Origin of the sequence: Nonomuraea sp. NPDC050478, from assembly GCF_044458265.1 — a bacterium.
GTDB classification, from domain to species: Bacteria; Actinomycetota; Actinomycetes; order Streptosporangiales; family Streptosporangiaceae; genus Nonomuraea; species Nonomuraea ferruginea.
The window spans coordinates 560,791-617,873 of record NZ_JBITHT010000007.1 but is presented as its reverse complement, the minus strand read 5'-3'; the positions used below and the strand labels follow the sequence as shown (position 1 = coordinate 617,873).

The 57,083-nt window shown below is 72.3% G+C and carries 51 protein-coding genes (2 of these 51 only partly in view); 36 read left to right on the top strand and 15 right to left on the bottom strand.

Features of this window, described 5'->3' with window-relative positions; translation table 11 throughout:
• The 9 genes from steA to ACIBF7_RS35650 form a co-directional block, all read left to right on the top strand.
• On the top strand, positions 1 to 372 hold the 3' portion of the coding sequence (gene steA, locus ACIBF7_RS35690) for a putative cytokinetic ring protein SteA (RefSeq protein ID WP_271279570.1). 825 nt of this gene lie to the left of the window's left edge; the window shows 372 of its 1,197 coding nt (coding positions 826–1,197); the start codon falls outside the window, past its left edge; the stop codon is at positions 370 to 372.
• Entirely contained in the window at positions 369 to 1,358 is a 990-nt protein-coding gene (locus tag ACIBF7_RS35685; protein ID WP_397199112.1) for a copper transporter, read from the top strand. Before steA ends, ACIBF7_RS35685 begins: the two co-directional genes overlap by 4 nt.
• A gap of 1 nt (position 1,359) precedes the next feature.
• Positions 1,360 to 2,214, top strand: coding sequence for a hypothetical protein (locus tag ACIBF7_RS35680; protein WP_397199111.1), 855 nt, complete (start codon positions 1,360 to 1,362; stop codon positions 2,212 to 2,214).
• A 4-nt stretch (positions 2,215 to 2,218) separates the two neighbouring features.
• Entirely contained in the window at positions 2,219 to 3,829 is a 1,611-nt protein-coding gene (murJ, locus tag ACIBF7_RS35675; protein ID WP_397199110.1) for a murein biosynthesis integral membrane protein MurJ, read from the top strand.
• 52 nt (positions 3,830 to 3,881) lie between these two features.
• Positions 3,882 to 4,997 carry a glycosyltransferase gene (locus tag ACIBF7_RS35670; protein WP_397199109.1) on the top strand — a complete coding sequence of 372 codons (1,116 nt, stop codon included), beginning with the start codon at positions 3,882 to 3,884 and terminating at the stop codon, positions 4,995 to 4,997.
• A gap of 214 nt (positions 4,998 to 5,211) precedes the next feature.
• Positions 5,212 to 6,195: a TerC family protein gene (locus ACIBF7_RS35665; protein WP_148031247.1), complete on the top strand. Its 984-nt coding sequence runs from the start codon at positions 5,212 to 5,214 to the stop codon at positions 6,193 to 6,195.
• A gap of 109 nt (positions 6,196 to 6,304) precedes the next feature.
• On the top strand, positions 6,305 to 6,946 hold the full coding sequence (locus tag ACIBF7_RS35660; RefSeq protein WP_187281417.1) for a phosphatidylserine decarboxylase: 642 nt from the start codon (positions 6,305 to 6,307) through the stop codon (positions 6,944 to 6,946).
• Positions 6,933 to 7,757 (top strand): CDP-diacylglycerol--serine O-phosphatidyltransferase, encoded by an 825-nt coding sequence (gene pssA / locus ACIBF7_RS35655; RefSeq protein WP_148031248.1) that lies wholly within the window; start codon positions 6,933 to 6,935, stop codon positions 7,755 to 7,757. Before ACIBF7_RS35660 ends, pssA begins: the two co-directional genes overlap by 14 nt.
• A gap of 56 nt (positions 7,758 to 7,813) precedes the next feature.
• Entirely contained in the window at positions 7,814 to 8,086 is a 273-nt protein-coding gene (locus tag ACIBF7_RS35650) for a hypothetical protein (protein ID WP_219550054.1), read from the top strand.
• Positions 8,087 to 8,106: 20 nt separating this feature from the next.
• On the opposite strand, the gene ACIBF7_RS35645 is transcribed toward ACIBF7_RS35650, so the two are convergent.
• The gene (locus tag ACIBF7_RS35645) at positions 8,107 to 8,763 is read right to left on the bottom strand and encodes an MBL fold metallo-hydrolase (RefSeq protein WP_397199108.1); all 657 of its coding nucleotides are present in this window, start codon (positions 8,761 to 8,763) and stop codon (positions 8,107 to 8,109) included.
• Positions 8,763 to 9,533, bottom strand: coding sequence for a maleylpyruvate isomerase family mycothiol-dependent enzyme (locus tag ACIBF7_RS35640; protein ID WP_246641048.1), 771 nt, complete (start codon positions 9,531 to 9,533; stop codon positions 8,763 to 8,765). The genes ACIBF7_RS35645 and ACIBF7_RS35640 overlap by 1 nt, the downstream gene beginning before the upstream one ends.
• Positions 9,534 to 9,763: 230 nt before the next feature.
• Between ACIBF7_RS35640 and uvrA the strand changes: the two genes are divergently transcribed.
• Both uvrA and ACIBF7_RS35630 read left to right on the top strand, forming a co-directional pair.
• Positions 9,764 to 12,604 (top strand): excinuclease ABC subunit UvrA, encoded by a 2,841-nt coding sequence (uvrA, locus tag ACIBF7_RS35635; RefSeq protein WP_148031252.1) that lies wholly within the window; start codon positions 9,764 to 9,766, stop codon positions 12,602 to 12,604.
• Between the two features lie 300 nt (positions 12,605 to 12,904).
• Positions 12,905 to 14,125, top strand: a complete 1,221-nt coding sequence (locus ACIBF7_RS35630) for a PucR family transcriptional regulator (protein ID WP_397199107.1) — start codon at positions 12,905 to 12,907, stop codon at positions 14,123 to 14,125.
• Positions 14,126 to 14,128: 3 nt separating this feature from the next.
• Here the strand turns inward: ACIBF7_RS35630 and ACIBF7_RS35625 are convergent, their stop codons facing one another.
• Positions 14,129 to 14,989: an SGNH/GDSL hydrolase family protein gene (locus tag ACIBF7_RS35625; protein WP_219550064.1), complete on the bottom strand. Its 861-nt coding sequence runs from the start codon at positions 14,987 to 14,989 to the stop codon at positions 14,129 to 14,131.
• 51 nt (positions 14,990 to 15,040) lie between these two features.
• On the bottom strand, positions 15,041 to 16,174 hold the full coding sequence (locus ACIBF7_RS35620; RefSeq protein ID WP_397199106.1) for an alkaline phosphatase PhoX: 1,134 nt from the start codon (positions 16,172 to 16,174) through the stop codon (positions 15,041 to 15,043).
• Between the two features lie 203 nt (positions 16,175 to 16,377).
• Here ACIBF7_RS35620 and ACIBF7_RS35615 point away from each other — a divergent pair, with 203 nt between their 5' ends.
• The 8 genes from ACIBF7_RS35615 (at position 16,378) to whiA (ending at position 24,941) form a co-directional block, all read left to right on the top strand.
• On the top strand, positions 16,378 to 18,390 hold the full coding sequence (locus ACIBF7_RS35615; protein ID WP_397199105.1) for a hypothetical protein: 2,013 nt from the start codon (positions 16,378 to 16,380) through the stop codon (positions 18,388 to 18,390).
• Positions 18,391 to 18,551: 161 nt separating this feature from the next.
• Positions 18,552 to 18,968, top strand: a complete 417-nt coding sequence (locus ACIBF7_RS35610; protein WP_148031257.1) for a Rieske (2Fe-2S) protein — start codon at positions 18,552 to 18,554, stop codon at positions 18,966 to 18,968.
• Positions 18,969 to 19,073: 105 nt separating this feature from the next.
• On the top strand, positions 19,074 to 19,538 hold the full coding sequence (locus ACIBF7_RS35605) for a Rieske (2Fe-2S) protein (protein WP_148031258.1): 465 nt from the start codon (positions 19,074 to 19,076) through the stop codon (positions 19,536 to 19,538).
• Positions 19,539 to 19,584: 46 nt separating this feature from the next.
• Positions 19,585 to 20,037, top strand: a complete 453-nt coding sequence (locus tag ACIBF7_RS35600) for a Rieske (2Fe-2S) protein (protein ID WP_219550072.1) — start codon at positions 19,585 to 19,587, stop codon at positions 20,035 to 20,037.
• An 89-nt stretch (positions 20,038 to 20,126) separates the two neighbouring features.
• Positions 20,127 to 22,031: an excinuclease ABC subunit UvrC gene (gene uvrC, locus ACIBF7_RS35595; protein ID WP_148031260.1), complete on the top strand. Its 1,905-nt coding sequence runs from the start codon at positions 20,127 to 20,129 to the stop codon at positions 22,029 to 22,031.
• On the top strand, positions 22,028 to 22,897 hold the full coding sequence (rapZ, locus tag ACIBF7_RS35590; RefSeq protein ID WP_148031261.1) for an RNase adapter RapZ: 870 nt from the start codon (positions 22,028 to 22,030) through the stop codon (positions 22,895 to 22,897). The genes uvrC and rapZ overlap by 4 nt, the downstream gene beginning before the upstream one ends.
• Positions 22,898 to 22,971: 74 nt before the next feature.
• Positions 22,972 to 23,889 carry a uridine diphosphate-N-acetylglucosamine-binding protein YvcK gene (gene yvcK, locus ACIBF7_RS35585; protein ID WP_148031262.1) on the top strand — a complete coding sequence of 306 codons (918 nt, stop codon included), beginning with the start codon at positions 22,972 to 22,974 and terminating at the stop codon, positions 23,887 to 23,889.
• A 71-nt stretch (positions 23,890 to 23,960) separates the two neighbouring features.
• Positions 23,961 to 24,941 (top strand): DNA-binding protein WhiA, encoded by a 981-nt coding sequence (gene whiA, locus ACIBF7_RS35580; RefSeq protein ID WP_148031263.1) that lies wholly within the window; start codon positions 23,961 to 23,963, stop codon positions 24,939 to 24,941.
• Between the two features lie 7 nt (positions 24,942 to 24,948).
• Here the strand turns inward: whiA and ACIBF7_RS35575 are convergent, their stop codons facing one another.
• Positions 24,949 to 25,560 carry a hypothetical protein gene (locus ACIBF7_RS35575; protein ID WP_397199103.1) on the bottom strand — a complete coding sequence of 204 codons (612 nt, stop codon included), beginning with the start codon at positions 25,558 to 25,560 and terminating at the stop codon, positions 24,949 to 24,951.
• Between the two features lie 241 nt (positions 25,561 to 25,801).
• Between ACIBF7_RS35575 and gap the strand changes: the two genes are divergently transcribed.
• The 5 genes from gap (at position 25,802) to ACIBF7_RS35550 (ending at position 29,548) form a co-directional block, all read left to right on the top strand.
• Entirely contained in the window at positions 25,802 to 26,806 is a 1,005-nt protein-coding gene (gene gap, locus ACIBF7_RS35570; RefSeq protein ID WP_148031265.1) for a type I glyceraldehyde-3-phosphate dehydrogenase, read from the top strand.
• A gap of 30 nt (positions 26,807 to 26,836) precedes the next feature.
• Positions 26,837 to 28,024 (top strand): phosphoglycerate kinase, encoded by a 1,188-nt coding sequence (locus tag ACIBF7_RS35565; RefSeq protein ID WP_148031266.1) that lies wholly within the window; start codon positions 26,837 to 26,839, stop codon positions 28,022 to 28,024.
• The gene (gene tpiA, locus ACIBF7_RS35560) at positions 28,021 to 28,803 is read left to right on the top strand and encodes a triose-phosphate isomerase (protein ID WP_271275636.1); all 783 of its coding nucleotides are present in this window, start codon (positions 28,021 to 28,023) and stop codon (positions 28,801 to 28,803) included. The genes ACIBF7_RS35565 and tpiA overlap by 4 nt, the downstream gene beginning before the upstream one ends.
• Before the next feature lie 99 nt (positions 28,804 to 28,902).
• Complete coding sequence (gene secG / locus ACIBF7_RS35555; RefSeq protein WP_148031268.1) at positions 28,903 to 29,133, top strand: preprotein translocase subunit SecG; 231 nt, start codon at positions 28,903 to 28,905, stop codon at positions 29,131 to 29,133.
• A 70-nt stretch (positions 29,134 to 29,203) separates the two neighbouring features.
• Entirely contained in the window at positions 29,204 to 29,548 is a 345-nt protein-coding gene (locus ACIBF7_RS35550; RefSeq protein WP_148031269.1) for an RNA polymerase-binding protein RbpA, read from the top strand.
• A 51-nt stretch (positions 29,549 to 29,599) separates the two neighbouring features.
• On the opposite strand, the gene ACIBF7_RS35545 is transcribed toward ACIBF7_RS35550, so the two are convergent.
• The gene (locus tag ACIBF7_RS35545) at positions 29,600 to 31,207 is read right to left on the bottom strand and encodes an amidohydrolase (RefSeq protein ID WP_397199102.1); all 1,608 of its coding nucleotides are present in this window, start codon (positions 31,205 to 31,207) and stop codon (positions 29,600 to 29,602) included.
• An 83-nt stretch (positions 31,208 to 31,290) separates the two neighbouring features.
• Between ACIBF7_RS35545 and ACIBF7_RS35540 the strand changes: the two genes are divergently transcribed.
• Positions 31,291 to 32,313 (top strand): GNAT family N-acetyltransferase, encoded by a 1,023-nt coding sequence (locus ACIBF7_RS35540; protein ID WP_148031271.1) that lies wholly within the window; start codon positions 31,291 to 31,293, stop codon positions 32,311 to 32,313.
• On the opposite strand, the gene ACIBF7_RS35535 is transcribed toward ACIBF7_RS35540, so the two are convergent.
• Entirely contained in the window at positions 32,305 to 32,874 is a 570-nt protein-coding gene (locus ACIBF7_RS35535) for a Clp protease N-terminal domain-containing protein (protein ID WP_148031272.1), read from the bottom strand. The genes ACIBF7_RS35540 and ACIBF7_RS35535 overlap by 9 nt on opposite strands.
• Before the next feature lie 72 nt (positions 32,875 to 32,946).
• Between ACIBF7_RS35535 and ACIBF7_RS35530 the strand changes: the two genes are divergently transcribed.
• The 5 genes from ACIBF7_RS35530 to ACIBF7_RS35510 all read left to right on the top strand — a co-directional run bounded on the left by ACIBF7_RS35530 (position 32,947) and on the right by ACIBF7_RS35510 (position 40,210).
• The gene (locus ACIBF7_RS35530; protein ID WP_397199101.1) at positions 32,947 to 33,714 is read left to right on the top strand and encodes a hypothetical protein; all 768 of its coding nucleotides are present in this window, start codon (positions 32,947 to 32,949) and stop codon (positions 33,712 to 33,714) included.
• A 29-nt stretch (positions 33,715 to 33,743) separates the two neighbouring features.
• Positions 33,744 to 33,935, top strand: coding sequence for a hypothetical protein (locus ACIBF7_RS35525; protein ID WP_397199100.1), 192 nt, complete (start codon positions 33,744 to 33,746; stop codon positions 33,933 to 33,935).
• A gap of 218 nt (positions 33,936 to 34,153) precedes the next feature.
• Positions 34,154 to 35,167, top strand: coding sequence for an adenosine deaminase (add, locus tag ACIBF7_RS35520; protein WP_364230480.1), 1,014 nt, complete (start codon positions 34,154 to 34,156; stop codon positions 35,165 to 35,167).
• Positions 35,168 to 35,209: 42 nt separating this feature from the next.
• Positions 35,210 to 37,846, top strand: a complete 2,637-nt coding sequence (locus ACIBF7_RS35515; RefSeq protein WP_397199099.1) for a DUF6493 family protein — start codon at positions 35,210 to 35,212, stop codon at positions 37,844 to 37,846.
• Between the two features lie 111 nt (positions 37,847 to 37,957).
• The gene (locus ACIBF7_RS35510) at positions 37,958 to 40,210 is read left to right on the top strand and encodes a hypothetical protein (RefSeq protein ID WP_397199098.1); all 2,253 of its coding nucleotides are present in this window, start codon (positions 37,958 to 37,960) and stop codon (positions 40,208 to 40,210) included.
• A gap of 126 nt (positions 40,211 to 40,336) precedes the next feature.
• Here the strand turns inward: ACIBF7_RS35510 and ACIBF7_RS35505 are convergent, their stop codons facing one another.
• From ACIBF7_RS35505 to tkt, 7 genes are all read right to left on the bottom strand, one after another.
• On the bottom strand, positions 40,337 to 41,881 hold the full coding sequence (locus tag ACIBF7_RS35505; RefSeq protein ID WP_271275594.1) for a polysaccharide lyase family 1 protein: 1,545 nt from the start codon (positions 41,879 to 41,881) through the stop codon (positions 40,337 to 40,339).
• 66 nt (positions 41,882 to 41,947) lie between these two features.
• Positions 41,948 to 43,519, bottom strand: coding sequence for a carbohydrate-binding protein (locus ACIBF7_RS35500; protein ID WP_397199097.1), 1,572 nt, complete (start codon positions 43,517 to 43,519; stop codon positions 41,948 to 41,950).
• 444 nt (positions 43,520 to 43,963) lie between these two features.
• Positions 43,964 to 44,737, bottom strand: coding sequence for a 6-phosphogluconolactonase (gene pgl, locus ACIBF7_RS35495; RefSeq protein ID WP_364230492.1), 774 nt, complete (start codon positions 44,735 to 44,737; stop codon positions 43,964 to 43,966).
• A gap of 10 nt (positions 44,738 to 44,747) precedes the next feature.
• Positions 44,748 to 45,659: a glucose-6-phosphate dehydrogenase assembly protein OpcA gene (locus tag ACIBF7_RS35490; RefSeq protein ID WP_378525330.1), complete on the bottom strand. Its 912-nt coding sequence runs from the start codon at positions 45,657 to 45,659 to the stop codon at positions 44,748 to 44,750.
• A 43-nt stretch (positions 45,660 to 45,702) separates the two neighbouring features.
• Entirely contained in the window at positions 45,703 to 47,304 is a 1,602-nt protein-coding gene (gene zwf, locus ACIBF7_RS35485) for a glucose-6-phosphate dehydrogenase (RefSeq protein ID WP_246640637.1), read from the bottom strand.
• A 65-nt stretch (positions 47,305 to 47,369) separates the two neighbouring features.
• Positions 47,370 to 48,461: a transaldolase gene (gene tal, locus ACIBF7_RS35480; protein WP_148031281.1), complete on the bottom strand. Its 1,092-nt coding sequence runs from the start codon at positions 48,459 to 48,461 to the stop codon at positions 47,370 to 47,372.
• Positions 48,462 to 48,466: 5 nt separating this feature from the next.
• Positions 48,467 to 50,497 (bottom strand): transketolase, encoded by a 2,031-nt coding sequence (tkt, locus tag ACIBF7_RS35475; RefSeq protein ID WP_261808859.1) that lies wholly within the window; start codon positions 50,495 to 50,497, stop codon positions 48,467 to 48,469.
• 336 nt (positions 50,498 to 50,833) lie between these two features.
• On the opposite strand from tkt, the gene ACIBF7_RS35470 reads away from it, so the two are divergent.
• Complete coding sequence (locus tag ACIBF7_RS35470) at positions 50,834 to 51,805, top strand: heme o synthase (protein ID WP_246640638.1); 972 nt, start codon at positions 50,834 to 50,836, stop codon at positions 51,803 to 51,805.
• Between the two features lie 65 nt (positions 51,806 to 51,870).
• Positions 51,871 to 53,034 carry a PrsW family intramembrane metalloprotease gene (locus ACIBF7_RS35465; RefSeq protein ID WP_148031283.1) on the top strand — a complete coding sequence of 388 codons (1,164 nt, stop codon included), beginning with the start codon at positions 51,871 to 51,873 and terminating at the stop codon, positions 53,032 to 53,034.
• Between the two features lie 134 nt (positions 53,035 to 53,168).
• Here the strand turns inward: ACIBF7_RS35465 and ACIBF7_RS35460 are convergent, their stop codons facing one another.
• On the bottom strand, positions 53,169 to 54,152 hold the full coding sequence (locus ACIBF7_RS35460; protein ID WP_397199096.1) for a heme A synthase: 984 nt from the start codon (positions 54,150 to 54,152) through the stop codon (positions 53,169 to 53,171).
• Positions 54,153 to 54,242: 90 nt separating this feature from the next.
• Between ACIBF7_RS35460 and ACIBF7_RS35455 the strand changes: the two genes are divergently transcribed.
• The 4 genes in view from ACIBF7_RS35455 to ACIBF7_RS35440 are tightly spaced (each overlapping or abutting the next) and all read left to right on the top strand, a layout consistent with a single transcriptional unit that may run on beyond the window.
• Entirely contained in the window at positions 54,243 to 55,391 is a 1,149-nt protein-coding gene (locus tag ACIBF7_RS35455; protein WP_397199095.1) for an NAD(P)/FAD-dependent oxidoreductase, read from the top strand.
• Complete coding sequence (locus ACIBF7_RS35450) at positions 55,388 to 55,630, top strand: (2Fe-2S)-binding protein (RefSeq protein ID WP_397199094.1); 243 nt, start codon at positions 55,388 to 55,390, stop codon at positions 55,628 to 55,630. The genes ACIBF7_RS35455 and ACIBF7_RS35450 overlap by 4 nt, the downstream gene beginning before the upstream one ends.
• On the top strand, positions 55,627 to 56,979 hold the full coding sequence (locus tag ACIBF7_RS35445; RefSeq protein WP_397199093.1) for an FAD-dependent oxidoreductase: 1,353 nt from the start codon (positions 55,627 to 55,629) through the stop codon (positions 56,977 to 56,979). Before ACIBF7_RS35450 ends, ACIBF7_RS35445 begins: the two co-directional genes overlap by 4 nt.
• Positions 56,972 to 57,083 carry the 5' end (the start) of a dihydrodipicolinate synthase family protein gene (locus tag ACIBF7_RS35440; protein WP_397199092.1) on the top strand. It continues 782 nt past the right edge of the window, so 112 of the gene's 894 nt are visible here — the first part of the coding sequence; it begins with the start codon at positions 56,972 to 56,974; its stop codon lies off the right edge, out of view. The genes ACIBF7_RS35445 and ACIBF7_RS35440 overlap by 8 nt, the downstream gene beginning before the upstream one ends.

Sequence of the window (57,083 nt, the reverse complement as noted above, 5' to 3'; positions counted from 1 at the left end):
GCGGTCGTCTTCCCGTCGACCGGCACCAGCGAGGACATCGCCATGCTGCTGGCCGACGAGAAGGGCGCCGAGCTGATCGTCGCCGTCGGCACCCACGGCACGCTGGAGGAGTTCCTCGACAAGGGCCGCTCCGGCATGGCGAGCACGTTTCTCACCCGGCTGCGCGTCGGCAGCAGACTCGTCGACGCCAAGGGCGTCAGCATGCTCTACCGCAGTCGCATCACCACCTCCCAGCTGTTGCTCCTGGCGGCCACCGCGCTGGTCACCATGGGCGTCGCTCTCTCCGCCTCACCGCTCGGCCAGATCTGGCTGAACGGCCTGCAAGACGTCTGGAACGCCTTCATCTTCTGGTTGGTCGGGCTCTTCTCGTGATCGATTTCCGCTATCACCTCGTCTCCATCGTCGCCATCTTCCTGGCGCTGGCCGTCGGCATCGTGCTCGGCACGAACCTGCTGCAGGATCCAGCGATCAAGACGGCCAACGAGATGACGCGTCAGCTCACCCAGACCAACGAAGGGCTGCGCGGCGAGCTCGACGTGATGAAGGGGCGAGAGCAGGTCCACCAGGAGTTCATCACCACCCTCACCCCGCAGCTCGTCCAGGGCGGGCTCGCCGGCGAGCAGGTGCTGCTGGTGGAGGCGCCCGGAGCGAGCTCCACCTATCGCGAGCTGACCGAGCAGGTGCTCGCCGAGGCTGGCGCGAAGGTCACCGGCCGGCTCCTGCTGCTCGACAAGTTCTTCGACCCCAAGAGCGCCGGCGTGCTCGACGGCCTGGTCAACCAGCTCAAGCCCGCCGAGATGGCCTTCGCCGACACGGCCACCGTGCACGACAAGGCCGCCACCCTGCTCGCCGCCACGCTCATGACCGCCGACCCGGCGCTGGCCGGCACCCCCAACGAGGCCACGTCCGCCGTCGTCGACGGCCTCCAGACGGGCGGGTTCATCGACGTCGACTTCATCGACGACAACGACGAGCCGCTCAACCGCGCCACGCTCGCCGTCCTCTACTCGCCCGACGCGCCGTACGAGGGAGACAACGCCGAAAGCCAGGCGGCGGCGCTCGTCTCGGTGGCGGGCGGGATCGACGCCGGCGGCAAGGGCGCCGTGATGGCCGGCGCCGCCGCGACCTCCGCCGCGCCGGGCGGCGCCATCACCGCCCTGCGCGACGACAGCGAGACCGCCAAGCGGGTCTCCAGCGTCGACAACGTCGATATGCCTGAAGGCCAGGTCGTGATCGTCTACGCTCTGCGAGAGCAAGCGACCGGGGGCGTGGGCCAGTACGGCACCGGCGCCGGAGCCACGGCGTTCCAGCCGGTGACACCCAGCCCGGCCCCGTCGTCCACCGAGTCAGGGAGCTGACATGGCCCGTGGCCTGCTCTACGCCCTCGCGGGCGCCGCGATCGGCGCCGCCGCGGCTCGTGCCGCCTACGCCGCGCTCACCCGTACGCAAGGCGGGGGCGGCGACCCCGCCAGCCGCTGGACCCGCAAGAACCACCGCGGCGAGCCCATCACGCTGCTCGAAGGGCCCGCGTTCGTGGCCGGGGCGAGCGCCGCGGCCACGCTGGCGCCCGGCCTGCCCGCCCGCGCGCGGGCGGCGGCGCTGCTGGCCGGAGCCGGCAGCGGCGCGCTCGGCGCCTACGACGACCTCTACGGCACCACCTCGTCCAAGGGGTTCAAGGGCCACCTGAGCGCGCTCGCCCGGGGCGAGGTCACCAGCGGCGCGGTCAAGATCCTCGGCATCGGCGCGACCGGGCTGGCCGCCGCCGCGCTGGTGTCCGACGGCCCCGCCGACACGCTCGTCAACGGCGCCGTCGTCGCGGGCGCGGCCAACCTGGCCAACCTGTTCGACCTGCGGCCCGGCCGGGCGATCAAGGTCGGGCTGCTCACCGGCGGGCCGCTGCTGGCGGCGGCCGTGGCCGGCGACTCGCCCGCGACGGCCGCGCTGGCCGCCGTGCCGCTGGGCGCCGCCGCCGCGCTGCTCCCCGACGACCTGGGCGAGCGGGCCATGCTCGGCGACGCGGGCGCCAACGCGCTGGGCGCGCTGCTGGGCCTGGCCGCGGTGACCAAGCTGGGCCGTCCCGGCAGGCTCGTCCTGCTCGGCACCGTGGCCGCGCTCACCGCCGCCTCCGAGAAGATCAGCTTCACCAAGGTCATCGCGGGCAACAAGGTGCTCAACCGGCTCGACCTGCTGGGCCGCCGCCCCGCCGACGCGTGACCCGTTGACCGAACGCGAGGCGAGGCTGGCCCGTGGCGTGGCCGGCGGCGCGCTGCTCATCGGCGCGATCACCGTGCTGGCCCGGGTGGCCGGCTTCGCCAAGCAGTACGCGCTCGCGCGGACGGTCGGCACCAACTGCCTGACGTCCGCGTACTTCACCGCCAACCAGATCCCGAACATCGTCTTCGAGGTCGTCGTCGGCGGCGCGCTGGCCGGCATGGTCGTGCCGGTGCTCGCCGGAGCCGTGTCCGAGGACGCCAGGGAGCGGGTGGGGCGGATCGCCTCCGCCCTGCTCACCTGGGTGCTCGTGGTGCTCGTGCCGGTGGCCGTGCTCACCGCGCTGCTCGCCGGGCCGATCATGGGACTGTTCGCCATCGAGGGGTGCGGCCGCGCCGCCGTCGACGTCGCCGCCCGCATGCTGGTGATCTTCGCCCCGCAGATCCCGCTTTATGGGATCGCGGTCGTGCTCTACGGGCTGCTGCAGGCGCACCACCGGTTCGCCGGGCCCGCGCTCGCGCCGCTGGTGTCGAGCATCGTGGTCATCGTCGCGTACCTGATGTTCGTGCCGCTCAGCGGCGGGATCGCCACGCCGGAGGGGGTGCCGCGCGCGGCCGAGCTGGCGCTGTCGGCGGGCACCAGCCTCGGCGTGCTCGCGCTCGTCCTCACCGTGATCGGGCCCACCGCCCGGCTCGGCGTGCGGTGGCGGCCCACGCTGCGCTTCCCCGACGGGGTGGCCGGGCAGGTGCGCAGGCTCGCCCTGGCCGGGATCGCCGGGCTGCTCGCCCAGCAGGCCGCCATGGTCGTGGTGCTGCTGCTGGCCAACGACGTCATCGGCGGCGGGGCGCTGGCGGTCTACAACTACGCCTGGGCGATCTACCTGGTGCCGTACGCGGTGCTGGCCGTGCCCATCGCGACCAGCGCGTTCCCCCGGTTGTCCGCGCACGCCGGCGTGGGGGAGGACGAGGCGTTCGCCCGGCTCGCGGCGAGCACCACCCGGGCGATCGTGCTCGTGTCCGGGGTGGCCGCCGGGGTGCTGGCCGCCGCGTCCGAGCCCGGGGCGGCGGTGTTCCTGGCCGACAAGAGCGACGTGGACCCGCTGGCGCTGGCGCGGGCCGTGGCGTTGTTCGCGCCCGGACTGATCGGATACGGGCTCATCGCGCACCTCAGCCGGGTCCTGTACGCGACCGGCCGGGGGCGGGGGGCCGCCGTGGGCACCGTGTCCGGGTGGTCGGTGACGATCGTGGCGCAGACGGTCTTCGCGCTGTCGCTGCCGGACGGGTGGCGCATCGCCGGGCTGGGGCTCGGGATGACGGTGGGGATGACCGCGGGCGGGGCGCTCATGCTCGGGTACGTGGTCGCGGCGCGCGGGCGTGCGGCCATGGCCGGGCTCGGCCGGGCGCTGGGCGCGGCCGTCGCGGGAGGCGCGGCCGGGTTCCTGGCGGGTGCCTGGGCGGCCTCCGGGATCGGGGCGCACGGGGTGTGGGCGAACCTGGGCGTCACGCTGCTGGCCGCCGTGGTGGCGGCCGCGGTGGGCGCCGGCGTGGTCGTGCTGGTCGACAGGGACGACGCCCGGGCGGTGGCCGGGGTCCTCCGGCGGCGCGCGCCCGGAGGGTGACCGGGCCGGGCTGGGTGGTGGCGGCCTCGATGCTGGAGAGGGAGGGGTACGGGTGCGAGTGGCTTACGTGGTGGGCACCACGACGGGAGGGACCGGGCGGCATGTGCGCATGCTGGCCGCGGGGCTGGTGCGGCGCGGGCACCGGGTGGTGGCCGCCGGTCCGCGGGAGGTCGGGGAGCAGTTCGGGTTCAGTGCGGCCGGTGTCCGGTTCGTCGAGGTTCCGGTGTCCGATCGGCCGCATCCGGTGAACGACGCGCGAGCGGTGCTGGCCGTCCGGCGGGTGGTGCGGGGGGCCGACGTCGTGCACGCCCATGGTCTGCGCGCCGGCGCGCTGGCCGCCCTGGCCATGCCCCGGCGTGCCGAGGCGGCCTCCGCTTCCCTCGGGGCGCCGGCGGGGGCGAGGGTGCCTCTGCTCGTGGTGACGCTGCACAACGCGCTGACCGCCGGAGGGTTCGTCGGGGCCGTGTACGGGGTGCTGGAGCGGATCGTGGCCCGGCGGGCGGACCGGGTGCTGGTGGTCTCGCCCGATCTGGGGGAGCGGATGAGCGCGCTGGGAGCGCGGGACGTCAGGCCCGCCGTCGTGCCCGCGCCGCCCCTGCGGGAGCCCCGGCGGACGCCCGGGGAGGTGCGGGCCGAGCTGGGGGCGGGTGACCGGCCGCTCGTGCTCACCGTCGCCAGGCTCGCCCAGCAGAAGGGCCTGGAGACGCTGCTCGACGCCGCCGCCGGCCCGTGGCAGGGCCCGCCGCCGCTGTTCGCGATCGCCGGAGAGGGGCCGCTGCGGGGCGAGCTGCGCCGCCGGATCGATGCCGAGCGCCTGCCCGTGGTGCTGCTGGGCAACCGGGACGACGTGCCCGACCTGCTCGCCGCCGCCACCGTCGCGGTCTGGGCCAGCCGGTGGGAAGGGCTGCCGCTCAGCGTCAGCGAGACGCTCAAGGCCGGCACACCCGTCATCGCCACCGCCGTCGGCGGCGTTCCCGGCCTCGTCGGCGACGCGGGGATCCTCGTCCCCTACGGTGACCCGGCCGCCCTGCGCTCCGCCGTACAGGATCTGGTCTCCGATCCCGGTGAGGCGGCCCGGTGGGCGGCGGCGGCCGCCCGCAGGGGCGAGGAGCTGCCCGGAGAGGACGACGCGGTGCGGAGCGCGCTCGCGGCCTACAGCCGGTCGTGACGGACCGCACCGGTTTGTGATCCAGAGGGAAGATGACATTGCACTGAGACGTTCTCGTATACTGCGTGAGTTGGGGAGGGGAGTATCCCTTCGCGGCAGCCTCGTCATCACGGTGTAGCCCCGATCCACGGGGCCCCCGGGGCTGCCGGTCCGCGGGTTTGGCGGGCGGGAGAGACCTCCGGCAGTCAGTCCTGCGTGCCGGAGGTTGTACAACGTGACCGAACCCTTGTGGGCGTGGATCGTCGTGATCGGCGGTCTTCTGATCGTCCTCGCCGTGGACCTGTGGATCGTCGACCGCGGCGAGGCCCGCGAGTTCTCCATGCGCCAGGCCGGCGCCTGGGTCAGCTTCTACGTGACCCTGGCCGTCATCTTCGGCGTGATCCTCTGGTTCACCTCGGGGCCGGAGAAGTCCGGGGAGTTCTTCGCCGGATACATCACCGAGTACAGTCTCAGCGTCGACAACCTGTTCGTCTTCTTCATCATCATGAGCCGGTTCGCGGTGCCGAAGGCCTACCAGCACAAGGTGCTCCTCATCGGCATCCTGCTCGCGCTGGTCATGCGCGGCATCTTCATCGCGCTCGGCGCCGCCGCCCTCGAACGGTTCGGCTGGCTGTTCTACGTCTTCGGCGCCTTCCTGATCTACACGGCGATCAACATCATCCGCGGCCACCTGAAGGGCGAGGCGGAAGAGGTCAACGAGAACCTCCTGCTCCGCTGGGTGCGCCGGAGCCTGCCCACCACCGAGGGATACGTCGGCTCCAAGATCACCGTGAAGATCGACGGCAAGCGCATGGTCACCCCGATGCTGATCGTCATGATCGCCATCGGCAGCACCGACCTGCTGTTCGCCCTCGACTCGATTCCGGCGATCTTCGGGCTCACCACCGACCCGTTCATCGTCTTCACCGCCAACGCGTTCGCCCTGATGGGACTGCGTCAGCTCTACTTCCTGCTGGGCGGCCTGCTGCAGAAGCTGGTCTACATCAGCTACGGGCTCGCGTTCATCCTGGGATTCATCGGGGTTAAGCTGGTTCTGGAAGCTCTGCACTCCAGTGGAGTCTCCTGGGCGCCCCACATCCCGATCTGGGTGTCCCTCACGGTCATCGGCTCCACGATGGTGATCACCACCGTGGCAAGCTTGATCAAGGCCCGCGTCGACATGCGCAAGAGTGTGAAGGCGGCCTCGGAGAAGGTCTAGCTAAACGGCTTTCGAGGCGCTTTGCTGGAGAAGCTGTATCGTGTCATAGTTGCGGGTTCTGTACCATCACGGCAAAAGCGCTCCGTTCAGTCACCATCAAAGGTTGTACGTGTCAGTCGATTCTGCAAAGTCGAGCCGGGTCAGGCTCGCACGCGGGGTCTCCCCGTGGCTCCTCCCCACGACGGCCGCGGCGGCCGCCACCGCGCTGCTGACGCGACGGGACCGCCGATGGGCGTTCGCGGCCGTGCCGCTGGGCGCTCTCACCGGCGCGATGCTCTGGTTCTTCCGCGACCCCGACCGCACGGTCGGGGACGGGCGGATCCTGTCACCTGCCGACGGCGTCGTCCAGAGCGTCGACCCGTGGCCCGACGGCCGCACCCGGGTGGCCATCTTCATGAGCCCGGTGAACGTCCACGTCAATCGTGCACCTCTTGCGGGAAATGTCACCTCCGTGCAGCATGTGGCGGGTGGGTTCCTGCCGGCATTCAACAAGGACAGCGACCAGAACGAGCGCGTGGTGTGGCATTTCGCGACAGCGCTCGGCGACGTCGAGATGGTGCAGATCGCGGGCGCGGTGGCGCGCAGGATCGTGCCCTACCTGACTGCCGGCGCGAAGGTCGCGCAGGGTGAGCGCATCGGGCTCATCCGCTTCGGTTCCAGGGTCGACATCTACCTTCCCGAAGGGATCTCCTCCGCGGTGTCCGTGGGCGAGAAGACGGTTGCGGGGGTGACCAGAATTGACCACGGCTGACGCCGGTGGCTGGCAGGCGGCTGAAGAGGAAGAACCTCGCGGCCCCGTCGGCAAGGCGTTCCGTCTGTCCGCCGCGGACTCGTTGTCCCTGGGCAACGCGCTGTGCGGGTTCCTCGCCGTGTGCGTGCTGGCCGCGTCCGTCTTCGACGCGCTGCGCACCAGCGGCGACTTCACGCCCGCGCCCGGCTACTTCGCCACCGCGGTGGTGCTGCTGCTCATCGGCGCCACCTGCGACCTGTTCGACGGGCTGGTGGCCCGGCGCTTCCGCGCTTCCGCGATGGGCGCCGAGCTCGACAACCTCGCCGACGTGATCAGCTTCGGCTTCGCGCCGGCGTTCATGGTGGTGATCTGGGGCGGCTTCACCGATGCCGTGCCGTTCGCCGCCGTGGTCACGGCCGCCGCGGCGGTGCTGGTCGCCGGAGTGGTCCGGCTGGCGCGGTTCGCCTGCGTCAAGACCAAGAGCGGCGACTTCATGGGCCTGCCCATCCCGATGGGCGCGATGACCGTGATCTCGATCGTGCTGCTCTTCGAGCCCAGCGTGTGGACGCTGCTCGGGGTGCTCGCCGTCGCGTGGCTGATGGTCAGCCGCATCGAATACCCCAAGCCCAAGGGCCAGCTCGCCGCCGTCGTGCTCGCCTGGATCATGGTGAACGTGGCGTTCCTGACGTTCTGGGTCGCCTGGCCCGAGGGCGGCGACATGCCGATCAAGATCGGCGCCACCATGCAGATCGCCCTGGTCGCCGCCATCCCGCTGCGGATGATGTTCTACAAGCGCGAGCTCCGGCGCGAGGCCGCCCGCCTCGGCCAGTGACCCTCCGGCGCCGGGAAAGTGCGGACTTTCCCGGTGTCATCGGCTTTCATGGAAGCATGCCGGCCAACCCGCGCGAGCACACGCGCACGTACTTCCTCGCCAAGCTGGCGGGGGAGCTGGAGCGTCACGGGCTGACCGCCACCCTCCGGGCCGATCCGCCCGTGCTGCGCGTCAGCGATCCCGACACGGTGATGCTCGCCGAGACCGTCGACTGCGTGCCGCTGGCCGACGGCTGGTTCTACCGCTGGTCGTGGGGCGAGCTCGTGGGCCTGGTGGACGAGCCCGCCCGGGCGGCCGAGCGGATCGTGCGCGTCCTGTCGCGCGGCTGACCCGCGGACCGGCCGCGCTCCTACCAGCCGCGTGCTTTCCACTCCGGCAGCGACGGGCGCTCGGCGCCCAGCGTGGTGTCCTTGCCGTGACCCGGGTAGACCCACGTCTGGTCGGGGAGCCGGTCGAAGATCCGCTCCACCACGTCGGTGTAGAGCTGCTCGAACCGCTCCGGGTCCTTCCAGGTGTTGCCCACGCCGCCGGGGAACAGCGAGTCGCCGGTGAACAGGTGCTTGTGGTCGTCGTCGCCCTCGTACAGCAGGGCGATCGAGCCGGGGGTGTGGCCGCGCAGGTGGATGACCTCGAGCGTGACGTCGCCCACGTTGATCCGGTCGCCGTGCTCGACCGTGCGGCCGACCGGCACGGGCAGGGCGGGCGCGTCGAGCGGGTGCGCCACGACCTGGGCGCCGGTCATCTTGCTCACCTGGTCGAGCGCCTGCCAGTGGTCGCCGTGCTGGTGGGTGGTGATGATCGTGCTGACCGGCTTGTCGGCGATCAGGGCGAGCAGCCGGTCGGGCTCCGCGGCCGCGTCGATGAGCAGGCCGTCGCCCGTCGCCCGGCAGCGCAGCAGGTAGGCGTTGTTGTCGTAGGGGCCGACGGCGAGCTTGGAGATGCTCAGATCGGTCAGCTCCCGCACGTCGGCGGGGCCGCCGACCTGGACGTCGCCGGTGTAGGTCATCAGTAGTCCTTCGGAGGCGTCGCGGGCAGGTCAGCGGGGGCGACGCCGGTCAGCCACGGCGGTGGCGGCGGGACCGGCCGTCCCTCTGTCACCACCCTAACCCGATCTCCCTCCGACCTCCCGGTCAGCCAGGCCAGCATGTCGGCCGGCGTGCCCATCACCGCCGGGCCGTCGCCGAGGTCGGGCCACTCCTCCAGCGTCTCGCCGCCCGGGCCGACGAACCGGGCCGCGCCGATCGTGCTCCGGTCGCGCGGCCACGTACGCAGGCAGTCGCGCAGCTCCCTGGCCACGAACGCGTCCGTCCAGTCGGCGGGGCCGTATCCCGCGTCCAGGTCCACATGGTGCATCCCCACCTCGCGCAGCCGCCTGACCAGGCAGTACCAGGCGGGGTGACGGGGCGGGCGCAGGCCGCCCACCGGCGCCCGCCAGGCGTCCGGGGGCAGCTCGCGGACGGCGCGGTCCAGGCGCGCGGCGCTGTCGCGCAGGTCCGCCACCTGCTCGGCCGCCGGGCGGGCGGCGCCGGCCTCGATCCCGGCCTCGCGGGCCTCAGGGCTCGGGTACTGCGGGGTCTCGACGCCCGTCCTGGCCCAGGTGAGCAGGTTGACGTGGCTGTCGGCGTTCCTGGCCAGATGGGTGAGCACGTGGCCGCGGGTCCAGCCGGGCAGCCTGGACGGGGCGCGGACTTCTGGGTCGGTGAGGGCGGCGGCGGTGGCCAGCAACCGGGCGGTCTCCTCGGCCAGTTCCTCCCGCACCGCGGCAAGCACAGTCATGAACCGATATTTCATCACGCGCTCCGGCGCAGCGGGGCACGGGCATAAAAGCACAGGTCATGCGGTTGACAACGGAAGACCTCCTGCGCTGTGCCCTGGAGGCCGTAATCTGAGAGGGACGGAGTTCCGGCGAGCGGCACCGGCCGGCCGGGATCGGCTCAGCGAAATTGTCGGGGCCCCCGTCTACCATCCCCCGTGGACCTATCCGCCTTTCGACTTCCGGGATCGCCGTGGCAGACCGCCTGATCGTGCGTGGTGCACGAGAGCACAATCTCAAGGACGTCTCGCTTGACCTGCCGCGAGACTCTCTGATCGTTTTCACCGGCCTCTCCGGCTCCGGCAAGTCCAGCCTGGCCTTCGACACGATCTTCGCCGAGGGGCAGCGGCGTTACGTCGAGTCGCTGTCGGCCTACGCCCGCCAGTTCCTCGGCCAGATGGACAAGCCCGACGTCGACTTCATCGAGGGCCTGTCTCCCGCGGTCTCCATCGACCAGAAGTCGACCAGCAAGAACCCGCGGTCCACGGTCGGCACGATCACCGAGGTCTACGACTACCTGCGGCTGCTGTGGGCGCGCGTCGGCAAGCCGCACTGCCCGGTCTGCGCCCGCCCGATCGCCCGCCAGACGCCCCAGCAGATCGTCGACCGGGTGATGGACCTCGACGAGGGCACCCGCTTCCAGGTGCTGGCCCCGGTCGTCCGCGGCCGCAAGGGCGAGTACGCCGAGCTGTTCCGCGAGCTGCAGACCAAGGGCTTCGCCCGCGCCCGCGTCGACGGCACGGTCGTGCGGCTGGAGGAGCCGCCGACGCTCAAGAAGTACGAGAAGCACGACATCGAGGTCATCGTCGACCGCCTGTCGGTCAAGGAGTCGGCCAGGCGGCGGCTCACCGACTCGGTCGAGACCGCGTTGCAGTTGTCCGGGGGCACGATCACGCTCGAGTTCGTCGACCTGCCCGAAGGCGACCCCGGCCGTGAGCGGTTCTACTCCGAGCACCTCTACTGCCCCTACGACGACCTGTCGTTCGAGGAGCTGGAGCCGCGCTCGTTCTCGTTCAACTCGCCGTTCGGCGCCTGCCCGGAGTGCACGGGTCTCGGCACCAAGATGGAGGTCGACCCCGACCTGGTCGTGCCCGACCCGGAGCGCACGCTCCGCGAGGGCGCGATCCACCCGTGGACCGGCGGCCACGCCAGCGAATACTTCGGCCGCCTGATCGAGGCGCTCGGCAACGCGATGGGCTTCACCCCCGACACCCCGTGGGAGAAGCTCTCCAAGAAGGCGCAGAAGTCGCTGCTGTTCGGCCACGGCGAGCAGGTCCACGTCCGCTACAGCAACCGTTACGGCCGCCAGCGCGCCTACTACACCACCTACGAGGGCGTCATCCCGTGGGTGCAGCGCCGTCACGCGGAGGCGGAGAGCGACTCGACCCGGGAGCGGTTCGAGGGCTACATGCGCGAGGTGCCCTGCCCAGCCTGCAAGGGCGCCAGGCTCAAGCCGGTCACGCTGGCCGTGACCGTCGCCGACAAGTCGATCGCCGAGGTTTCCTCGATGTCGATCGGCGAGTGCGCCAAGTTCCTGGCCGGGCTCAAGCTGTCCGACCGTGACATGCACATCGCCGAGCGGGTGGTCAAGGAGATCAACGCCCGCATGGGCTTCCTGCTCGACGTCGGTCTCGACTACCTCTCGATGGACCGCGCCGCCGCCACCCTCGCGGGCGGCGAGGCGCAGCGCATCCGGCTCGCCACGCAGATCGGCTCCGGCCTCGTCGGTGTCCTGTACGTGCTCGACGAGCCGTCCATCGGCCTCCACCAGCGCGACAACATGCGCCTGCTCGACACGCTGATCAGGCTGCGCGACATGGGCAACACGCTGATCGTGGTCGAGCACGACGAAGACACCATCGCCGCCGCCGACTGGGTGGTCGACATCGGCCCCGGCGCGGGCGAGCACGGCGGCCAGGTCGTCGTCTCCGGCACCGTCCAGGATCTGCTGACCAGCGAGGAGTCGATCACCGGCCAGTACCTGTCGGGGCGCAGGAGCATCCCGGTGCCGGCCACCCGGCGCAAGCGCGACAAGAAGCGGCAGATCACCGTCAAGGGCGCGCGCGAACACAACCTCAAGGGCGTCGACATCGACTTCCCCCTCGGCGTGTTCACCGCCGTCACCGGCGTGTCGGGGTCCGGCAAGTCCACGCTGGTCAACGACATCCTCTACAACTCGCTGGCCAAGGAGCTCAACGGCGCCCGCACCGTCCCCGGCCGCCACTCCAGGATCAACGGCATCGACCAGGCGGACAAGGTCGTCCACGTCGACCAGTCGCCGATCGGCCGCACGCCCCGGTCCAACCCGGCCACCTACACCGGCGTGTTCGACCACGTGCGCAAGCTGTTCGCGGCCACCACCGAGGCCAAGGTGCGCGGCTACCAGCCGGGCAGGTTCAGCTTCAACGTCAAGGGCGGGCGCTGCGAGGCGTGCTCCGGCGACGGCACCATCAAGATCGAGATGAACTTCCTGCCCGACGTCTACGTCCCCTGTGAGGTGTGCCACGGCGCCCGCTACAACCGCGAGACGCTGGAGGTCCACTACAAGGGCAAGACGATCGCCGAGGTGCTCGACATGCCGATCGAGGAGGCGCTCGGCTTCTTCGACGCCATCCCGGCCATCAAGCGCCACCTGCAGACGCTCCACGACGTCGGTCTCGGCTACGTCCGGCTCGGGCAGCCCGCCACCACGCTCTCCGGCGGCGAGGCGCAGCGCGTCAAGCTCGCCTCCGAGCTGCAGCGGCGGCAGACCGGGCGGACCGTCTACGTCCTCGACGAGCCCACCACCGGCCTGCACTTCGAGGACATCCGGCGGCTGCTCGGCGTCCTCGGGCGGCTGGTCGACGGCGGCAACACCGTCATCGTCATCGAGCACAACCTCGACGTCATCAAGACGGCCGACTGGATCATCGACATGGGTCCCGAAGGCGGCTCGCGCGGCGGCACCCTGGTGACGGCGGGCACCCCCGAGGAGGTGGCCCTGGTGGAGGAGAGCCACACCGGGCGCTTCCTGCGGAAGATCCTGTCCGTGTGACACGGGGTCGGGGGGGGGGGGCGGGGGGGGGCCCCCCCCCCGGGGGGGGGGGGGGGGGTGGGGGGGGGGGGGTGGTTTTAGGGGTGTGACGGGGAGGGGAAGTGCGGGCCCGCCCCCCCCCCCGGGGGGGGGGGCGCCCCCCCGGGTGGGGGGGGGCGGGTGCGCGGCCCCCCCCCCCGGGCCGGGGGGGGGCCCCCCCCGGCGGGGGGGGGGGGGGGGGGGGCCCCCGCCCGCCGCCCCCCACGACCGGGGTGCGGGTGGGCCCTTGTCTTCCGACGGGTGGTTTGACAGGGTCTGACCGTGTCGGAAGATGCGCCGCGGCCCCTCATGCTGGGCGGTGTGTGCGTGCACGAGCTGCTGGAGCGGCCCCTCGTACGCCTCGCGCGGCGGCTGGTCGGCGAGTTCGCCGCGGAGATCCCGCTCTACCGGCGGCTGCCCCGGGAGGAGCTCGACGGCGACATCACCCGCATCACCGAGCACAACCTGCGGCTGATCAGCGGGATGTTCTGCGAACGGCGCCCGCCGACGCGGGCCGAGCTGGCGCCGCTGCGCGCCTCGGCCGCGCGCCGCGCCCAGGAGGGGGTGCCGCTCGACGCGCTGCTCGCCGCCTACCAGCTCGGGGTGACGAAGGTGTGGGAGAGCCTGTTCGCGCACGCCGGGCCCGGCGACCTCGACGACGTGCTGGAGGCCAACCGGCTCATCCTCTGCTACACCGGCGCTGTGACGTCCGCGGTGTGCGCCGCGTACCTGGAGGAACGCGAGGCGATGCTCAGCCAGGAGCAGCACACCATGCACGCGACCGTCGCCGCGCTGCTCGCCGGTGACCGGGAGGCGCTGGCCGGGGTCCGGCTCGCGCCCCGCTACCTGGTCGTCGCCACCGCGCTCGGCACGCACCCGGACGAGACGGCAGACGACCAGGGCGGGCCGATCGCCGGCCTGCGCAAGCTGCACCGGTTCCGGGCCGCCTGGCAGCGGCACGCCGCCGGGCAGGTGCTGTCGGCGCTCGACAGCACCGGCGGGCTGGTGCTGGTGCCGCTGGGCGCCGGCGAGCCCGGGTGGTGCCGGGCCGGCGAGCTGGTGACGGCGGCGGGCCGCGCCGCGGGCGTCCCGGTGTGGGCCGCGGCCGAGCCCGCCGAGCCGGCCCGCGTGCCCGCCGCCGCCAAGCTGGCCGAGGAGGTGCTGGAGGTGGTGCGGTCCCTGGGCCGGCCGCCCGGCGCGTACCGGCTCGCCGACGTGCTGCTGGAGTATCAGCTGAGCAGGCCCAGCGAGGCGCTGGCGAGCCTCGCCGGGCTGCTGGATCCGCTGCTCGGCAACCCCGATCTGCTGCGCACGCTCAAGGCGTACCTGGACGCGGGCCTGGACCGGCGGCGCACGGCCGAGCGCCTGCACGTCCACCCGAACACCGTGGACTACCGGCTGCGCAGGGCCGTCACCCTGACCGGGCTGGACCCGATGGACCCGGCCCAGCTCCAGCGCATCGGCGCGGCCCTGGCGGCCCGACGCACGCTGAACGGCGGGTGAGCGTCAGCGCGCGGCGTTCACGGCCGAGGTCACGATGGTGGCGAAGTTACGCATGCCCAGGGCGTTCGGGTGGAACGGGGCCGCGGGCGAGGCCGGGACGTACGGCTCGATCCAGCGGGTGCCCGAGGAGGCGCACGGGTCGTGGCCCACGCTGGGGGTCTGCAGGTCGATGAAGCCGATCCCGGCGGCGGCCGCCTGCTCGGCCAGCATCTGGTTGAAGTACTGCAGCGTCGCCCGGATGTAGTTCGCGTCCTGCCTGATGATCGGGACGCGGGGATAGCAGCCGTCGGGCCGCGCGTACGTGGCGTACCCGACCATGAAGATCCTGGCCTGCGGCGACCGGGCCCGGATGTCGCCGGCCAGCCTGACCAGCGTGGGCCGCAGGGCGTCGGTCTTGACCCGCCAGCTGTCCTGGCCGTCCGGGGTGCGGTAGTCGTCGTTGCAGGCGTCGCCGACCGGGGGAGGCAGCAGGTTGAGGCAGTCCTCGATGAAGCCGGTCAGGCCGACGTCGTTGGCGCCGATGTGCACCGTGACCAGCGTGGTGTCCGGGCGCAGGGCGTCGAGCTGCGGAGCCACCGAGCCGAGTTCGGTGTTCTGGCGCTCGTACATGTCGCGGGTCTTCGCGCCCGAGCAGGTGACGTCGCGGAACGACGCGGCGCCGATCGCCTGCGCGGTCAGGCGGGGGTAGTTGCGGTCGGAGCGCAGGCAGCCCAGGTCGGGCAGCACCTGGTTGGGGATGAGCGGGCCGGCCGCGGCCGAGTCGCCGAGCGCGACGTACGACTCGGCGGCCCGCGCCTGGGCGGGCGGGGACAGCAGGAGGACCAGCAGGGGCGCGGCCAGGGCAGCGGTCAGACGTCGGATCATGCGGGGCACCTCTCGGGGGGAGTGGGGGGTGGAGCGGTGCTGGGGGCGGATTCAGTGGCGGAAGGGGCCGGTCACCTCGTACGTGACGCCGTCCAGGCCCGCGCTGCCGCCGCTGGAGCCTCGCTGGGAGGAGAAGTACAGGCGGGTGCCGTCGGGGGAGAACGCGGGCCCGGTGATCTCGGACCCGTCGTGGCCGTCGACGCGCAGGACGGGCGCCACCACCCCGTCCGGCGTGATGATGTTGATCTCCATGTTGCCGCCGTCCTCGGCCACGTACAGGTCACCCGTGGGCGCGCCGGTGATGTTGTCGACCCCGTCGAGCGTGCCGCCGCCGTCGTAGACCGAGCCGAGCCGCTCGCGGACCGCGTCGTACGCCCACACCTTGCGGTCGCCCTTGGCCGTGAAGTAGCAGACGCCGTTGGCGTAGTGGCAGCCCTCGCCGCCGTCGAAGTGCCTGGCCTGGCTCACCTGGTGCCGCGTCTGCCGCTGCAGCACGGCGGGCGTGGGGTCGGGGACCTGGCGCCACACCACCGGGTCGCCGCCGCACAGCACCTCCAGCCGGCCGCTCGACAGGTCGCCCCACGTGGACGGGACGAACCGGTAGAAGCAGCCGTCGTCCTCGTCCTCGGTGAGGTAGACGACCCGCCGGTCGGGGTCGCACGCGGCCGCCTCGTGCTTGAACCGGCCCATCGCCGGCCGCGGCTGCGCGATCCGCACGCCGTACGGGTCGGTCTCGTAGACGCGGCCCCGGAAGATCTCTTCACAGGACAGCCAGGTGTCCCACGGCGTCCTGCCGCCCGCGCAGTTGAGGTTCGTGCCGTCCAGGATGCGGTACGCGCGCTCGATCGAGCCGTCAGCCCGGAACCTGATCGCCGACGCGCCGCCGACCAGCGGCACCTCCGAGTTGGACACGTAGATCCAGCCGCCGCCGTCGGCGAAGCAGGCGCCGCCGTCGGGCGCCGGATGCCAGAGGATGCCGCCGACCGGCCTGCTCGACCGGGCGACCACCCGGCTGGTGAACCCCGCGGGCAGCGCGACGCCGTTGCCGTCGGGAGGGCCCAGCGGCCCGTACGGGCTCGCGCCCCGCACCACCCCGGCCACGGCCGCCTCCTGCCACAGCGAGCCGGGCAGGGCGACAGCGCCCAGACCCGCGGAGACCGTACGGAGGAACGTCCGGCGATGCATGGCGGCTCCCGAGGGGGTACGCGACGGCGTCCACACACGATGAGCCGTGGACGGGATCCTGTGAATTGGACGGGAACGTAAAGTCGGCGGCCGGTTGCTGTGACCCGTCACAAAACCGGTGCGGGGCCTGTGAAGGGGATTGACGGGACCGGGCGGGAGGCTGATCATCGGTACGCCCGACCGCTCTTCAGAAGGTGCCGCCCATGCGAGCCGTTGCCCGCGCCCTCACGCTCGCCACGGCCCTCGTCACGGCGCTCGTCACGGCGCTTCCGGCCCCGCCCGCCGCCGCGCGCCCGGCTGTCACCACCGGCCCGGCCGCGCCCGGATGTGATCCGATCGACCCGGCCGTCTGCCTGCTGCCGTTCCCCAGCGACCACTACACCGTGGCGGACCGGGGCACCGCCACCGGCCGCCGCGTCGCGTTCCCCGTCGAGGCGATGCCCCGCTCGGTGGCCGGAGTCCCCGTCGACCCCACCGCGTGGAACGGCAACGACGGCTTCTCGCCCGGCTCGATGATCCTCACCCTCGTCCCCGGCCTCGACCTGGCCAGGACCGGCGCGGCCCCGATCACCGACATCGGCGCCTCGCTCGGCAGGGACGCGCCCATCGTCCTGCTCGACCTGGACACCGGTGAGCGCTGGCCGTACTGGGCCGAACTGGACGCGAACGCGCCGGAAGGCCGCCGGGCGCTCATCGTCCGCCCCGCCCGCAACCTGCGCGAGGGACACCGGTACGCGGTCGCGCTGCGCCACCTGCGCGACGCCGGCGGCGACCCGATCCCGCCCGGGGCCGCGTTCGCCGCCATCGCCGGCGCGCCGCTGCCGCACGGGCACGAGTTGCGGGACCGGCAGCGGGAGCTCCAGCCGGTGCTGCACGCGCTGCGCCGCCACGGCGTCCGCGCCGGCGGCCTCCACCTCGCCTGGGACTTCACCGTGGCCAGCGAGCGGAACCTGGCCGGCCGGGCCCTCGCCATGCGCGACGACGCCCTGCGCGGGCTGCGCGGGAACGCGCCCCCGTACGAGGTCACCGCCGTCACCGACCTCACCCCCGAGCAGGACGACAGGATCGCGCGCCGGGTCGAGGGCACCTTCCGGGTGCCGAGCTACCTCGACAGGCCCGGCGGGCCGCCCGGCTCCGGGCTGAACTACGGCCCGGACGGGCGGCCGGCCAGGCTGCCGGGGAACGAGCAGGTCGCCACCTTCCGCTGCGAGATCCCCCGCGTCGCCTTCACCCGCCCGGCCAGGCCCTCCCTGTACGGGCACGGGCTGCTCGGCAGGCACACTGAGGTGGGCGCGTCCAATGTCAGGACGATGGCGCAGCGGCACGGGTTCGTGTTCTGCGCCACCAAGTGGATCGGCATGGCGGACGAGGACATCCCCAACGTCATCGCCACTTTCGGCGACATGTCACGCTTCCACACCGTGCCTGACCGTACCCAGCAGGGCTTCCTGAACTTCATGTTCCTGGGACGCGCGATGACGGCCCGCGACGGCTTCACCGCCCACGCCGCCTTCAGGAACGAGCGCGGGCGGCCGCTCATCGACACCCGCGCCGAGCTCGTCTACGACGGCAACAGCCAGGGCGGCATCTTCGGCGGCGCGCTCGTCGCGCTCTCCACGGACATCCGGCGCGGCGTGCTCGGCGTGACCGGCATGAACTACAGCACCCTGTTCAACCGCAGCTCGGACGCGGCGCCCTTCCAGGCGGTGTTCGACCAGAGCTATCCCGACCGGCTGGAGCAGCAGATCATCCTGGCGCTCATGCAGATGCTGTGGGACCGCGGCGAGGCCAGTGGGTACGCCGCCCACATGACCGACGACCCTTACCCGGGCACGCCCCGGCACCGGGTGCTCATGCAGGTGGCGTACGGCGACCACCAGGTGGCCACGGTGACGGCCGAGGTCGAGGCGCGCACCGTCGGCGCCCGGGTCCGGCTCCCGGCCCTCGCGCCCGGCCGCTCACCCGACGCCGAACCGTACTGGGGCATCCGCGGCTTCCGCACCGCGCACGCGGGGTCGGCGCTGGTGGTGTGGGACAGCGGCACCCCGTCGCCGCCGCTCACCAACACGCCGCCGATGGAGGGCCCGCACGGCACCGACCCGCACGAGGACCCCCGCCGCACCCCCGCGGCCCAGCTCCAGAAGGCCGTCTTCCTCAAGACGGGAGTGGTGACGGACGTCTGCGGCGCTGCCCCGTGCCTGTCGGCCCCCGAGTGAGAGCACCGTGACCGGCCCGAAGATCACGTGCAGGGTCGGTCAGCGTCCCGGCGTCCGCTGGCGTCGCGGGTCGTTCGGGGCGGGGCGGAAGAGAGGGCGACGGGGGGTGGCCCTATCGTGAAAAGCCGGTAATGCGCAGGCCATGAAGGTCAGGGGAGGGCATGACGGTGGACGGGGGCTCCGTGATCGGGCGGCGGCAGGCGCTGGGCGCCGCGGGGGTGGCCGCGTGCGGCGTGTCACTGGCGGCGTGCGGCGGCGAAGCGGAGGACCGGCAGGTGCCGGGCATCAAGGGCAAGGTCATCGCCAAGACCGCCGACGTCCCGGTCGGCGGCGGCACGGTGGTGAAGAAGTACAAGATCGTGGTGACGCAGCCATCGGAAGGCGTCTACAAGGCGTACGGGGCGTCCTGCCCGCACCGCGGCTGCGCCGTCAGCACCCCGCGGGACAACGTGATGACCTGCCCCTGTCACGGCAGCGAGTTCGACGCCGGCACCGGGCAGGCCACGAAGGGCCCGGCCACCGGAAGCCTGGTCTCGTACCAGGTCAAGGTCGAGGGCGACGGCATCGTGGTCGTGTGAACCGGTAATTGTGCGTGGTTCTCCCGGGTTGGTGCGCGGCACGCTGAACCGCAGTCAGGTCGCCGGACGTACCTGAAGTGAAACCCGAACCTGGGAGGACGCACCATGACCGAAACGACGCGCCGGGCGGTGATGTTCGGAGCGGGCGGGGCCGGCCTCGCCGCGGTGCTCACCGCTTGCGCCAGCTACGGCTCACCGGCGGCGGAGCCGGCCCCGGACACGGCGGACCTGGCGGAAGAGCCCGACGGCGAGGAGTCGGCCGCCGCGCCCAAGAAGAAGAAGCCGAAGGCACTCGCCGACACCAGCGACATCCCCAGCGGTGAGGGAAAGATATTCAAGAACCAGGACGTGGTCATCACCCAGCCGTCGGAGGGTGAGTTCCGGGCGTTCAGCGCCACCTGCACCCATCAGGGCTGCGCGGTCGCCAGCGTCTCCAACGGTGTGATCAACTGCCCGTGCCACGGCAGCCAGTTCAGCATCGAGGACGGATCCGTGGTCCAAGGTCCGGCCGGCGAGCCGCTGGCAGAGAAAAAGATCAGTGTGTCAGGAGGCAAGATCAGGCTCGCCTAAGGCGCCTTTCATGGTTTTCTCACCTGGCTGCGGTTGGCTGTGGCGCATGGGAGAAGACCTCAAGAGCCGTAGAGCGGTGATCGCGGGTGTCGGCGCGGGTGGGCTGACGCTGGCACTGGCCGCCTGCGGCGGCAGCGACACCACGGCCGCGACGCAGGAACCGGCCGCTCCGGCCTCGTCCAGCGCCCCCTCGCAGGCCGCGCCCGCGCAGGGCGGGGGGCTGACCACGACCTCCGAGATCCCGGTCGGCGGGGGCAAGATCTTCGCGGACCAGAAGGTCGTCGTCGTGCAGCCGGCGCAGGGGCAGTTCAAGGCGTACGGCATCTCGTGCACCCACCAGGGCTGCCCGGTGGACAAGGTCGAGAACGGCGCCATCGTCTGCCCGTGCCACGGTAGCAAGTTCAAGATCGAGGACGGCTCGGTGAGCGACGGCCCGGCCACCAAGCCGCTGCCGGAGCACCAGCTCACCGTGGAGGGTGACCAGATCTCGCTGGCGTGACGTCCCGGCGCTCGCCCGTCTTCGCGGCGGGCGAGCCTGTCGGTGACGGCCACTAGGCTGGAATCGTGGCGCGATCAGGTGGCAGTCCGTTGAGTTTCCGTCCCCGGCCCGGCTCCATCCCCGATTCCCCCGGGGTCTACCGGTTCAGGGACGCTCACGGACGCGTGATCTACGTCGGCAAGGCCAAGAGCCTGCGCCAGCGGCTCAACTCCTACTTCGCCGACTTCTCCGCCCTGCACCCTCGCACCCAGACCATGCTGACCACGGCGGCCGACGTCGACTGGACCGTGGTCGCCACCGAAGTGGAGGCGCTGCAGCTCGAATACTCCTGGATCAAGGAGTTCGACCCGCGCTTCAACGTCAAGTACCGCGACGACAAGTCCTATCCGTACCTCGCCGTGACCATGGGCGAGGATTTCCCGCGCGTGCAGGTCATGCGTGGCGCCAGGCGCAAGGGCACCCGCTACTTCGGCCCCTACTCGCACGCCTGGGCCATCCGCGAGACCGTCGACCTGCTGCTGCGCGTCTTCCCGGTCCGCACGTGCAGCGCGGGCGTGTTCAAGCGCGCCGGCCAGATCGGCCGGCCGTGCCTGCTCGGCTACATCGACAAGTGCTCGGCGCCGTGCGTCGGCCGCGTCACCCCCGAGGAGCACCGCGCGCTCGCCGAGGACTTCTGCGACTTCATGGCGGGCAACACCAGCCGCTTCATCAAGCGGCTGGAGCGCGAGATGCGCGAGGCCGCCTCCGAGCAGGAGTACGAACGCGCCGCCCGGCTCCGCGACGACATCCAGGCGCTGCAGCGGGCGCTGGAGAAGCAGGCGGTCGTGCTCGGCGAGGGCACCGACGCCGACGTCGTCGCGCTCGCCGAGGACCCGCTGGAGGCCGCCGTCCAGGTGTTCTACGTGCGCGGCGGGCGCATCCGCGGCCAGCGCGGCTGGGTGGTCGACAAGGTCGAGGAGGCCGGCCCCGGCGAGCTGGTCGAGCAGTTCCTGCTGCAGATGTACGGCGACGCCGCCGCCGAGTCGATGCCCCGCGAGGTCCTCGTGCCCGCGCTGCCGCCCGACGCCGACGCCGTCGCCGACCTGCTGACCGAGCAGCGCCGGGCCCGGGTCGAGGTGCGGGTGCCGCAGCGCGGCGACAAGAAGGCGCTCATGGAGACCGTCGAGCGCAACGCCAAGGAGTCGCTCGCCCAGCACAAGATCCGCCGCGCGAGCGACCTGACCACGCGCAGCAAGGCCCTGCAGGAGATCGCCGACGCGCTCGACCTCGACCAGGCGCCGCTGCGCATCGAGTGCTACGACGTCTCCCACCTGCAGGGCGAGAACGTCGTCGCCTCCATGGTGGTGTTCGAGGACGGCCTGGTCCGCAAGAGCGAATACCGCCGCTTCGCGGTCAAGACCAAGGAGGGCGACGTCGCCGCCATCCACGAGGTCATCCTGCGCCGCTTCCGCCGTTACCTGGAGGAGCGCTCCGCCACCGGCGAGCTGACCCCCGAGGACGACGACGGCCACGGCCCCATCGACCCCGAGACGGGCCGGCCGCGCAAGTTCGCCTACCCGCCCAACCTGGTGGTGGTCGACGGCGCGGGCCCGCAGGCCGCCGCCGCGCAGCGGGCGCTCGACGAGCTGGGCGTCGACGACGTCGCCGTGGCCGGCCTGGCCAAGCGGCTGGAGGAGGTGTGGCTGCCGGGCGACGACCAGCCGGTGATCATGCCGCGCTCCAGCGAGGGCCTCTACCTGCTGCAACGCGTGCGTGATGAGGCACACCGGTTCGCCATCACCTACCATCGGGCCAAGAGGTCCAAGTCCGTCAAGGAGAGCGCGCTCGACAGCGTGCCCGGCCTCGGACCGGCGCGCCGCCAGGCGCTGCTCAAGCACTTCGGTTCCGTCAAGAAGCTGCGCGAGGCCACCGCGGAACAGATCCGCGAGGTCCCGGGCATCGGCCCCGCCACGGCCGAGGTGATCGTGTCGACCCTGAAGGGGGAGAGGCAGTGAAGACCACCGAGCCGGCGTTCGTCATCGTCACCGGCATGTCGGGGGCCGGGCGGAGCACCGCGGCCAAGGCCCTGGAGGACCTCGGCTGGTTCGTGATCGACAACCTGCCGCCCGGGCTCCTGTTCGCCATGGCGGAGGAGGCCGGCAAGGTCAAGCTCGCAGCCGACAAGGTGGCGGCCGTCGTCGACGTGCGCAGCCTGGCGTTCACCACCGACCTCAACGCCGCCATCGAGGAGCTGGAGACGCGCGCCGTGCGGGTGCGCGTGGTGTTCCTTGAGGCCAGCGACGAGGAGCTGGTGCGCCGCTTCGAGAACGTCCGCCGCCCCCACCCGCTCCAGGGCGACGGCCGGCTCGTCGACGGCATCACCCGCGAGCGCGGCATCCTGCGCGAGGTGCGGGCCAACGCCGACCTGGTGATCGACACCACCGCCCACAACGTCCACGAGCTGCGCAACAGGATCGTCGCCTACTTCGGCGGCGACGACCGTCCCGGCCTGCGGCTCAACGTGGTCTCGTTCGGCTTCAAGTACGGCCTGCCGGTCGACGCCGACCTGGTCGTCGACTGCCGCTTCCTGCCCAACCCGCACTGGGTGCCCGACCTGCGCCCGATGAACGGCACCGACCCGGCCGTGCGCGACTACGTCCTCGGCCAGCCCGGCGCCAAGGAGTTCCTCGACTCGTACGAGGAGGTCCTGCGGGTGGTCGCGACCGGCTACGGCCGGGAGGGCAAGAGCTACGCCACGCTCGCCGTCGGCTGCACGGGCGGCAAGCACCGCAGCGTCGCCATGGCCGAGCAGCTCGCCGCGCGCCTGCGTGACCGCGGCATGGAGGTCCAGGTGAGCCACCGGGATGTGGGGCGGGAGTGACCGGTGGCAGCGGGCGCGGGTTAAGCGAACCACCTTTCTGGGCGGGGTCGCAGCCGCCGTCCGGAGGGCCCCGCGTGGTCGCCCTCGGGGGCGGCCACGGACTGTACGCGTCGTTGTCCGCGCTGAGGGTGGTGACCGACGCGCTGACGGCGGTGGTCACCGTCGCCGACGACGGCGGCTCCAGCGGCCGGCTCAGGCGCGAGCTGGGCGTGCTCCCGCCGGGTGACCTGCGCATGGCGCTGGCCGCGCTGTGCGGCGACGACGAGTGGGGCAGCACCTGGAGCGAGGTGGTGCAGCACCGCTTCCGCAGCGAGGGCGAGCTGCACGGGCACGCCGTCGGCAACCTGCTCATCGTGGCCCTGTGGGAGCTGCTCGGCGACCCCGTGGCGGGCCTCGAATGGGTGGGCCGGCTGCTCGGCGCGCACGGCAGGGTGCTGCCGATGGCCTCGGTGCCTCTCGACATCGTGGCCGAGGTCGAGCTCGACGGCGTGATCTCGACCGTGCGCGGCCAGGTGGCGTGCGCGCTGACCCCGGGCCGGGTGCAGGCGATCTCGCTCGTGCCCGAAGACCCGCCCGCGCGGCCGGAGGCCGTCGAGGCGGTGCTGGAGGCCGACTGGGTGGTGTTCGGGCCGGGCTCGTGGTTCACCAGCGTGCTGCCGCACCTGAAGGTGCCCGAGCTGGCCAGGGCGCTGCACGACACCGGCGCCAAGCGGCTGGTCACGCTCAACCTGGCGCCGCAGCCGGGCGAGACCGACGACCTCTCGCCGCAGCAGCACCTGGAGGTGCTCAGGCAGCACGCGCCCGGTCTCTCGCTCGACGTGGTGCTCGCCGACGTCGGCGTGGTCGACGACCTGCCAGCGCTGGAGAAGTCGGCGGCGGCGTTCGGCGCCAGGCTGGTGACGGCCGACGTGGCGGCCCGCGACGGCTCCCCCCGGCACGACCCACGACGTCTTGCCTCCGTCCTGGACGAGATTTTCCTCCAGAAGCGTTGATCCTGGTCGGCGTGGCGCGAAGGTGCGAGAGGATGCTGTGAGCCGGTCTGTTTGGGGGAGGACTAACGCTCATGGCGATGACGGGTGTGGTGAAGGACGAGCTGAGCCGACTGTCTGTGCTCAAGCCCTGCTGCCGGAAGGCGGAGGTGTCGACGCTGCTGCGGTTCGCCAGCGGCCTGCACCTCGTGGGAGGGCGCATCGTAATCGAGGCGGAGCTCGACACCAACGCCACCGCGCGGCGGCTGATCAAGGACATCGGGGAGGTGTTCGGCCACAAGGCCGAGGTGCTGGTGCTGGCTCCCGCAGGGCTGCGCAAGGGGTCTCGCTACGTCGTGCGCGTCTACCGCGACGGTGAGGCGCTGGCCCGGCAGACGGGACTGATCGACAACCACGGGCGGCCGGTGCGGGGCCTGCCGCGGCAGGTGGTGGCGGGCGCCTCGTGCGACGCGGAGGCGGCCTGGCGCGGCGCGTTCCTCGCCCACGGGTCGCTCACCGAGCCGGGGCGTTCGATGTCGCTCGAAGTGACGTGCCCGGGTCCGGAGGCCGCGCTGGCGCTGGTGGGCTCGGCCAGGCGGCTGAAGATCCACGCCAAGGCGCGCGAGGTGCGCGGCGTCGACCGGGTCGTGGTGCGCGACGGCGACGCCATCAGCGCCCTGCTGACCAGGCTCGGCGCCCACGACAGCGTGCTGATGTGGGAGGACCGGCGGATGCGCCGCGAGGTCAGGGCGACCGCCAACCGGCTGGCCAACTTCGACGACGCCAACCTGCGCCGCTCCGCCAGGGCGGCGGTGGCGGCGGGCGCGCGGGTGCAGCGGGCGCTGGAGATCCTCGGCGACGAGGCGCCGGTGCACCTGGTGGTCGCGGGCCGGCTGCGGGTGGAGCACAAGCAGGCGTCCCTGGAGGAGCTGGGCCAGCTCGCCGACCCGCCGCTGACCAAGGACGCGATCGCCGGGCGGATCCGCCGGCTGCTGGCCATGGCCGACAAGCGCGCGGCCGACCTCGGCATCCCCAGCACCGAGGCCAACCTCACGGTCGACATGCTGACGTCCTGAGCGGCGCTCAGGCCTGGCCGCGGTCCGGCGGGAGGAAGAAGCTGCCGGTCGCGGTCGGGTCCTGCTTGGGCGGCTGGAGCGGCTCGAACGGAGCCCGGTACTCGGGCTCCGGCTCCTTCTCCGCCGTCTCCTCCGGGTCCCGCTGCGGCTTCTCGGCCGCGGCGTGCCTGCCCGTACGCCGCAGGCGCAGGGCGCGGGAGAGTACGAGGACGAACGCGGGCAGGGCGGCGGCCGCCATGATGGCCGGCAGCGGCCACGAGGGGTCGAGCGAGTTCCAGAACTGCCGGGCGGCGCCCGGGAGCGCGTCGAGGAAGCCCTGAAGGGTCAGCGGCGCGGCCGCGGTGTCCGCGCCGAAGCGCTGCGCGCCGACGGTCGAGAACACGTACGCGCCCATGACGATCAGGCCCCCGGGCACGGCCGCGGCCGCGAACAGGGCCGCGAAGAAGGACAGCAGGACGCTGCGGGGGCGGACGAGGCGGATGGCCCAGCCGACGAGTACGCCCACGACGAACGCGAGCGCGGCGAGGACCGGGATCCCGTCCCCGAAGGCGCGCAGCGACGAGGGCAGCCGGTCCATGAAGATGACGGCGGTCCCGAATCCGGCAGTGCAGATCAGCATCGTGATCAAGCCGATGACCAGGCCTGAAAGCAGGCCGGATCGTTGTCTTGACATCTCAGCCCCCAGAGAATGCCCGAGTTTACTCCGATGAGTCGGGCACTTTACTCGAAGTGCACAAAGCGCGCGTAACGAACCGCCATTCACGGCGAGGCGGGACCGCGTGGTCTAAACCAATTTAGGTCCGATAGGGTTTCTGGAGTTGAGGTATCAGCCCGCCATCACGTACGAGGAGATCGGTTCCGTGAGCATCCGCGTAGGCGTCAACGGCTTCGGCCGCATCGGTCGCAACTTCTGGCGCGCGGTGGCCGCCAGTGGCAAGGACATCGAGATCGTCGCTGTCAACGACCTCACCGACAACGCGACGCTGGCCCACCTGCTGAAGTACGACAGCATCCTGGGCCGCCTCCCGTACGAGGTGAAGGCTTCCAGCGACGAGATCACCGTCGACGGCAAGGCCATGAAGGTCTTCGAGGAGCGCGACCCGGCCAAGCTGCCCTGGGGCGACCTCGGGGTCGACGTGGTCGTCGAGTCGACCGGCCTGTTCACCGACGCGACCAAGGCCAGGGTCCACGCCGACAACGGCGCCAAGAAGGTCATCATCTCCGCGCCGGCCAAGAACGAAGACGTGACGGTCGTCATGGGCGTCAACCACACCGCCTACGACCCGGCCCAGCACACCGTCATCTCCAACGCCTCCTGCACCACCAACTGCCTGGCCCCGATGGCGAAGGTCCTGCACGACGCCTTCACCATCGAGAAGGGCCTTATGACCACCATCCACGCCTACACGCAGGACCAGAACCTCCAGGACGGCCCGCACAAGGACCTGCGTCGCGCCCGCGCCGCCGCGCTCAACGTGGTGCCCACCTCCACCGGCGCCGCCAAGGCCATCGGCCTCGTGCTGCCGGAGCTCAAGGGCAAGCTCGACGGCTTCGCCATGCGCGTGCCGATCCCCACCGGCTCGGCCACCGACCTCACCATCGACGTCAGCCGTGACGTCACGGTCGAGGAGGTCAACGCCGCGGTCAAGGCCGCCGCCGACGGCCCGCTCAAGGGCATCCTCACCTACACCGAGGACCCGATCGTCTCCGCCGACATCGTCACCGACCCGGCCTCCTGCATCTTCGACGCCGGCCTCACCAAGGTCATCGGCAACCAGGTCAAGGTCGTCGGCTGGTACGACAACGAGTGGGGCTACTCCAACCGCCTGGTCGACCTCATCGAGCTGGTGGGCGCGGACCTGTAGGACGACGGGCGAGCGAGGAAAGGGAGCCAGTTGCGCAATCTCGACGATCTCGACGTGAAGGGCCGGCGCGTGCTCGTGCGCGCGGACCTCAACGTGCCGCTCGACGGTGAGACGATCACCGACGACGGTCGCATCCGCGCGTCGCTGCCCACCGTCCGGGCCCTCGCGGGCAACGGGGCGAAGGTCATCGTCTGCGCCCACCTGGGCAGGCCCAAGGGGCAGGTCAAGCCGGAGTTCTCGCTGCGGCCGGTGGCCCGGCGGCTGGGCGAGCTTCTCGGCCAGGACGTCGCCTTCGCCTCCGACGTGGCGGGCGACGGCGCCAGGGCCACCGTGGAGGGCCTCCAGGAGGGCCAGGTGGCCCTGCTGGAGAACCTCCGCTTCGAGCCCGGCGAGACGGCCAAGGACGACGCCGAGCGTCGCGCCTTCGCCGAGCGGCTGGCCGGGCTGGCCGAGCTCTACGTGGGCGACGGGTTCGGCGCCGTGCACCGCAAGCACGCCAGCGTCTACGACGTGCCGGCGCTGCTGCCGCACGCGGCGGGCGGGCTGATCGCGGCCGAGGTCGACGTGCTGCGGAAGCTGACCGAGGACACCGAGCGGCCCTACGTGGTCGTGCTCGGCGGCGCCAAGGTGAGCGACAAGCTCGGCGTCATCGCCAACCTGCTCACCCGCGTCGACCGGCTCCTGATCGGCGGCGGCATGGCCTACACCTTCCTCAAGGCCCAGGGCCACGAGGTCGGCGGGTCGCTGCTCCAGGAGGACCAGCTCGACCAGGTCCGCGGCTTCCTGACCGAGGCGGCCGAGCGCGGCGTCGACCTGGTGCTGCCGGTCGACGTGCTGGCCGCCACCCACTTCGCCGCCGACGCCGCCTTCGACGTGGTGCCCGCCGACGCGATCCCCGCCGACCGGCAGGGGCTCGACATCGGGCCCCGTACGCGGGAGCTGTTCGCCGGCAAGCTGGCGGACGCCAGGACCGTGTTCTGGAACGGCCCGATGGGCGTGTTCGAGTTCGACGCGTTCGCCGGCGGCACCCGCGCGGTGGCCGAGGCGCTGATCTCGTCCGACGCCTTCACCGTGGTGGGCGGCGGCGACTCGGCGGCCGCGGTGCGCAGGCTCGGCCTGCCTGAAGACGGCTTCTCGCACATCTCCACCGGTGGCGGGGCCAGCTTGGAATACCTTGAGGGCAAGACCCTCCCCGGACTCGCCGCTTTGGAGGACTGAGCGTGAGAAAGCCCCTCATCGCCGGCAACTGGAAGATGAACCTCAACCACCTTGAGGCGATCGCGCTGGTCCAGAAGATGGCCTTCGCGCTCAACGACAAGGACTTCGACCGCGCCGAGGTGGCGGTCCTGCCGCCGTTCACCGACCTGCGCAGCGTGCAGACGCTCGTCGACGGCGACAAGCTGCGCATCGTCTACGGCGCGCAGGACCTGTCGCCGCACGACGCCGGCGCCTACACCGGCGAGATCTCCGGCGTCATGCTCGCCAAGCTGGGCTGCACGTTCGTGACCGTCGGTCACTCGGAGCGCAGGCAGTACCACCGCGAGGACGACGACCTCGTCAACGCCAAGGTGCTGGCCGCGCTCCGCCACTCGCTGACGCCGATCCTGTGCGTGGGCGAAGGGCTGGAGGTGCGCCAGGCGGGCGGTCACATCGCCCACTCGCTCGGCCAGCTCGACGGGGCGCTGCGCAAGGTCCCCGCCGAGCAGGCGAAGTCGATCGTGGTGGCCTACGAGCCGGTGTGGGCGATCGGCACCGGCGAGGTGGCCACTCCCGACGACGCCCAGGAGGTCTGCGGCGCACTGCGGCAGCGACTCGCGGAGCTGTACGACCCCGAAGTGGCCTCGGCGGTCCGTATCCTTTACGGAGGCTCGGTCAAGTCGGCGAACATCGCGGGGATCATGGCTCAGCCGGATGTCGACGGTGCGCTCGTGGGTGGAGCCAGCATCGACGCCGGGGAGTTCGTGAAGATCTGCCGATTCTCGGATATGGCAGGCTAACTGAGCCGTTCGGTGGGTGCGACTTGACATGAGGTCGTACCCTCTAGAGGCAAGTCTGAATCGTCACGCGTACCAAACCATTGAAGGACTAGGCATACCGTGGAACTCGGAATCTCCATCGCCCTCATCCTGACGAGCCTGCTGATGATCTTGCTCGTCCTGCTCCACAAGGGCAAGGGTGGCGGCCTGTCTGACATGTTCGGCGGCGGTTTCTCGTCGAACTTCGGCGGTTCCTCGGTGGTGGAGCGTAACCTCGACCGGCTCACCGTCATCACGGGAGTGGTCTGGTTCGTCTGCATCATCGCTCTGGGCCTGCTCGTCAAGCCCTGAGGCCAGACAGAACGCGTGACAGTGATTCTCCCCCCGTGGCTCACGGGGCGATCGAGCGAGGAGTTCATCCGTGGGTAGTGGCAACGCGATCCGTGGCAGCCGAGTCGGTGCCGGTCCTATGGGGGAGGCCGAGCGCGGCGAAGCGGCTCCGAGAGTGCGGGTCTCGTTCTGGTGCGCCAACATGCACGAAACGCGCCCCAGCTTCGCCAGCGACGCAGCGATCCCCGAGCTGTGGGACTGCCCGCGTTGTGGCCTCCCGGCCGGTCAGGATGAGAATGCGCCGCCTGCCCCCCCGAAGAACGAGCCCTACAAGACGCACCTCGCCTACGTGAAAGAGCGCAGGAGCGACAAGGACGGCAAGGCCATCCTCCAGGAAGCCCTGGAGCGGCTGCGCAACAACAAGTCCCCCTGGTAGGGCCAGACCACCCGAAGGGCCCCGGCGTCGCGCCGGGGCCCTTCGGCGCGTTCAGGCCTTCTCGTACACGGCCTCGCCGTCGACGAACGTCATGCGGACGCGGGTGGTCCAGATGTCCTCGGCCGGCAGGGCGAACGGGTCGCGGTCGAGCACCACGAGGTCGGCGGGGCGGCCCGGCTCGATCTTCCCGGCGGGGGAGCGGTTGATCCACGCCGAGCCCGCCGTGTACGCGGTCATCGCGGTGGCCAGGTCGACGCGCTGCTCGGGCAGGAACGGCGTCTGCGCCGTCGGGTAGCCGGCGTGCACGGACCCGCCCGGTTCGGTGCGGTTGACGGCCACGTGCATGCCCTGCAGCGGGTCGGCGTTCGACACCGGCCAGTCGCTGCCGGCGCAGAACCGGGTGCCGTGGCGGAGCAGGTCCGCGAACGGATACTGCCAGGACGAGCGCGGCTCGCCGAGGAACGGCAGCGTCAGCTCGTCCATCTGCAGATGGTGGGTGGCCCACAGCGGCTGCAGGTTGGCCGTCACGCCCAGCTCGGCGAAGCGCGGCACGTCCGACGGCTCGATGATCTGCAGGTGCGCGATGTGGTGGCGGTTGGCCGGATCGGTGCCGGCGAAGCCGTCGAGTGCCTCCCGCACCGCGCGCTCGCCGATCGCGTGGACGTGCACCTGGAAGCCGAGCCGGTCGAGCTCGGCGACGTACTCCCTGAGCTTGGCCGGATCCACGTACGACAGGCCCGTGCCGCCGCACCGGCAGTAGGGCTCCAGCGTGGCGGCGGTGAAGTTCTCCGTGATGCCGTCCTGCATGATCTTGATCGAGGTGGCGGCGAACCGGTCCAGCCCCTCGGCCGACGCCCGTCGTGAGAGCAGGTCGTCGATCTGGTCCAGGCCGCGGGTGCGGTCCCACCACAGCGCGCCCACCACGCGCGCCCTGAGCCGCCCTGAGCGGGCCGCGGACAGGTAGGCGGGCAACTGGTCGTCCGAGCCGGCGTACGAGCCCACGATCGCGTCCTGCCAGCCCGTGATGCCCAGCGTGAACAGGTGCGCCTGGGCGTCCATCAGGGCGGCGTCCAGGTCCGCTGCGGTGGGGCGCGGGGTGAGCAGGCCGACGAGGTCCATCGCGCCCTCGTGCAGCACGCCCGTGGGGGTGCCGTCCGGGTCGCGCTCGATCCGGCCGTCGGCGGGGTCGGGCGTGTCCTTCCCGATCCCGGCCCGTTCCAGCGCGCGGCCGTTGACCCAGGCGGCGTGGTGGTCGCGCTGGATCAGGTAGGCGGGCCGGTCCAGGAAGTCCAGTTGCTCGCGCCTGGGCAGCCCGCCGGGGAAGGCGGACATGTCCCAGCCGCCGCCGTCGATCCAGGCCCTGTCCGGGTGCGCGTCCGCGTAGGCGCGGACGGCGTCAAGATACTCGTCCAGCCCGTACCGTTCCGAGAGGTCGCATCGGGCCCGCTCCAGGCCCGCCTGGACCGGGTGCATGTGCGCGTCGGTGAAGCCGGGCGTCAGCAGGCCGCCGTCCAGGTCCACGGTCTCGTGCCCGGGCGCCCGGGCGGACAGCTCCCGCTCGGCGCCGACGGCGGCGATCACTCCGTCGCGCACTAGGACGGACTCGGCGAAGTCGCCCTTCGCGGTGAACACGCGTCCGCCTCGGAAGAGTATGTTCATGCGGCCTGCTCTTTCGTACAGGTAGTTGAGCGGTGAAACACGACGTTAGCGGCAACGTAACAGGTACCCGGCATCCTTCTCATATGGGATTTCTGCGCATCCGCACCACCGTCGACGAGCGTCCCGGACGACTCGCCTCCCTCGCCGCCGCGCTCGCCGAGCGGGGTGGCAACATTCTCGGCCTGAGCGTCCAGTCCGACCCTGACGGCACCGTGGACGAGTTCGTCGCCGACATCCCCGCGAACCCCGAGACGGTGCGCGAGGCGCTCGAAGCGGCCGGCGGGCGGCGCGTCGTGGTCGTGCCCGCGACCGCGCACGAGCTGACCGACGAGCCCACCCGCGCCCTCCTGCTCGCCTCCCGGCTGCGCGCCATGCCGTGGCGGCTCCCCGAGCTGCTGGCGGAGCTGCTGCGCGCGGACGACGCCAGGTGGACCTATGGTGATGCGGTGAGTGATTTGCCTGATCCGACCCAGCTTGTCGTGCCGGTCGCGGCCAAGAGAGCCGTGCGGCTGCGTCGCGCGGAGCTGCCGTTCACCCTGACCGAGGCTGCCAGGGCCGCCTCCTTCGCCCGGCTGGCCCAGCCGCCCGTGGAGCAGGCGGGCGGTGAGACCGCGGTCAAGCTGGCCGACGGCGCCGAGGTCGTGATCAAGCCGCTCACCCCGGTCTACCGCGAGGCGGTACGCGACCTGCACGACCGTTGCTCGCCGGAGTCGCGCCGGTTCCGCTACTTCACCGCGATGCCGTCGCTGCCGCCGCGCATGTTCGAGCGGCTGTGCGATCGCCGCCGCGGCCACTCGCTGGTGGCGGGCAACGACGGGCAGGTGGTCGCGCTGGCCAACCTCGTCTTCACCGCCGATCCGGGCATCGCCGAGATGGCGTTCCTGGTCGAGGACCGCTGGCAGGGGCGCGGGCTGGGCTCGGTCATGGCCAGGGCGCTCGTGCGGGAGGCCAGGGACCTGGGCTACGCCGAGGTCAGGACCTCCATGCTCGCCGACAACGTACGCATGCGCAGGCTGCTCGTCTCGCTGGGCGCCACGCTCGCCTACACCGACGACCCCGGCGTGGTGGAGGGGCGGCTGCCCGTCGGCGCCATGACGTCAGTCTGACGGGCCGGGCTCCGGCCCGATGCCGAGATGCCGCTCGATGCGTTCGAGGCTCTCCTGGATCTGCGCGAGCCGCTGGGCCACCGTCGAACTCGCGGTGAAGTACGTCTCACCCGGCCGCTCCTTCGGGCCCCGGTCCAGCCGGTCCAGGACGCGCTGCCGTATCGCGACGAAGTCGGCCCCCGTCGCCGCGAGCGCCTGCGCGCCCAGGCCCTGGCCCTCCTTGAGCAGGCCTAGCAGGATGTGCTCGCTGGAGATGTAGGTGTGGCGGAGCTGCAACGCCTCGCGCAGCGACAGCTCCAGCACCTTCTTGGCCCTGGGGGTGAACGGGATGTGCTCGTCGGGCCCGCTCTCGCCGGTGCCGATCTCGCGCACCACGAACTCCCGCACCGGCTCCAGGCTCGCCCCGCAGTCGGCCAGCACGCGCGCGGACGCCCCCTCGCCCTCCCGCATGAGACCGAGCAGCAGGTGCTCGGTGCCGATGTAGTTGTGACGCATGGCCCTGGCCTCCACCTGGGCGAGGACGACGACCTGGCGGGCACGGTCGGTGAAGCGCTCGAACACGGGCGGCCTCCGTTCGAGTGGGCTGTCTCCACTATGCGCTAGAAAACCGGCCATGTGGGGTACCTCACATGTGTGGATCTTGATGAGGTCACCGGGCGGCTGTACGCGCTGCCGCCGTCCGATTTCACCGCGGCCCGCACCGCCGAGGCCCGGGCGGCCAAGGAGGCGGGCGACGCCGCGCTGGCCCGCGAGATCGGCAAGCTGCGCAAGCCCACCGTCTCCGCCTGGGCGGTGAACCGCGCCGCCCGCGAGCACGCGGACGAGCTGGGCGAGCTGCTGGCCGTCGGTGAGGAGCTGCGCGCGGCGTGGGCGGCCCAGGACTCCGACGCGCTGGCCGCGGCGACCCGGCGGCGCGGCGAGGTGACCGGCCGGCTGTCCCGGCTGATCAGGGAGACGGCGGACCTGTCGGCCGCCGCCGCGGCGGAGGTGGACCAGACGCTCGACGCCGCCGTCGTGGACGCGGACGCCGCCGATGAGGTGCGCCGCGGCCGCCTGGCCAAGCCGCTCAGCTACAGCGGTTTCGCGCCCGCTCCCGTGAGCGCCGCTCCGGCGGCCCGCAGGAAGAAGCCGCCCCCGCCGGAGGACGAGGCCCGGAAGGCGAAGGAGCGGGCGGAGGCCGAGGCCAGGGAAGCGAAGGAGCGGGCGGAGGCCGAGGCCGCGCACCGCGAGTGGAGCGGGGCCCTGGCCGAGGCCGAGCAGGAGCACGGCGAGCGCGCCGACAAGGTGGCCCGGCTGGAGAAGAGGCTGGCCAAGGCGCGCAAACGGCTGGAGGCCGCGGCCCACCGGCTCGACGTGGCCCGCCGCGAGGAACGCCACGCCCGCGCCCGACTGGACGGCTAACGTCTCCCGGGGCAGAGGCGCCGCCGGCTATGTACGACGGCGCGGCTATGTACGACGGCGCGGCCATGTACGACGGCGCGGCCATGTACGACAGCGCGGCCACGAAGGTCATGCCGGCCGCCATCCCGGCCGAGCACAGCTCGTCGCCGGTTCCCCTTCGGCTCCTGCCCCGCTCGGGCAGGACGCGGACAAGGTCGCAGGTCCAGGTCCACCACGGCTAGCGAACCGCCCCCGTGCGCGTGGCCGGGCGGAGCGCCGGACGTCGCCAGCACCAGGAGGACGGACATGAATACGAGGTCGCCGATGTGAGGACCGGTGTCCGCACGGTGGGAGGAGTGCCGCAGAGCCAGCCGAGGGTCAGGGAGAATCTGACAAGATGATGGCAGATTCAGGCGGAAAACCTTCCGGGCGAAGCCGGGCCCGGCCTAAGGTCGTCGGCATGACCATCGACGCCTTCATCGACGCCCTGCCCAAGGTCGAACTCCACGTCCACCTGGTCGGATCCGCCTCCGTGCCCACCGTGCTGGAGCTGGCCCGCCGCCACCCCGGCAACGGCGTGCCCACGAGCGAGGAGGAGCTGCGCGCGTTCTACACCTTCCGCGACTTCCCGCACTTCGCCCAGGTGTACGCGGCCGTCAACGCGCTGGTCCGCGAGCCGGAGGACATCGCCACTCTCGTCACCGGGCTGGCCCGCGACCTGGCGGGACAGGGCGGGCGCTATGCCGAGCTGCAGGTCACCCCGTACGCGCACCACATCACCGGGATCCCCAGAGGCGAGGTCACCCGGGCGCTCGACCTGGCCGCGCGGCGGTCGCTCGACGAGCACGGGGTCGAGATCGCGTACATCTTCGACATCCCCGGCGAGTTCGGCGAGGAGGCCGCGAAGATCACGCTCGACCACGCGCTCGAAGAACCTCCCGCGGCATTGGTAGGTTTCGGCCTGGGCGGGATCGAGCAGCGGCGGCCCCGCTACCGCGACGCCTTCCGCGACGCGTTCGCCGCCGCGCGGGCGGCGGGGCTGCACAGCGTCCCGCACGGCGGCGAGATGACCGGGCCCGAGACCGTCTGGGAGGTCATCGAGGGCCTCGGCGCCGAGCGCGTCGGTCACGGCATCGCGTGCCTGGCCGATCCCCGGCTCGTCGCCCACCTGCGCGAGACGCAGCTCCCGCTGGACGTGTGCCCCACCTCCAACGTGTGCACCGGCCAGGTGGCGCGGATCGAGGACCACCCGCTGCCGCGCCTGCTGGAGGAGGGCCTGTTCGTCACGCTCAACAGCGACGACCCGCCCATGTTCGCCACCACCCTGGCCGGCGAGTACCGCGTGGCGGCCCGCGTCTTCGGCCTCGGCCGTACGGAGCTGGCCCAGCTCGCCCGCAACGCGGTGACGGCGTCCTACCTGGCTCGGGAGCGCAAGAAGGCACTCCTGGCCGAGATCGACGCCCTGGCCGCCTGACGATCCCGCGATTTGTCGGCGGGACACCCTAAGGTCCCGATCATGACGAACGCCTGGGAAGAGGTCAGGGCCGCCATCGAGGCGGTAGACACGCCCGCCGTGGTCAAGCTGGTGACGGGGCTCGACGACGAGCAGCGCCGCGAAGTGGCCGCCGCCCTGCCGGGACACCTGCCGGTCGCCCAGGAGGCCGGCCGGCGCAGGGAGCACGAGCGCGCCGAACAGCGCATGGCCGCGGTCCGTGAGCTCGCCGGCAGGAGGGGCCGGTCGATGTACGAGTTACCCGAGTACCACGAGCACGTCCGCTGGTCGCGGCATGACCTCTGGATCGAGCCGATGCGGGTCGCCGGGGCCGCCACCATCGTGGGCGCCGCCGCTGTCGCCACCTGGCTCAGCAGGCCAGACCTGCAGCGCCAGTGGGACGAGCCCGGGCGCGACGACGTGCCGTTCATCCTCGACGTCGTGTCGGCCCGGCCGGTCGCCTGGCAGCAGGACCTCGCCGTACGCTTCGCGCTGCGGCTGCGCGGTACCCGCCCCACCCGCGACCGGCGCGTCCAGCTCGCCCTGAGGCTGCTGCGCCACACGGGCGCCGTCCCGCCCGCGCACGACCCGCTCACCCTCGCCTGGATCGTCGGCACCCCGCCCGACCGGCTGTCCGGCGACCCGCTCCTGGACACGATGGTGCCCAGGCTGTTCGAGACCGAGGGCGCGGGCCGGCTGCTCACCGACGACGCCTGGCCCGCCGCACTCGCCGAGCTCGCCCGTACCGGCAGGATCGCCCGGCAGGTGCTGCTCGACGGCTGCCTCACCCGGTTCCTGCGCGGCGGCGAGGCCACCGGCCTGCGCTTCTTCGTCCGTCTCCACGAGCGGCTCGACCCCGCCCCCGAGGAGGTCGCCGACCGCCTGGGCGACTACCTGGCGCTGCTGCCCGCGTCCGCGGCCAACGTCGCCGACCTGGCGCTCAAGCAGGTCCAGCGGGGCGGTCCGGTGCCCGCCGCCGACGCCGGCGAGGCCGTCCAGGGTCTGCTGTTCCGCAAGGAGGGCAAGCTCGTACGGGCCGGCCTGGCCTGGCTCGACCGGCTGCTCAAGGACGGCGACGACGACCTCGACGCCTACGCGCCCGCGCTGGCCGCCGCCCTGCTCTGCGAGGCCGCCGGCGCCCGCGAGCGCGCGGTGAGGCTGGCCGTCAAGCACGCGGCCCGGTTCGGGCCGGCCGGAGCCGAGACACTGCGCGAGGCGGTGGCGACGCTCCCCGCCCACCAGGGAGCCGCGCTGGCCGCGGCCTTCGGAGGCGACGTGGCGGCGGAGCCGGAGCCGGAGACGTTCACGCCCGGCACGCTGCCGCCCGCGCCCCAGGCCGCCCCGATGCCGCCGCCGCTCCGCACTCCCGGTGAGCTGGGCAACTTCATGCCCAAGGAGTCCAGCTGGATCAGGACCGAGCGCTGGCTGGACGCCTTCGTCAGGCTCTTCGCGGGGCGGGAACGCGACCGGCTGCCCGCCGCGCTGACCCGGCACGCGACCCCCGACAACGAGTTCAGGGGAGCGCCGTGGTGGCACGCGAGCACGTGGGCCGGCGCGATGATCAGGGAGCTGACCGATCCGGGGGCCGAGAGCCGGATCCGGGACGCCGCCCCGGTGGCGAGGCGGATCCCGGAGATGACGCACGCCGCGGTCTGGAAGCTGATGCCGCTCATCCGGTACGCCGAGGTCTACCAGGCCCTGGTCGAGCGGCGGCTGCCGCCGTACCTGCTGGCCACGCCCACCCGGGTCAACGGGCTGCTCGACCCGGGGACGCTGGTGGAGCGGCTCGAAGGGTACGAGCGCGCCGGCGTCGAGGCGCTGCCCGTGGACCTGCGGCAGGCGCTGCTGCGGCTGGGGCGGTCCGTGGAGCCCGAGGTGGCCGCCCGCGCGGCGCGGCTGACCGGTGAGGCGGGACGCCGGGTCGCCCGCTGGCTCACCGACCGGCCCGCCGACCCCGTGGTGACGCTCCACAGGGGGGAGCACCTGGACAGGCCCCACACGTTCTCGGAGTTCTCGTCCGGGCCCGAGTATCAAGAGGTGCTGGGCGACCTGCTGGTGCACCGCTGGCACGAGGAGGAGCTCGGCCGGACCCTCGCCGTCTTCGCCGGGCACCGCGAGCTGGTCGCCGCCCGCTGCGTACGGTACCCGGCGACGTACGGGTACTTCGGCGCGTACAAACCCGCCGACGTCGCCCTGCTGGCCGACGGCGACGGCCCGGCGGGGCCCGGGATGTCGTTGATGCTGGCGTACTCGCTGGTCGACGACGGCCGGGACCTGGCGGTGGAGGCGTTCCTGCGACTGGCCGCGGGGGGCGGTGTGGCGGGGGAGGAGGCCGGCCGGCGACTCGCCGAGGTGCTGCGGCACGGCGGGGAAGGGCCGAAGCGCGCTCTCGCGGCGCTCAGGGAGGCGGCGCTGAAGGGCGCGCACCGGGAGGTGTGGGAGGTGATGGCCGGCTGGCTGACCGCCTCTCTGCCGGGGCCGGGGGAGCGGGCCACCGCGGGGCACACCCGGATGGTGTCGCTCGCGGCCGACGTGGCCTCCTGGGTGGGTGCGCGGGGCGAGTTGCCGATGATCGCCGAACTGGCGAGCCGCCGACCCGGCAGCGAACTCGTCCGCCAGGCCCGCCGCCTGCACGCCTGCCTCACCACCCCGCCCGCCTGACGTCGTCACCAGGCGGCTCGTTCCTCCTGCCGCGGCGTTGATCGTTCTCAGGACGGCTCGCTAGGGTTGATCGCCTTTCGTTCACCCGTTCCCCTTCTCGGGAGATGTCCCGTGCGCCGTTACCGTTTCGGCTGGATCGCCGCCCCGATCGCCGTCGCCTTCGGGGGCGCCGCCGTGGTCGCCGGCGTCTTCGCGCTGGTCACCGGCGACGCCGCCGTGCTGCGGGCGCTCGTCGCGCACGGCTGGGGCACGGACATGGTGCCCTACACCTGGTGGGTGGAGGTCATCCTGGCCGGGGGCGGGATCCTGACCGGCTGGGCCCTGTGGCAGATCCTGCGCGGGCGGCGGGCCGGCGAGGCGCCTGTCCTGGCGCGGCCGGTGCGGCTGCTGCGGGCCGCGCTGTACGTGAGCCTTGCCTGCGCCCTGGCGTACGAGGCGCCGATCCCGTACCAGTGGTGGCTCGAACTGCCCGGCACGTTGACCCAGTTCGCCATCGTCTGGCTGTTCTTGGTGGTCCTCGCCGGATCCGTCCCCCGGTGGCTGCGGATCGTGGCACTCGTGGCGGGCCTGGCCGACACCGCCGTGGACCTGGTCGCCATCGTCGCCTACGGCCTGGGGCAGTACTGGGACCTGCCGCGGCTGGGCAACGTGCTCCACTTGCTGTGGGTGGTGCCGGTGCTGATCGGGCAGGCCCGGGACGGGCGCTGGAGCCGGGGCACCGTGCGGGCGGGCATGGTCGCGGCGGTGCTGGCGTCGCTGTCGTCCGGATCGTTCATGATCGTCGGGTTCGGCGGCATCGCGGACCACGGCACGGTGATCCTCATGGTCCGCACCATCCTGAGCGTCTTCGAGCTGATCTGGATGGCGCGGACGGCCCACGAACTGGCCGGGCCGCCACCGGAGCCGTCCACGCGCCGGGGCGAGCGGGCGGCGGTGCGCCCGTGGCCGCTCGCCGCCGTGGCCGTGGTGCTGCCGTCGGTCCCGGCCGCCGTCAACCTCGCCCAGGGGATGCCCTTCTGGACCGGCCCCAGGGGCGCGGTGGACATGTTCTTCCGCGAGTACTCCAGTTACCCGGCGGGCCTGGCCTGGGTCGCCGTGGACGTGCTCGTCGGGGTGGGCGCCCCGGCCGTGCTCGTCCTGGTGGCCGTCATCCGCAGGAGCAGGCGGCTGCTGACCGGCACGATCCTGTTCCTGGTCCTCGCCGCCGCGGCGGGCGTCGTGACGGCGCTCACGGCGCGGCCGGAGGAGGACTGGCAGGTCGTTCCCGAGATGGCCGAGGAGCGGCTCGCCGTCTACCCGGACGGGCAGTTCGGCGGGGGCCTGGACGGTCAGCTCGTGTTCGGCCTCTCGCCGCTCTGGTACAGCGCGGCGCTCGCGGTCTCCGCCCTCGTCCTGTTCCTCCTGTACGCGGCCCCGCTCGCCGCCCGGCGGGGGCGCCGGGTGTTCGCGATGGCGCTCGCCACGGCCGTGGCGCTGGTCTTCGTCCCGGCCGCCGACCGGTCGCAGGGCCCGGTCACCACCGCCGCGGACTGTTCACCACCGGACCGCCGGCATACGGAGGTGGAGCCCGCGCCGCTCACGGGCGAGCGCGCGTTCATCTGCGAGGTACGCACCGGCCAGGTCCTGGACATCCCCGCCACCATGCCCGACCAGGCGCTGCTCGCCTACGGCCGGAGCCTGTGCGGTGTCTACACCCGTGACGACCCGCGCGAGCTGGCCCGGGTCGAGTCCGAGGAAGGACTGCGGGTCCGGGACCTGTACTGGGCGATCGACCACATCTGCCCCGCCGCCGCGGCGAAGGTCAAGACCGAGCGGGAGGCGGACGACCAGGAGTTCGCCGCGTTCCATGCCGAGGAGCGGGCCAAGTGCGCCGCCACCCCGCGTCACCGTCCGCTCATCGAGCCCGTCAAGGCGGTCCGGCTCGATGACCCGGTGTGGCCGGAGACCGGACTGGAGATGCGGGACACGGCGGGCACCGGCGATTCCGGCGGCGGCCGGCACGACGACCTGGTCGAGTCCGGCCCCGGGCACCTGACGGTGTCGGTGGACTCCGAGTACCACCTCTGCGTCACCCTGGAGACGTACTCCCGCCGCCCGCCGGTGGAGACGAAGGGCTGGGACCACGTCACCGAGGCCGGCTACACCAGCACGGACGGCGAGCTGGTGTTCCAAGACGTCCTGGCCGGCATCGTACTGCCCGACCTGTCGCCCGACGGCCGCCGGGGCCGCTACCGCATCCGCGTCCACCACGCCTGGTTCCCGTGGAAGGGCGAGGAGAGGGGCACCCAGCGGCTGCTGATCATGGCGTACCCGGGGAAGGACGACAAGCTCGTCACCTACCGCAAGCCCGCGGGGAGCCGGTGAGAGTCCCGCTCCCCGGCCAGGGCGGTCACGGCCCTTCCGGCGGGGGGCTTCCACGTCGCCCGAACCAGCCGAAAGGGCGGGGCTGCCCGAAGGCGGCCCCGCCCCGATCAGGCGGCGAATCGGTCGCTACCCGGCGTAGGTCTCGAACTCGGCGACCCTCGGCGTGCCGGACGACCCGGTGATCCGGAAGGTGATCTTCTTCAGCGTGGTGGGGGTGAAGGTGATGGCGCCCGCCCCGCTGCCGGATGCCAGCACGGCGGAATTGTCGTGGTTGACGAGCTGCCAGGACCCGATCGAGGAGCCCGACGCCTCACGGATGACGACCCTGGACACCGTCTTGGCCGAACCCCACTTGACCGAGATGTCACCGGTCGAGCCGCTCGGCGACCAGTGGGTGCCCGCGTTGCCGTCGATCACGTTGCCGTAGCTCGTCCCGGAGGCCTTGCTGGAGCCGTCGGCGCCGGCCCCGATGCTGAGGTTGGTCCCGCCGCCCGTCGGCGTGGTCGTCGGGGTCGGGCTGACCGTCGGGGTGGGGCTGTTCGTGGGGGTCGGCCCCGGTGTCTGCGGCGTGCAGCTGCCGTTCGACACCCGCATGCCCTTGTTGGCGCCCGCCGTCTGGGCGACGACGTTCGGCACGCACGAGGCCCCGTCCATGCTGTAGCCGTACGGGACGCTCACGCTGGTGTTGGACTGCGGGTTGGGCCCGGCCGGGTTGTTGTCGCCGCTGCGGCTGGACCAGGTCACGTTGTCGAAGATGTTGCCGGCGACCTGCCAGTAGCCGGCCTCACTGGTGTAGAAGGTGCCCAGGACGTCCTTGGAGTTCCTGAAGTAGTTGTTCTCCACCTTGGCCCGCCCCCCGGCCCGGGAGTTGATGCCGGACTCGTGGATGCTCACGTACGAGTTGTTGTAGATGTGCGCGATGCCGCCGCGCAGCAGGGGCGTACGGGAGTCGATGTTCTCGTACAGGTTGTGGTGGAAGGTGACGAAGCCGTTCGAACGGTCGCTCTCACTGGACCCGATGAGCCCGCCGCGGCCGGAGTTGCGCAGAATGCTGTACGACAGCGTCACGTACTGGGTGTTGTCCTTCATGTCGAAGAGGCCGTCGAACCCCTCCGACTCGCCGCCCGAGGCCTCCAGGGTGACGTGGTCGACCCAGACGTTGCGTACATCGCTCTCCATCCCGATGGCGTCGCCGCCGTTGGAGGTGGGCGAGCCCGACTTCTTGACGTTCCGTACGGTCACGTTCTGGATGATGATGTTGCTGGCCTCGCGGATGTGGATGCCGAGCTGGTCGAAGACGGCGCCGTTGCCGACCCCGATGATCGTGACGTTGCTGATCTGCTTGAGCTCGATCACCCCGGCGGCGGTGTTGCAGCTTCCGCCCGACACCTTGGTGGTGTTGCCGTGGTTGATGGTGCCCTCGACCTCGATGGTGATCGGGGTGCTGCTGCTGGCCCGGTTGCACAGGGCCGCGTGGATGGCGGTGCCCGTGGTGGCCCGCACCGTCTGCCCGCCCGCGCCGCCGGTGGTGCCGCCGTTGGCGGTCGCGTAGCCGGTGGCGCTGCCGACGGCCGCCGTGGCGTTCAGTGCCGGTAAGGCCACACCCAGCGCGGCCACCAGGGCCGCCGTGGACAGCGCGGCCGGGAGCCGCCATGCGCCTGCTCGTCTCATCCTTGTCTTACCTCTCTTCTCAGGCTGGTCTTCTCAGGCTGGTCTCGCTGTGGCTGGTGAGGTCGGTCAGAGGCGGGCGCCGACGTCCGCGCCGTTGGCGGGCCGCAGGAAGGACGAGGAGCGGATCGAGCCGTCCGCGGCGCGCGGGCCGGTGATCGTGCCGCTGTCGGTGCTCGCGAGCGTCCACGTGCCGCCGAGGTCCCAGGAGTTGCCGGAGCTCGACGACGAGCCCGGCGCGGCCTGCGTCCGGTTCGCCACCGACAGGTTCCTGGTCAGGACGGAGACCGAGTCGGCGTAGTCGAAGCCGGTGCCGCCGTTGCGCCAGGCGGTGCTGCGGTCGGTCACCAACCGGCCGGGGTTGCCGTTGTCGGTGAAGCCGTGCACCGCGTTGTCGAAGGCCATGGAGTTGCGCACGGCATGGCCGACCGCTGGGTCCGGGTCGCCGCCGCCGAGCTTGAAGCCGTTGCCGTCGCCGGTGTAGTCAGGCAGGTTCCACCGGTTGAACCCGTTGCCCCAGGCCACGGACGACTCCACGGTGACCTGTCCGAGGAACATCCAGAAGTCCAGGCCGTCGTCGGAGTTGTTCCACAGCCGGGCGCCGCGGATCACGTTGCCGCTGCCGGACCCCTCCTTGATCGCGACCCCGTCGGCGCTCTCGCCGTTCTTGCGCGGGTCGCGGTTGCCGTGGCTGTCGAGGTCGACGATCAGGTTGCCGCTCGACGCGCCCTGCAGGTGCAGGCCCGACTCGTAGTTGTCCCTGGTGACCAGGCGGTCGAAGACGTTGCCGCTGGCGTCCAGGCCGAAGATCCCGTACGGGCCGTTGACGATCTCCAGCCCGGCCAGCCGCCAGTGGTCGCCTTCGATGTGGACGGCGCCGCGCTCGGCGCGCGGGATGCTGGAGCCGACCGCGCCCGGCGTGTGGGGCATGTTCTCGCCGTCGATGATCACCCGCTCGCCGTCGTGGGCGGTCATGGTGATCGGCTGCGCGGGAGTGCCGTCCTTGAGGATCCGGATGTTCGTGCCCGGCGCGTACGTGCCGCCCCGGATGAGGATCGTGTGACCGGGCTGCGCCAGGTCCACCGCCCGCTGGATCGTGCGCAGCGGCGAGGCCAGGGTCCCTGGGCCGGCGTCGTCGCCGTTAGTCGCCACGTAGAGGGTGTTCGCCGGCTGCTCGCCGCCGGTCTCGGCGTCCAGGTAGTCCAGGTTGGGCAGGCCCGCGGAGGTCGTCGGGTTCAGCCGGACGGTGTTGGCGCCGGAGTTCACCGGGACGGTCACGGTCGCGGTCTGCCACGTGGACCAGGCGCCGGTGCCCTCGAAGGACAGGGTCCCCGCCGCGGCGCCGTTCACGGTCAGCCCGGCCGGCCGGGAACTCGTGGTCCCGTTGGCGAAGCGGATCCGGAGCGTGGCGGTGCCGCCGGCCCCGGCGGTCACGGTGAACTGGGCGTGGGCGCCGGCGGCGTTGGCGCCGTTGCAGAAGCCGCTGCCGGAGTAGCCGGCCCAGTTGGACTCGATGGCGCCGGTGCAGACCGCCGGTGCGGATTCGGCCTCGTACCGGGTGGAGGCGGCGTGCGCGGGTGACACCGCCGCGAGGGTGCCGGCTACGAGGCCGGCGCAAGCGAGGAGCGTTCTGAGGCGCATCGTCCAACTCCCGGTAAGCGCTTTCCGAATGCTGCCGACTCAAGCACAGCACCGGGATCACGGAAAGAACCCCCGGCCCCGGCGCCGCTCACAGCCGGTCGCGCCACGCCTCGCCGGCCGTCATGAACCACGGGTCGGCGCAGGTCGGCAGCGGTGCCGGGGGGAGACGGGAGGGGCGTGCCCGGCCGGGCCGAAGGGATGAAACTTTCATCGCCGGCGCCGGGCGGGGTGGGCGCCGGGTGACGGTCGGAGCCAGGAGGGACTCGCCCGCCGCGACCACCCCGATGCCCCGGAGCAGGTCGGCGGGCGGGGTGTCCTTGAGCAGGAAACCCGTCGCGGTGCTCGCCGCGTGGGCGGTGGCGCCACTGGCGATCTCGATGACGGCGCGGACATGACGGGGGCCGCCCTCGGCGAACGCCGGCGGCGGCCCGGGAGGACAGAGGGTCAGGGGGAGGCGATGCGGCCCAGGCCGGGCGGGATCTTGCTGGCCGCCGCGCGGTCCAGCAGGAACAGGGTGCGGCCGCGGGCGCGCGCGCCCGCCGCCGGGACCTGCACCGGGCCGGACTCCTCCAGGGCCAGGCGGACGGCGCCGGACTTCTCCTCGCCGGCCGCCACCACCCACACCTCGCGCGAGCCCTGGATCACCGGCAGCGTCAGCGTGATCCGGGTCGGCGGCGGCTTCGGGGCGCCGTGCACCGCCACCGCCGGGCGGGTGTCGTAGAGCGCCGGCATCCCGGGGAACAGCGACGCGACGTGCGCGTCGGGGCCCATGCCCAGCAGCATCACGTCGAAGCTGGGCGCCGGCCCGTGGTCCTCGGGCCGGGCGGCCTTGGCCAGCTCGGTGGCGTAGGCGTCGGCCGACTCCTCCGCCGACAGGCCCGAGTCGGGCCCGGCCATCACATGGACCCGCGACGGGTCGACGTCGACGTGGTCGAGCAGCGCCTGCCGGGCGCCCGTCTCGTTGCGCTCGGGGTCGCCCGACGGCAGGAACCGCTCGTCGCCCCACCAGATGTCGAGACGCCGCCAGTCGACGGCGTCTCTGGCGGGGGTGTCGCGGATGGCGGCCAGCGTGGCGATGCCGACGGTGCCGCCGGTCAGCACTAGGGACGCGGAGCCCTTCGCGGACTGCGCGTCGACCAGCCGGGTGATGATCCGCGCGGCCACGGCCTTGGCCAGCACGTCGGCGTCGCGGTGCACGACAACAGTGGGAACGCTCACCCGTATCACCTTAGTGTGCGTACGTCCGGGCCAGGCGCTTGACGGCCAGCTCGTAGGTCTCGTCGGAGTCGAGCCGGCGCAGCTCCTCGGCGAGCAGTTCGGACAGGTGGCGCCGGGTCAGGGCCACGTTCCGGTCGGGCTGGCCGGGACGTGACAGGGTGGCCACCCGGGCGTCGTCGCGCGTCACCGACAGCTCGCCGTCGTCGAGCGTGAGCCGCACCTCGGTGAGCCCGGGCCCGTCGGACTCGGCGGTGCCGACCGGCACGTCGAGCCGCTCCGCCAGCCAGGCGGCCAGCAGCGGCGCGCTCGGGTTGTCGGCGGAGGCCGCCACCTGCCCGCCGTACACCTTGCCCACCGGCTGGTCGAACGCGGCCGCCAGCAGGCTGCGCCACGGCGTCAGCCGCGCCCACGCCAGGTCGGTGTCGCCGGCCGAGTAGCCCTTGGCCCTGGCCACCAGGGCGGCGACCCCGTCGGGGGCGGACCTGGCGTCGGTGAGCCGCCGCTGGGCGAGCGTCCCGATCGAGTCCTCCGACGGCACGTCGGGCGCCCGGCCGGGCCACCAGGCGACCACCGGCGTGTCGGGCAGCAGCAGCGGGCTCACCACCGAGTCGGCGTGGTCGGTCAGCTCCCCGTACAGCCGCAGCACCACCGTCTCGCCCGGCGCGGACTCGCCGATGCGCAGCTCGGCGTCGAGCCGGTTGGCCTCCTCGGTCTCCCTGTTGATCACCACGATGATGCGGGACGGGTGCTCGCGCGCCGCCTCGGTGGCCGCGCGCACCGAGTCGTACTGGTCGCGCTCCTCGCACACCACCACCAGCGTCAGCACCATGCCGACCGCGGGCGCGCCCATCTGGTGGCGCAGCTGCGTGAGCTGGCTGGAGATCTTCCCCGCGGTCGTGTCGGCCAGCATGAAGGTAGTCACGACGCCTCCCGCGCCGGTCTCGTGCCGCGTCCAACGCCTGTCACTAGAGCCTCCTCCACACGCGCCCGTCGCGGGCCATCATCTCGTCGGCCGACGGCGGCCCCCACGACCCGGAGGGGTAGGGCTCCGGCTGCCCCTGGGTGGCCCAGAACTCCTCGATCGGGTCGAGGATCGTCCACGACAGCTCCACCTCGCGCTGGTGCGGGAAGAGCGGCGGGTCGCCGATCATCACGTCGAGCAGCAGCCGCTCGTACGCCTCGGGCGACGTCTCCAGGAACGACTCGCCGTAGGCGAAGTCCATGGACACGTCGCGCACCTCCATCGCGGTGCCCGGCACCTTCGAGCCGAACCGCACCGTGATGCCCTCGTCCGGCTGCACCCGCACCACCAGCGCGTTCTGCCCCAATATCTCGGTGTCGTCCTTGCTGAACGGCAGGTGCGGAGCCCGCTGGAACACCACCGCCACCTCGGTCACCCGGCGGCCCAGCCGCTTGCCGGTGCGCAGGTAGAACGGCACGCCGGCCCAGCGCCGGTTGGCGATCTCCAGCTTGACCGCGGCGTACGTCTCGGTCATCGAGTCGGACGAGATGCCGTCCTCCTGGAGATAGCCGGCCACCTTTTGGCCGCCCTGCCAGCCCGCGGCGTACTGGCCGCGCGCCGTGTTGAGCGCCAGGTCGGACGGCAGCCGCACGGCCCTGAGCACCTTCTCCTTCTCGCGGCGCAGCGCCTTGGCGTCGAAGGAGGTCGGATCCTCCATCGCCACCAGCGCCAGCAGCTGCAGCAGGTGGTTCTGGATCACGTCGCGGGCCGCGCCGATGCCGTCGTAGTAGCCGGCCCGGCCGCCGATGCCGATGTCCTCGGCCATCGTGATCTGCACGTGGTCGACGAAGCTGCGGTTCCAGATCGGTTCGTACAGGTTGTTGGCGAACCGCAGCGCCATGATGTTCTGAACGGTCTCCTTGCCCAGGTAGTGGTCGATCCGGAAGATCGAGCTCTCCGGGAAGGCCGACGTGGTGATCTCGTTCAGCTCGTGCGCCGACTTCAGGTCGTGGCCGAACGGCTTCTCGATCACCACCCGCCGCCACGAGCCGTCGGGCGCCTGCGCCAGCCCCGTCCGCTTGAGCTGCTCCACCACCACGGGGAAGAACTTCGGCGGCACCGAGAGGTAGAACGCGTAGTTGCCGCCCGTGCCGCGCAGCTCGTCGATCTCCCGCAGCGCCATCGCCAGCGCGTCGAACGCGCCGTCGTCGGAGAACTCGCCCGGCACGAAATGGATGCCCTCGCGCAGCTGCCGCCAGACCTCCTCACGGAACGGGGTCCGGGCGTGCGTCTTCACCGCGTCATGCGTCAGCTGGGCGAAATCCTGGTCCTGCCAATCACGCCGGGCGAACCCGACCAGCGAGAAACCGGGCGGCAGCAGCCCTCGGTTGCCCAGGTCGTAGATGGCCGGCAGCAGCTTGCGTTTGGCCAGGTCACCCGTCACGCCGAACAGCACCATCACACACGGGCCCGCCACCCGCGGCAGCCGCTTGTCACGCGGGTCGCGCAGCGGGTTGGCGGCCGCCACCTCGATCGTCGTCGAGGTGCCGGCGACGGCGGCCGCGACCGCGAGCGCCTCCTCCGGGGGCCCTGCCGGGTCACTCATCTCAAACCTCCTGTGCGGGTGCGCCGCGGCGGAGGAGCCGGGCTCCTCGCCGCGGCGCCGGCGGTCTAGGGGACCAGGTTCTTGCGTACGCTGTCGAGCAGTTCGTTCCAGGACGCCTCGAACTTCTGCACACCCTCATCCTCCAGCACCCGCACCACGTCGTCGTAGTCGATGCCGGCGTCCTTGAGCTCGGCCATGGTGTTCCAGGCCTGCTCGTAGAAGGGACGCACACTGTCACCGCCGACGTCGCCGTGGTCGGCGGTCGCGTCGAGCGTCTTCTCCGGCATGGTGTTGACCGTGCCGGGCGCCACCAGCTGGTCGACGTACATGGTGTCGGCGTAGTCGGGGTTCTTGACGCCGGTCGAGGCCCACAGCGGGCGCTGCGGCCGGGCGCCGGCGGCGCGCAGGCGCTGCCAGCGGTCGGTGTTCATGATCTCCTCGAACGCGGCGTAGGCCAGGCGCGCGTTGGCGACGGCGGCCTTGCCCTTCAGCTCGGGCCTGCCGAGCTTGTCGAGGCGGCCGTCGATCTCGGTGTCGACGCGGCTGACGAAGAACGACGCCACTGACTCGATCGTCGCTAGGTTGAGCCCCTTGGCCTGGGCGGCCTCCAGACCGGCCAGCCAGGCGTCCATCACGGCGCGGTAGCGTTCCAGGGAGAAGATCAGCGTGACGTTGACGCTGATGCCCTCGCCGATCGCCTGCGTGATCGCCGGCAGGCCTTCGAGGGTCGCCGGGATCTTGATGAACAGGTTGGGCCGGTCGACCAGCCACCACAGCGCCCTCGCCTCGGCGACCGTCTTCTCGGTGTCGCGCGCCAGGCGCGGGTCGACCTCCAGCGACACCCGGCCGTCGACGCCCGAGGTGGAGTCGTACACCGGGCGCAGCACGTCGGCGGCCCACCGGATGTCGTAGGTGGTGATGGCGCGCACCGCCTCGCCGATGTCGACGCCGCGCACCGCCAGGTCGTGCATCTGCGTGTCGTACGCGTCGCCCTTGCTCAGCGCGCTGGCGAAGATCGTCGGGTTGGACGTCACCCCGACGACGTTCTTCTCGCGGATCAGCTGCTCCAGGTTGCCCGTGCGCAGGCGCTCGCGGCTGATGTCGTCGAGCCAGATGGCCACGCCCTGGCCCGACAGCTTCTTCAGGATCTCGCTCATGTCACTCAGTTTCCCGTCGTCTCGCCCTTGTCCTGGCCCAGCTTGGCCAGGGACGCCCTGGCCGCCGCGGCCACGCGCTCCGCCGTCAGCCCGAACTGCTCGTACAACGTCCTGTACGGCGCGGAGGCGCCGAAGTGTTCGAGGCTCACGACCTCGCCGCACTCTCCGACGAACTCGTGCCAGCCGAGGGCGATGCCCGCCTCGACCGCGACCCGAGCCCGGATCGACGACGGCAGGACGGTCTGCCTGTATGCGGAGTCCTGCCCCTTGAACCACTCGACACACGGCATCGACACGACCCGTGCCGGAATGCCTTGCGACTCCAGCAGCTCGCGGCCGTGGATCGCGATCTCCACCTCGCTGCCGGTCGCGATGAGGATGACCTTGGGCTGGCCGTCTGAGGCCTCGCGCAGGACGTAGCCGCCGTGGGCCACGCCGTCGGCGCTGGTGCCCTCCAGGACCGGCAGGTTCTGCCGGGTCAGCGCGAGCGCCGCGGGCCGGTCGGTGTGCTCCAGCACCGCCTTCCAGGCCGCGGCCGTCTCGTTGGCGTCGGCCGGGCGCACCACGTCCAGGCCGGGGATGGCGCGCAGCGACCACAGGTGCTCGATCGGCTGGTGGGTCGGGCCGTCCTCGCCCAGGCCGATGGAGTCGTGCGTCCACACGTACACGACCGGCAGCTTCATCAGCGCGGCCAGCCGCACCGACGGGCGCATGTAGTCGGAGAACACCAGGAACGTGCCGCCGTAGGGGCGGGTGCCGCCGTGCAGCGCGATGCCGTTGAGAATGGCGCCCATGGCGTGCTCGCGGATGCCGAAGTGGAGCGTGCGGCCGTAGCGGTTGCCGGGGAACTCCTTGGTCTGGAACTCCTCGGGGATGAAGGACGGCTCGCCCTTCATCGTGGTGTTGTTGGACTCGGCCAGGTCGGCCGAGCCGCCCCACAGCTCGGGCAGCACCGGCGCGAGCGCGCTCAGCACCTCGCCGGAGGCCTTGCGGGTGGAGATCGAGCCGCCCACGTCGAACGACGGCAGCGCGCCCGCCCAGCCGGCGGGCAGCTCGCGGTGGGAGATGCGGTCGAGCTCCGCGGCCCGCTCCGGGTGGGCCGAGCGCCAGCGCCGGTAGCCGTGCTCCCACTCGGCGTGCTCGTGACGGCCGCGGGCGGCCACCTCGCGGGCGTGCTGGAGCACCTCGGCGGGCACGTCGAAGGTCTTGGCGGGGTCCATGCCGAGCACCTGCTTGGTGGCGGCGACCTCCTCGGCGCCGAGCGCCGAGCCGTGGATCTTGCCCGTGTTCTGCTTGTTGGGTGAGGGCCAGCCGATGATCGTGCGCAGCCGGACGAACGAGGGACGGTCGGTCTCGGCCTTGGCCGCCTCCAGCGCCTCGTGCAGCGCCTGCACGTCCTCGGCGTAGTCGCCGGACTGGGTCCAGTCGACGCTCAGGGTGTGCCAGCCGTAGGCCTCGTAGCGCTTGACCACGTCCTCGGACTTGGCGATGAGGGTGTCGTCCTCGATGGAGATGCGGTTGTCGTCCCAGATGACGATGAGGTTGCCCAGCTTCTGGTGGCCGGCGAGCGAGCTGGCCTCGTGGCTGATGCCCTCCTCGATGTCGCCGTCGCTGACGACGCACCAGATGTGGTGGTCGAACGGCGACCGGCCCGGCTCGGCGTCCGGGTCGAACAGGCCGCGCTCGCGGCGGGCCGCCATCGCCATGCCCACGGCGTTGCCCAGGCCCTGGCCCAGCGGACCCGTCGTGGTCTCCACGCCGGCGGTGTGGCCGTGCTCCGGGTGACCGGGCGTGAGGCTGTCCCACTGGCGCAGCCGCCGCAGGTCGTCCAGCGTGAGCCCGTAGCCCGACAGGTAGAGCTGGATGTACAGCGTCAGGCTGGTGTGCCCGGCGGAGAGCACGAAGCGGTCGCGGCCGATCCAGTTGGGATCGGTCGGGTCGTGCCGCATCGCACGCTGGAAGAGCAGGTATGCGGCGGGAGCCAGACTCATCGCGGTGCCTGGGTGTCCCGAGCCCGCCTTCTCCACTGCGTCCATCGCCAGCGCTCGGACCACGTCGACAGCCTGCTTGTCGAGGTCGGTCCACTCAAGGGCTGGCACGAGTTCGGTGCTCAAGCTCGATCTCCGGAATCTATTCGTCTGCTGATGGTGCCTGTTGGCAAAATCCCGCCCACACGGGACCCTAACCGAGTGGAGACGGCCATCGATTCCCTATCCACCCGAGCGTGTCCGCGAACAGGCCCACGCACCCCCTTGGCCGGACCGCCCATCCCTGCGACTACAGTTTGCTTGTTCCCAGGGACGCCCCGGCTGCCCTCACGAATCCGCTTCAATCCGAGGTTACGCGTTGACTCCGCACGTGCTGGAAGCGCCTTGACGGTGCTGACGAACAGGCAGGCGAGCAGGCCGCACGACGCCCCCGGCCACCGGGAGACCACTCCGGCGCATCCCGCGCCGCGGTCGATCGGTGAGGTCGTCATGGCCTACGTAGCCCTCACCAAGCCGCGCGTCATCGAGCTGCTGCTGATCTCGACGCTGCCCGTGATGTTCCTGGCGGCCGGCGGCCTGCCGCCGCTGTGGACGGCGGTGTCGGTCATGGTGTTCGGCACGCTCTCGGCGGGCAGCGCCAACGCGCTCAACTGCTACATCGACCGCGACATCGACCAGAAGATGCGCCGCACCCGGCGCCGCCCGCTGGCCAGGCACCAGGTGTCGCCGCGGGCCGCGCTGGTCTTCGGCATCGTGCTGGGCGTGCTGTCCACCGCGGGGCTGTGGCTGACGACCAACTGGCTCGCGGCCGCGCTGTCGACCGCCGCGATCCTCTACTACGTGCTGGTCTACTCGCTGATCCTCAAGCGGCGCACCGCGCAGAACATCGTGTGGGGCGGCATCGCGGGCTGCATGCCGGTGCTGATCGGCTGGGCGGGCATCACCGAGCGGCTCGACTGGGCGCCGCTGGTGCTCTTCGGCGTGGTGTTCTTCTGGACGCCGCCGCACACCTGGACCCTGGCCATGCGCTACAAGGAGGACTACGCGGCGGCCAAGGTCCCGATGCTGCCCGTGGTCGCCACCGAGCGCCGGGTGATCCTTGAGTCGATCGCCTACACCTGGGCGACCGTGCTGTGCTCGCTGGCCCTGTGGCCGGTCGCCGGCACCACGCTGTTCTACCCGGCGGTGGCCGCCGTGCTGGGCGCGCTGTGCCTGTGGGAGGTGCACGCCCTGCTGACCCGGCTCAACGCCGGCAAGACCGGGGTCGACCTGCGGCCGATGCGGTTCTTCCACTGGTCGAACGCCTACCTGGCGCTGCTGTTCCTGGCCGTCGCCATCGACCCGCTGCTGTCCTGATCCCTTGCCGCCTGTAACCGAATCGCAGGTAGGACATCACATTCCTGATCGGTTACAGTCACCGTATGCCGTCCCATGATCCACGCTGGGTGTTCAAGGACCGCCCGTCGTCAGCGTTGATCATCGGGCTGGTCCTCACCGGCATCTGCACGCTCGTGTCGTTCTCCTTCGACGTGCTCAACGGCGAGCCGGTGCAGTTCTTCATCGCGCTGGCCCTGGCTCTGGCGCCGGTGCCGCTGCTGCTGGCCGCCGTGCTCGCGCTCGACCGGATGGAGCCGGAGCCGCGCAGCAACCTGATCTTCGCCTTCGCCTGGGGGGCGGGCGTGGCCGTGCTGGTCGCGGGCGTGGTCAACTCGCTCAACCTGCACTACATCATGGACACCGTCAACCTGTCGGAGGCCAGCGCCCGCAACATCGCGGCCACCTTCGGCGCCCCCGTCGTCGAGGAGACGATGAAAGGGCTCGTCCTGCTCGGGATGCTGCGCTTCCGCAGGTTCGAGCTCGACGGGCTCACCGACGGCATCATCTACGCCAGCATGGTCGGGCTCGGCTTCGCCATGAGCGAGAACGTCAGCTACTACCTGGCCGCGCTCAACTCCGAGGCCGGCGGGGTGGGGCTGGCCGTCACCGTGGTGCTGCGCGGCATCCTGTCGCCGTTCGCGCATCCGTTGTTCACCTCGATGATCGGGGTGGCGGTCGCCTTCGCGGCGCAGCGGCACGGGCCGGAGCGGACCTTCTCCATCATGGCCGGCTGGTCGGGCGCGATGATCCTGCACGGACTCTGGAACGGGCTCGTCTCGTACGGCGGCTTCCCCGGGCTGGTCGTCGCCTACCTGGTGCTGATGGTGGTGCTCGTGGTGCTGATCGGCGTCGTGGTCCGCGACCGGCGCCGCATCGTCGCGCTCATCCAGCTCTACCTGCCCCCGTACGAGCCGACCAAGCTGGTGACCAGGGACGACATCCACATGCTGTCGGCGCTGCCCCGGCGCAGGCACGCCCGCCAGTGGGCCCGCATGTACGGCGGCAGGAAAGGGCTGCGCGCGATGAGCGACTACCAGCTCGCCGCGACCGAGCTGGGGCTGCTGCACGAGCGCGCCGCCCGGCGCATGGTGGACGAGCAGACCTTCCACGAGGAGCAGCGGGCCCTGCTGGAGTGCATGAGCACGGCCCGCGCGGAGTTCCCGGTGCCGCCCGCGCCCGCCGGCACGGCCGGTTACGCGCCCGGCTGAGCCCCGGGAGGGGCGGACGAATGCCGCGAAAGGCGCCTCGCGCGGTGGGGGAGTGGCGGACTTCTCACCCCAAAGCCTGACAGACAGGCACGGGTCGCGGAGGGCGACCGGGTGGGGGAGTGGCCGGGGCCCGGTCAGGCGGGGGCGGCCTCGGCGACGGGCCGGGCGGCGGGCTCGTCCAGCGGGTCGTGCGTGCGCAGCGCGGTGACCACCCGGAGCGCGCAGATCCACACCAGGGTCGAGCCGAGCACGTGCAGCGTCACCAGGGCGGCGGGCACGCCCAGGAAGTACTGGACGTAGCCGATCACGCCCTGCAGCAGCTCCACCGCCAGCAGCGTCCACGCCGCCCGTCGGGCCCGCAGGGGTGCGCCGGTCACGCGCAGCGCGAACGCCAGGGCGAAGGTGAGCCCGACCACCAGGTAGGCGACGTCGGCGTGCAGCCGCGCCACGGTCTCGATGTCGAAGCCGAACCGCGAGGCCACCACGTCACCCGAGTGCGGCCCCGTACCCGTCACCACCACCCCCGCGACCACCAGCACGAACACCGCCGCCACCAGGACCTGCCCGAGCCGCCGGAGGTCGCGGTGGACCACCGGGCGGGCCGGCGCGTCACCCTCGCCGGCGCGCGCGTAGAGCGCCCAGCAGGCGGCGGTCAGGCCGATCGACAGCAGGAAGTGCATGCTCACCGTGATCGGGTTGAGCATGGTGCCGACCACCACGCCGCCCCACAGCGCCTGCGCGGCGATGCCCACCGGCTGCAGCCAGGTCAGCCGCACCAGCGACTCGCGCCGCGGCGACAGCCGCATCGCCGCGACGACGCAGGCCAGGCCCACCACCAGCACCAGGAACGTCACCAGCCGGTTGCCGAACTCGATGGCCATGTTGAGGGGGTCGACCTCGGGGTGCGCGACCGGGACGAAGCTGTCGGGGGTGCAGCGCGGCCAGGTCGGGCAGCCCAGGCCCGAGCCGGTGACGCGCACCACCGCGCCGCTCACGGTGATGCCGGCGTTGACCACCACGGAAGCCAGCGCCCAGCCCCGCATGGTCGCGGGTGTCGGCGCCCAGAAGGAGAACAGGCGCCGTACGAGGGGGGAGTGATGGTCCGTGGGTAGCTTCACGTCATCGATGGTACGGGCCCCATGGGCCGGTCCTTTCACCGCCTTTTCAACCTCCGGCGTATGTGACATATTACTGAAGGGAGGTGGGCGATGTCCGACGTCATCGTGGTCGGCGCGGGGGTCGTCGGAGCCGCGTGCGCCTACTACGCCGCCCGCGCCGGGCTCGACGTGACCGTCCTCGACCGCGGCCCCGTGGCCGGCGGCACCACCGGGGCGGGCGAGGGCAACGTGCTCGTCTCCGACAAGGAGCCAGGCCCCGAGCTGGAACTCGCCCTGCTGTCCAGCCGCCTGTGGCGGGAGCTGGCCGCGACGGGCGGCGGCTTCGAGTACGAGCCCAAGGGCGGCCTGGTCGTCGCCGAGACGCCCGAGGTCCAGGAACGGCTGGTGGAGCTGGCCGCCGAGCAGGACGTGCCGCACGAGGTCGTGCCCGCGGACGGGCTGCGCGCGCTGGAGCCCGAGCTGGCCGGCGGGCTGGCCGGCGGCGTCCGCTACCCGCAGGACGCGCAGGTCCAGCCCATGCTGGCCGCCGCCCGGCTGCTCCGGCACGGCGCCGACAGCTTCGGCCGCGGCGCGCTGAAGGTGCGGCTCGGCGTCACCGTCACCGGCTTCACCCGCTCCGGCGACCGCGTCACCGGCGTGCGCACCAGCGAGGGCGACATGCTGGCCGGGGCCGTGGTCAACGCCGCCGGCACCTGGGGCGGCGAGCTGGCCGCCCGCGCCGGGGTGACGCTGCCCATTCTGCCCAGGCGCGGGTTCATCCTCGTCACCGAACCGCTGCCCCGGCCGCTCATCCGGCACAAGGTCTACACCGCCGCGTACGTCACCAACGTCGCCAGCGACTCCGCCGGGCTGGAGACCTCGGCCGTCGTCGAGGGCACCCCGGCGGGCACCGTGCTCATCGGGGCCAGCAGGGAGCGGGTCGGGTTCGACCGGACCACCTCGCTGCCGGTGCTGTCGCGGCTGGCCGCCCAGGCCGTCGCCCTGTTCCCGGCGCTGCGTGAGGTGCGCGCCATCCGGTCCTACTGCGGGTTCCGCCCGTACTGCCCCGACCACCTGCCCGTGATCGGCGCCGACCCGCGCGCGCCCGGGCTGCACCACGCCTGCGGCCACGAGGGCGCCGGCATCGGCCTGGCGCCCGCCACCGGCCACCTGCTCGCCCAGGTGCTCACCGGCCGCCGGCCCGACCTGGACCTTTGGCCGTTCCGTCCTGACCGCTTCCGCTCCGGGGAGGACCGTTGACCTTCGAGATCACCGTCGACGGGCGGCCCGTGCCGGCGCGGCCCGGCCAGACGATCGGCGCGGCCCTGCACGCGGCGGGCATCCGAGCCTGGCGCACCACCCGCGTGGGCGGCCGGCCGCGGGGTCTCTTCTGCGGGATCGGGGTCTGCTTCGACTGCCTGATCAGCGTCAACGGCGGGCCCGTGGAGCGCGCCTGCCTGGCCGAGGCCCGTCCGGGGGACGAGGTGACCACCTCATGACCGTCTACGATCTCGCCGTCGTCGGCGGCGGGCCCGCCGGGGTGGCGGGGGCGCTGACGGCGGCGCAGCGGGGGCTGCGGGTGGCGCTCGTCGACTCCGGGGTACGGCCCGGGGGCCAGTATTTCCGGCACCGGGACGTACCGGACGAGCCCGCGACCAAGGGCTTCGAGCGGTTCGCCCGCCAGGTGCGGGCCCTGGAGGACCGCGCCGACGTCATGACGCGACGGCAGGTGTGGGCCGTCACCCGTGAGGACGACGGGTTCACCGTCCACTGCCTGGGCGGGGCCGCCGTCCGGAGCCGTCGGCTGCTGATCGCCACCGGGGCGCACGACCGGCCGCTGCCGTTCCCCGGGTGGGACCTGCCCGGGGTGCTCACGGCGGGCGGGGCGCAGGCGCTGCTCAAAGGCCACGGAGTGGTGGCGGGCAGGCGGGTCGTGGTGGCGGGGACCGGGCCGTTCCTGCTGCCCGTCGCGGCGGGCCTGGCCGCGGCGGGGGCCGAGGTTCCCGGCGTGTACGAGGCCAACGGCGGGCTCGGCCTGGCCCGGCACCCCCTGCTCGCCCTGGACAAGGCCGGAGAGGCCGCCGGATACCTGGCGGCGCTGGCCCGTCGCCGCGTCCCGTACCGGACCCGCCACGCGGTGGTGGCCGCCCACGGTGACCGGGAGCTGGAGGCCGTCACCGTCGCCCGCCTGGACCGCGACTGGAACGTGCTGTCGGCCCGCCGCGTCCCCTGCGACACGCTCGCCACCGGCTACGGGTTCGTCCCGCAGCTCGACCTCGGGGCCCAGCTCGGCTGCGCCACCCGCCCGGACGCCGACGGCACCCCGGTGCTCTCCGTCGACGCCGCCCAGCGCACCACCGTCCCCGGCGTCTGGGCCGCGGGCGAGCCCACCGGCGTCGGCGGCCGCCACCTGGCCGAGCTCGAAGGCCGCGTCGCGGGCCTGTCCATCGCGGCAGCCCGCGAGACCGCCCCGGCGACACGCGCCGCCGGCGTGCCGGAGGTCCTGCTGAGGAGGCGGACGCGGATGCGCGCGTTCGCCGCCGCGCTGCTGGCCGCCTACCCCGTCAAGGACGGATGGCGCGGCTGGCTGCGGGACGACACGGTCGTCTGCCGGTGCGAGGAGGTGCCGCTGGCCCGGATCCGCGAGGCGCGGGAGCTGGGGGCCACCGACGCGCGCTCCGCCAAGCTGCTGTCCCGGGCCGGCATGGGCTGGTGCCAGGGACGCGTCTGCGCCTACCCCGTCGCCTGCCTCGTCGGCGGCGGCCAGGCCGCGCCCCGCCGCCCCATCGCCCAGCCCGTCACCCTGGCCGCCCTCGCCGAACTCACCCTGGAGGAACCCCATGACTGAACGCACCCGCCCCTGGCACGGCATCATGGTCGCCACCACGCTCCCGCTGCACGACGACCTGTCCGTCGACTACGACGGCTACGCCGCGCACTGCCGCTGGCTGG

What these genes read in the sequence shown, in the direction of transcription:
- ACIBF7_RS35680 (WP_397199111.1), top strand. Translation starts at nt 1,360, where the DNA reads ATGGCCCGTGGCCTGCTCTACGCCCTCGCGGGCGCCGCGATCGGCGCC.
- ACIBF7_RS35650 (WP_219550054.1), top strand. Translation starts at nt 7,814, where the DNA reads ATGCCGGCCAACCCGCGCGAGCACACGCGCACGTACTTCCTCGCCAAG.
- ACIBF7_RS35645 (WP_397199108.1), bottom strand. Translation starts at nt 8,763, where the DNA reads ATGACCTACACCGGCGACGTCCAGGTCGGCGGCCCCGCCGACGTGCGG.
- ACIBF7_RS35640 (WP_246641048.1), bottom strand. Translation starts at nt 9,533, where the DNA reads ATGACTGTGCTTGCCGCGGTGCGGGAGGAACTGGCCGAGGAGACCGCC.
- ACIBF7_RS35625 (WP_219550064.1), bottom strand. Translation starts at nt 14,989, where the DNA reads ATGATCCGACGTCTGACCGCTGCCCTGGCCGCGCCCCTGCTGGTCCTC.
- ACIBF7_RS35620 (WP_397199106.1), bottom strand. Translation starts at nt 16,174, where the DNA reads ATGCATCGCCGGACGTTCCTCCGTACGGTCTCCGCGGGTCTGGGCGCT.
- ACIBF7_RS35615 (WP_397199105.1), top strand. Translation starts at nt 16,378, where the DNA reads ATGCGAGCCGTTGCCCGCGCCCTCACGCTCGCCACGGCCCTCGTCACG.
- ACIBF7_RS35610 (WP_148031257.1), top strand. Translation starts at nt 18,552, where the DNA reads ATGACGGTGGACGGGGGCTCCGTGATCGGGCGGCGGCAGGCGCTGGGC.
- ACIBF7_RS35605 (WP_148031258.1), top strand. Translation starts at nt 19,074, where the DNA reads ATGACCGAAACGACGCGCCGGGCGGTGATGTTCGGAGCGGGCGGGGCC.
- ACIBF7_RS35600 (WP_219550072.1), top strand. Translation starts at nt 19,585, where the DNA reads ATGGGAGAAGACCTCAAGAGCCGTAGAGCGGTGATCGCGGGTGTCGGC.
- whiA (WP_148031263.1), top strand. Translation starts at nt 23,961, where the DNA reads ATGGCGATGACGGGTGTGGTGAAGGACGAGCTGAGCCGACTGTCTGTG.
- ACIBF7_RS35575 (WP_397199103.1), bottom strand. Translation starts at nt 25,560, where the DNA reads ATGCTGATCTGCACTGCCGGATTCGGGACCGCCGTCATCTTCATGGAC.
- ACIBF7_RS35545 (WP_397199102.1), bottom strand. Translation starts at nt 31,207, where the DNA reads ATGAACATACTCTTCCGAGGCGGACGCGTGTTCACCGCGAAGGGCGAC.
- ACIBF7_RS35540 (WP_148031271.1), top strand. Translation starts at nt 31,291, where the DNA reads ATGGGATTTCTGCGCATCCGCACCACCGTCGACGAGCGTCCCGGACGA.
- ACIBF7_RS35525 (WP_397199100.1), top strand. Translation starts at nt 33,744, where the DNA reads ATGTACGACGGCGCGGCTATGTACGACGGCGCGGCCATGTACGACGGC.
- add (WP_364230480.1), top strand. Translation starts at nt 34,154, where the DNA reads ATGACCATCGACGCCTTCATCGACGCCCTGCCCAAGGTCGAACTCCAC.
- ACIBF7_RS35515 (WP_397199099.1), top strand. Translation starts at nt 35,210, where the DNA reads ATGACGAACGCCTGGGAAGAGGTCAGGGCCGCCATCGAGGCGGTAGAC.
- ACIBF7_RS35505 (WP_271275594.1), bottom strand. Translation starts at nt 41,881, where the DNA reads ATGAGACGAGCAGGCGCATGGCGGCTCCCGGCCGCGCTGTCCACGGCG.
- ACIBF7_RS35500 (WP_397199097.1), bottom strand. Translation starts at nt 43,519, where the DNA reads ATGCGCCTCAGAACGCTCCTCGCTTGCGCCGGCCTCGTAGCCGGCACC.
- zwf (WP_246640637.1), bottom strand. Translation starts at nt 47,304, where the DNA reads ATGAGTGACCCGGCAGGGCCCCCGGAGGAGGCGCTCGCGGTCGCGGCC.
- tal (WP_148031281.1), bottom strand. Translation starts at nt 48,461, where the DNA reads ATGAGCGAGATCCTGAAGAAGCTGTCGGGCCAGGGCGTGGCCATCTGG.
- tkt (WP_261808859.1), bottom strand. Translation starts at nt 50,497, where the DNA reads ATGGACGCAGTGGAGAAGGCGGGCTCGGGACACCCAGGCACCGCGATG.
- ACIBF7_RS35465 (WP_148031283.1), top strand. Translation starts at nt 51,871, where the DNA reads ATGCCGTCCCATGATCCACGCTGGGTGTTCAAGGACCGCCCGTCGTCA.
- ACIBF7_RS35455 (WP_397199095.1), top strand. Translation starts at nt 54,243, where the DNA reads ATGTCCGACGTCATCGTGGTCGGCGCGGGGGTCGTCGGAGCCGCGTGC.
- ACIBF7_RS35445 (WP_397199093.1), top strand. Translation starts at nt 55,627, where the DNA reads ATGACCGTCTACGATCTCGCCGTCGTCGGCGGCGGGCCCGCCGGGGTG.